The sequence below is a fragment of the Roseivirga sp. E12 genome (assembly GCF_017592825.1).
Taxonomy (GTDB): domain Bacteria; phylum Bacteroidota; class Bacteroidia; order Cytophagales; family Cyclobacteriaceae; genus Roseivirga.
In genome coordinates, this window is the sequence record NZ_JAGFMD010000007.1 from 115,343 (window position 1) to 173,013 (window position 57,671).

41 protein-coding genes and 2 tRNA genes (1 of these 43 cut by a window edge) are annotated in these 57,671 nt (G+C 42.5%); 35 read left to right on the top strand and 8 right to left on the bottom strand.

Annotated features, from left to right (window positions below; translation table 11 throughout):
• The first annotated feature begins 255 nt into the window (after window positions 1-255).
• Genes J4E76_RS15520 through J4E76_RS15535 form a run of 4 tightly spaced genes read left to right on the top strand, consistent with a single transcriptional unit; the run spans window position 256 to window position 8,468 of the window.
• On the top strand, window positions 256-1,773 hold the full coding sequence (locus J4E76_RS15520) for a S41 family peptidase (RefSeq protein ID WP_208505707.1): 1,518 nt from the start codon (window positions 256-258) through the stop codon (window positions 1,771-1,773).
• A 45-nt stretch (window positions 1,774-1,818) separates the two neighbouring features.
• On the top strand, window positions 1,819-4,635 hold the full coding sequence (gene polA, locus J4E76_RS15525) for a DNA polymerase I (RefSeq protein WP_208505708.1): 2,817 nt from the start codon (window positions 1,819-1,821) through the stop codon (window positions 4,633-4,635).
• Between the two features lie 54 nt (window positions 4,636-4,689).
• Window positions 4,690-7,845 carry a triple tyrosine motif-containing protein gene (locus tag J4E76_RS15530; RefSeq protein WP_208505709.1) on the top strand — a complete coding sequence of 1,052 codons (3,156 nt, stop codon included), beginning with the start codon at window positions 4,690-4,692 and terminating at the stop codon, window positions 7,843-7,845.
• On the top strand, window positions 7,842-8,468 hold the full coding sequence (locus J4E76_RS15535) for a response regulator transcription factor (RefSeq protein ID WP_208505710.1): 627 nt from the start codon (window positions 7,842-7,844) through the stop codon (window positions 8,466-8,468). The genes J4E76_RS15530 and J4E76_RS15535 overlap by 4 nt, the downstream gene beginning before the upstream one ends.
• On the opposite strand, the gene J4E76_RS15540 is transcribed toward J4E76_RS15535, so the two are convergent.
• Window positions 8,469-9,791, bottom strand: coding sequence for an SMP-30/gluconolactonase/LRE family protein (locus J4E76_RS15540; RefSeq protein ID WP_208505711.1), 1,323 nt, complete (start codon window positions 9,789-9,791; stop codon window positions 8,469-8,471). It lies immediately after the preceding gene.
• 149 nt (window positions 9,792-9,940) lie between these two features.
• Here J4E76_RS15540 and J4E76_RS15545 point away from each other — a divergent pair, with 149 nt between their 5' ends.
• Window positions 9,941-10,912 carry a threonine/serine dehydratase gene (locus J4E76_RS15545; protein ID WP_370592814.1) on the top strand — a complete coding sequence of 324 codons (972 nt, stop codon included), beginning with the start codon at window positions 9,941-9,943 and terminating at the stop codon, window positions 10,910-10,912.
• Window positions 10,913-11,282: 370 nt separating this feature from the next.
• Here the strand turns inward: J4E76_RS15545 and J4E76_RS15550 are convergent, their stop codons facing one another.
• From J4E76_RS15550 to J4E76_RS15565, 4 genes are all read right to left on the bottom strand, one after another.
• Window positions 11,283-11,738 carry a hypothetical protein gene (locus tag J4E76_RS15550; protein ID WP_208505712.1) on the bottom strand — a complete coding sequence of 152 codons (456 nt, stop codon included), beginning with the start codon at window positions 11,736-11,738 and terminating at the stop codon, window positions 11,283-11,285.
• A 43-nt stretch (window positions 11,739-11,781) separates the two neighbouring features.
• A complete protein-coding gene (locus J4E76_RS15555; RefSeq protein WP_208505713.1) occupies window positions 11,782-12,315 on the bottom strand; it encodes an RNA methyltransferase in 534 nt (177 codons plus the stop codon).
• A gap of 85 nt (window positions 12,316-12,400) precedes the next feature.
• Window positions 12,401-13,324 (bottom strand): hypothetical protein, encoded by a 924-nt coding sequence (locus J4E76_RS15560; RefSeq protein WP_208505714.1) that lies wholly within the window; start codon window positions 13,322-13,324, stop codon window positions 12,401-12,403.
• Between the two features lie 275 nt (window positions 13,325-13,599).
• Entirely contained in the window at window positions 13,600-16,014 is a 2,415-nt protein-coding gene (locus J4E76_RS15565; RefSeq protein WP_208505715.1) for a TonB-dependent receptor, read from the bottom strand.
• 176 nt (window positions 16,015-16,190) lie between these two features.
• On the opposite strand from J4E76_RS15565, the gene mutS reads away from it, so the two are divergent.
• The 4 genes from mutS to J4E76_RS15585 all read left to right on the top strand — a co-directional run bounded on the left by mutS (window position 16,191) and on the right by J4E76_RS15585 (window position 20,799).
• A complete protein-coding gene (mutS, locus tag J4E76_RS15570; RefSeq protein WP_208505716.1) occupies window positions 16,191-18,797 on the top strand; it encodes a DNA mismatch repair protein MutS in 2,607 nt (868 codons plus the stop codon).
• A gap of 90 nt (window positions 18,798-18,887) precedes the next feature.
• Window positions 18,888-18,960, top strand: a tRNA-Gly gene (locus J4E76_RS15575).
• A 78-nt stretch (window positions 18,961-19,038) separates the two neighbouring features.
• Window positions 19,039-19,122 (top strand) — tRNA-Leu (locus J4E76_RS15580).
• Between the two features lie 246 nt (window positions 19,123-19,368).
• Entirely contained in the window at window positions 19,369-20,799 is a 1,431-nt protein-coding gene (locus J4E76_RS15585; RefSeq protein WP_208505717.1) for an alpha-L-fucosidase, read from the top strand.
• Here J4E76_RS15585 and J4E76_RS15590 read toward each other — a convergent pair.
• Window positions 20,777-21,868: an acyltransferase family protein gene (locus tag J4E76_RS15590; RefSeq protein WP_208505718.1), complete on the bottom strand. Its 1,092-nt coding sequence runs from the start codon at window positions 21,866-21,868 to the stop codon at window positions 20,777-20,779. The two genes, J4E76_RS15585 and J4E76_RS15590, sit on opposite strands and share 23 nt — an antisense overlap.
• 2 nt (window positions 21,869-21,870) lie before the next feature.
• Complete coding sequence (locus J4E76_RS15595) at window positions 21,871-22,455, bottom strand: ankyrin repeat domain-containing protein (RefSeq protein ID WP_208505719.1); 585 nt, start codon at window positions 22,453-22,455, stop codon at window positions 21,871-21,873.
• A 233-nt stretch (window positions 22,456-22,688) separates the two neighbouring features.
• Between J4E76_RS15595 and J4E76_RS15600 the strand changes: the two genes are divergently transcribed.
• Window positions 22,689-24,776: a helix-turn-helix domain-containing protein gene (locus J4E76_RS15600; protein ID WP_208505720.1), complete on the top strand. Its 2,088-nt coding sequence runs from the start codon at window positions 22,689-22,691 to the stop codon at window positions 24,774-24,776.
• A gap of 10 nt (window positions 24,777-24,786) precedes the next feature.
• Here J4E76_RS15600 and J4E76_RS21210 read toward each other — a convergent pair whose 3' ends face one another.
• Entirely contained in the window at window positions 24,787-25,653 is an 867-nt protein-coding gene (locus tag J4E76_RS21210; RefSeq protein ID WP_208505721.1) for an AraC family transcriptional regulator, read from the bottom strand.
• 111 nt (window positions 25,654-25,764) lie between these two features.
• Between J4E76_RS21210 and J4E76_RS15610 the strand changes: the two genes are divergently transcribed.
• From J4E76_RS15610 to J4E76_RS15730, 25 genes are all read left to right on the top strand, one after another.
• A complete protein-coding gene (locus tag J4E76_RS15610) occupies window positions 25,765-27,111 on the top strand; it encodes an L-fuconate dehydratase (RefSeq protein WP_208505722.1) in 1,347 nt (448 codons plus the stop codon).
• A complete protein-coding gene (locus tag J4E76_RS15615; protein WP_208505723.1) occupies window positions 27,098-27,859 on the top strand; it encodes an SDR family NAD(P)-dependent oxidoreductase in 762 nt (253 codons plus the stop codon). Before J4E76_RS15610 ends, J4E76_RS15615 begins: the two co-directional genes overlap by 14 nt.
• Window positions 27,856-28,710, top strand: coding sequence for a fumarylacetoacetate hydrolase family protein (locus J4E76_RS15620; RefSeq protein WP_208505724.1), 855 nt, complete (start codon window positions 27,856-27,858; stop codon window positions 28,708-28,710). Before J4E76_RS15615 ends, J4E76_RS15620 begins: the two co-directional genes overlap by 4 nt.
• Entirely contained in the window at window positions 28,707-29,534 is an 828-nt protein-coding gene (locus tag J4E76_RS15625) for an amidohydrolase (RefSeq protein WP_208505725.1), read from the top strand. Before J4E76_RS15620 ends, J4E76_RS15625 begins: the two co-directional genes overlap by 4 nt.
• Window positions 29,535-29,543: 9 nt before the next feature.
• Window positions 29,544-30,380, top strand: a complete 837-nt coding sequence (locus J4E76_RS15630) for an SUMF1/EgtB/PvdO family nonheme iron enzyme (RefSeq protein WP_208505726.1) — start codon at window positions 29,544-29,546, stop codon at window positions 30,378-30,380.
• Complete coding sequence (locus J4E76_RS15635) at window positions 30,380-31,858, top strand: alpha-L-fucosidase (RefSeq protein ID WP_208505727.1); 1,479 nt, start codon at window positions 30,380-30,382, stop codon at window positions 31,856-31,858. The genes J4E76_RS15630 and J4E76_RS15635 overlap by 1 nt, the downstream gene beginning before the upstream one ends.
• A gap of 6 nt (window positions 31,859-31,864) precedes the next feature.
• Window positions 31,865-32,773 carry an alkaline phosphatase gene (locus tag J4E76_RS15640; RefSeq protein WP_208505728.1) on the top strand — a complete coding sequence of 303 codons (909 nt, stop codon included), beginning with the start codon at window positions 31,865-31,867 and terminating at the stop codon, window positions 32,771-32,773.
• Complete coding sequence (locus J4E76_RS15645; RefSeq protein ID WP_208505729.1) at window positions 32,770-34,302, top strand: sulfatase; 1,533 nt, start codon at window positions 32,770-32,772, stop codon at window positions 34,300-34,302. Before J4E76_RS15640 ends, J4E76_RS15645 begins: the two co-directional genes overlap by 4 nt.
• Window positions 34,303-34,396: 94 nt before the next feature.
• Complete coding sequence (locus tag J4E76_RS15650) at window positions 34,397-34,816, top strand: DUF1761 domain-containing protein (RefSeq protein WP_208505730.1); 420 nt, start codon at window positions 34,397-34,399, stop codon at window positions 34,814-34,816.
• 110 nt (window positions 34,817-34,926) lie between these two features.
• The gene (locus J4E76_RS15655) at window positions 34,927-36,294 is read left to right on the top strand and encodes a sulfatase (protein WP_208505731.1); all 1,368 of its coding nucleotides are present in this window, start codon (window positions 34,927-34,929) and stop codon (window positions 36,292-36,294) included.
• Window positions 36,295-36,354: 60 nt separating this feature from the next.
• Window positions 36,355-37,899: an arylsulfatase gene (locus tag J4E76_RS15660; RefSeq protein WP_208505732.1), complete on the top strand. Its 1,545-nt coding sequence runs from the start codon at window positions 36,355-36,357 to the stop codon at window positions 37,897-37,899.
• Window positions 37,900-37,966: 67 nt separating this feature from the next.
• Entirely contained in the window at window positions 37,967-39,064 is a 1,098-nt protein-coding gene (locus tag J4E76_RS15665; protein ID WP_236017498.1) for an exo-alpha-sialidase, read from the top strand.
• A gap of 3 nt (window positions 39,065-39,067) precedes the next feature.
• On the top strand, window positions 39,068-41,692 hold the full coding sequence (locus tag J4E76_RS15670; RefSeq protein ID WP_208505733.1) for an alkaline phosphatase D family protein: 2,625 nt from the start codon (window positions 39,068-39,070) through the stop codon (window positions 41,690-41,692).
• Window positions 41,693-41,848: 156 nt separating this feature from the next.
• Window positions 41,849-44,224, top strand: coding sequence for a glycoside hydrolase N-terminal domain-containing protein (locus J4E76_RS15675; protein WP_208505734.1), 2,376 nt, complete (start codon window positions 41,849-41,851; stop codon window positions 44,222-44,224).
• Between the two features lie 33 nt (window positions 44,225-44,257).
• Window positions 44,258-45,034 (top strand): SDR family oxidoreductase, encoded by a 777-nt coding sequence (locus tag J4E76_RS15680; protein ID WP_208505735.1) that lies wholly within the window; start codon window positions 44,258-44,260, stop codon window positions 45,032-45,034.
• 8 nt (window positions 45,035-45,042) lie between these two features.
• Window positions 45,043-46,368 carry an L-fucose:H+ symporter permease gene (gene fucP, locus J4E76_RS15685; RefSeq protein ID WP_208505736.1) on the top strand — a complete coding sequence of 442 codons (1,326 nt, stop codon included), beginning with the start codon at window positions 45,043-45,045 and terminating at the stop codon, window positions 46,366-46,368.
• 9 nt (window positions 46,369-46,377) lie between these two features.
• The gene (locus J4E76_RS15690) at window positions 46,378-46,725 is read left to right on the top strand and encodes an L-rhamnose mutarotase (RefSeq protein ID WP_208505737.1); all 348 of its coding nucleotides are present in this window, start codon (window positions 46,378-46,380) and stop codon (window positions 46,723-46,725) included.
• Entirely contained in the window at window positions 46,722-47,888 is a 1,167-nt protein-coding gene (locus J4E76_RS15695) for an alpha-hydroxy acid oxidase (protein ID WP_208505738.1), read from the top strand. The genes J4E76_RS15690 and J4E76_RS15695 overlap by 4 nt, the downstream gene beginning before the upstream one ends.
• Before the next feature lie 4 nt (window positions 47,889-47,892).
• Window positions 47,893-48,867 (top strand): SUMF1/EgtB/PvdO family nonheme iron enzyme, encoded by a 975-nt coding sequence (locus J4E76_RS15700; protein WP_208505739.1) that lies wholly within the window; start codon window positions 47,893-47,895, stop codon window positions 48,865-48,867.
• Window positions 48,868-48,878: 11 nt separating this feature from the next.
• A complete protein-coding gene (locus tag J4E76_RS15705; protein WP_208505740.1) occupies window positions 48,879-50,219 on the top strand; it encodes a Gfo/Idh/MocA family protein in 1,341 nt (446 codons plus the stop codon).
• Window positions 50,220-50,332: 113 nt separating this feature from the next.
• On the top strand, window positions 50,333-51,889 hold the full coding sequence (locus J4E76_RS15710) for a beta-N-acetylhexosaminidase (RefSeq protein WP_208505741.1): 1,557 nt from the start codon (window positions 50,333-50,335) through the stop codon (window positions 51,887-51,889).
• Window positions 51,876-53,462, top strand: a complete 1,587-nt coding sequence (locus J4E76_RS15715; protein WP_208505742.1) for a sulfatase — start codon at window positions 51,876-51,878, stop codon at window positions 53,460-53,462. The genes J4E76_RS15710 and J4E76_RS15715 overlap by 14 nt, the downstream gene beginning before the upstream one ends.
• Window positions 53,463-55,295 carry a sulfatase gene (locus tag J4E76_RS15720; RefSeq protein ID WP_208505743.1) on the top strand — a complete coding sequence of 611 codons (1,833 nt, stop codon included), beginning with the start codon at window positions 53,463-53,465 and terminating at the stop codon, window positions 55,293-55,295.
• A gap of 12 nt (window positions 55,296-55,307) precedes the next feature.
• Window positions 55,308-56,702: a sialate O-acetylesterase gene (locus J4E76_RS15725; protein WP_208505744.1), complete on the top strand. Its 1,395-nt coding sequence runs from the start codon at window positions 55,308-55,310 to the stop codon at window positions 56,700-56,702.
• 2 nt (window positions 56,703-56,704) lie between these two features.
• Window positions 56,705-57,671: the 5' portion of a sulfatase gene (locus J4E76_RS15730; RefSeq protein WP_208505745.1), read on the top strand. 443 nt of this gene lie beyond the right edge of the window; 967 of the gene's 1,410 nt are visible here — the first part of the coding sequence; the start codon lies at window positions 56,705-56,707; the stop codon falls past the right edge of the window.

The following is a 57,671-nucleotide window of genomic DNA, read 5'->3' on the forward strand; positions in this document are numbered from 1 at the left end:
ACTCTTTCACAAGAACACCTCCTTACTATCTTCTTATAATCTACCCTCAGGTATTTCGCTAAAACAACCTGTATACTTCCTATTGCGCTAAGTCGAACGAGCGCTACCTCATAATTTTTCCTACGCCCTGATTTCTCAGGGTGATCATTGGAGGTTTATTGCCGAACTCTTTAAATCTCACTTTCATGTAAAGCCAAGTCGAACGGGCAATTGAAAGATCTACGATGAAGTCACCCTGGCTTAAAAACCGGGGTTATGAAAAGAAATTTAATTACAATCAATAAGGTAGTATTGGTCGGTCTGTTAGTACTGACAAATACATTTTCCCTTTTATCTAACAACTATAATCGAACAATTACTCGTAAAGAGGCTGCTGATGATCTGGAAGTTTACTTTCAGATCATCGACAAGCAGCACGGTAATCCTTACCAGTACATCAGCCGCCAGGCTTTTCAAAAATTGGTAATGGATCAAGTGGCTTCTCTTCCTGATGCTATTACTTTCAAACAATTTGAAGTGCTACTTGCCGAACTCAACAATACGCTTCGTTGTGGACATACAAAAGTGGGAATGGACAGATCCGTTGTTCGCCAAGACTTTGATTTACCTCAGTTTTTTCCTTTGCCAATAAAGATTATTCAGGGCAAGGCTTACCTTGACTTTGAGCGTAGTGATATTCCTCATGGTGCCGAATTATTGAGTATTAATGATGAAGACATTCCAAGTCTTTTACCGGAACTCATAAACCTTACAGTCACTGATGGTTTCAGTGAAACAAAACCTTTAAGAGAAGTAGAAAGCAAATTTGGCTATTATTACTTCTTAAAAAACGGTGCTTCTTCTAGCTTCTCAGTAAGCTATAAGGACCCTATTGGTCAAGTTCGACAAGTGGTTGTTGAAGGCGTGGCGGGAAATACCATGCTGGCGAACAATTACTACAGACCAATCAACATGTCGCATGAGCGATACAATCGGTTTACGAACCTTGATGCGATCGACTCCCTTCAGACGCTCGTTTTAACATTGAATACATTCCAGGCTAACCCGGACTGGTTTGATCAAAAGTTAGGATCACGTTACAATGAGGAAGACAAGGAGTTCGACTTTGAAAATCTCGTTATTGATCTGAGAATAAACGAGGGGGGCGATCGCAGATTGTTGAACACTATGTATCAGTTTTTAACTGGTAATAGACTCAACGATCCGTCAAAAACGTACACCCGATCTCAAAACATCGAAATGAAGCAATATGTAGCTTCAATTAATGGCCGCTTAAAAAGCGATGAGTCATTGCAGGGAGCTGAGGACTACATTCAGAAATATTTCAATTCATCTAAAGAAGATCGCTTCGAAGCACCATTGCTTAACTGGTATGATGAATTTGAAGGAACGGTCGATTACAAAGGCGCTAGGTTCGAAGGCAATGTTTATGTTCTAATCTCAGGTAGAACCTTTTCTGCAGCAGCTGACCTTGCTAGAATATTAGGCCAGATGGATAATGTCATTTTAATTGGAGAAGAGACTGGAGGAGCCCATGTAGGTAGAGCAGCCAACATGTTGGTAAACTACAGCTTGCCGAACACAAGCTCAACACTACAGGTGCCAGTTATTTATGAAGAGTTTGTGAACGTATCTGCTGACAATGCAGGCAGAGGAACATTCCCGGACTACTCCGTGCAGACAACGTTTGAAGACCTTATAGAAAAGAGAGACTCAGTTTTTGAGTATACGATTGGTTTAATCAGTCAGCGTAATTCTTTCGGTTCGAATTAAGCAAATTCCTCTTTCTCAGTTTTCCGGAATACTTACCTTTATAATATGAGTAAACCGGAAAAAACCCTTTTTCTTTTAGACGCAATGGCGCTCATTTATAGAGCCCATTTTGCTTTTAGTAAAAACCCAAGAATTAACTCAAAAGGTCTCAATACAGGAGCACCTTTCGGTTTTACCAATAGCCTGTACGAAATAATAGACAAGCGAAAGCCATCACACATAGCAGTGGCTTTTGATACCAGCGCCCCGACTTTCCGGCATGTGCAATACGAACCATATAAGGCAAATCGCGAAGAAACTCCGGAAGACATAAAGATTGGTACACCCATCATTAAGGACATCGTGAGAGCCTTCAATATTCCTGTTTTGGAACTAGATGGCTACGAAGCCGATGACGTCATCGGTACTTTCGCTAAAAAGGCTGCGCGTCAAGGGTTTGAGGTTTTTATGATGACACCAGATAAGGACTATGGTCAGCTGGTAGAAGAGCATGTTTACTTGTATAAGCCAGCCTTTATGGGCAATGGCGTAGACATTATGGGAATCCCAGAAGTGTTAGCCAAATGGGATATAGAACGGATTGATCAAGTGGTAGATATGCTTGGTTTGCAAGGTGATGCTGTGGATAACATCCCTGGAATCCCGAGTGTTGGGCCTAAGACTGCAGCCAAATTGTTGAAGGAATACGACACAGTAGAAAACATTGTGGCGCATGCCCATGAATTAAAGGGGAAGCTTGCCGAAAAAGTTGCTGAGTTCGGACAACAAGGAATTCTGTCAAAAGAGCTGGCACGTATTGAAATTGAGGTGCCTATAGAATTCATAGAGGAAGATTTGGTTTATAAAGGGCCAAATGTTGAAAAGCTGACAGAAATATTTGAAGAGCTTGAATTCAGAACGACACTGAAGAGAATACTGGGGCAACCAACATCCCCAGCGCCTAGGACATCCAAACCTAAACCAGCAGCTTCAGAGCAGATGGGACTGTTTGCTGATGACGCACCAACGCTAGAATCTTCTTCGGAGGAAATGGCTATTCAGGAAAAGAGTAACCTAGCCAGTACGGAACATGATTATCATTTAATAGACACTCCAGAGCTAAGGCAACGCCTTGTGAAATACTTGCTACTCCAAAGCGAGATATGTTTCGATACAGAAACCGACAACCTGGAGCCTATCGAGGCAAATATGGTCGGTTTGGCATTTTCGTATCGTCAGGGAGAAGCTTATTACGTTCCAACACCACCTGACGACAGGGAAGAAACCCAACGGATAGTTGAAGAGTTTCGATCTGTTTTTGAAAGTGAAAGCATTGCTAAGATCGCTCAGAATGCCAAATACGATGTCCAGATTTTGAAGAATTATGACGTGGAGGTGAGAGGTCCCATTTTCGATACCATGTTGGCTCACTATCTGATTGACCCTGATACACGACATAATATGGATGTCCTATCCGAGAATTACCTGAACTATACTCCGGTCTCCATTACCGAACTGATTGGAAAGAAAGGAGTGAAGCAAGGTAACATGAGGGATGTGCCTGTCCACCAAGTAGCCGAATATGCTGGTGAGGATGCCGACATAACCTATCAGCTCAAAAACTGTCTTGAGCCTATGTTGGAAGAAGGGCAGCTTAAGAAACTCTTAAATGAAGTTGAAACGCCACTTATGCATGTGCTGGCGGATATTGAGTATAATGGTGTTAAAATCGACACTAATACACTGGCTGCTATGTCCAAAGAACTGGAGGAAGAAAGCCGTAAGGCACAGGCAGCCATCTTCGAGATGGCAGGTGAAGAGTTCAATATTGCCTCGCCTAAGCAATTGGGTGTAGTGTTGTTCGATAACCTAAAACTTGTCGATAAACCCAAAAAGACAAAGACAGGACAGTATGCAACTGGGGAAGATATACTTTCCAAACTCGCTGTGGAACATGATATCGCCAGACTTATTCTTGAATTCAGAGAGTACCAAAAACTTAAGTCTACTTATGTGGATGCCTTGCCTACCATGATTAGCCCTGTGGACGGATTGGTGCATACAGATTACAGGCAAGCCGTAGCTGCTACAGGCAGGTTAAGTTCAAATAACCCGAATCTTCAGAACATTCCTATTCGTACACCGAAGGGAAGAGAAATAAGAAAAGCCTTTGTTCCGCGGTCAGAAGAATTCACCCTTCTTGCAGCTGATTATTCTCAGATCGAATTACGAATTGTGGCTTCTTTTGCCGAGGATGAAAGTATGATAGAGGCGTTCAAATCTGGTAGAGACATCCACTCCACCACCGCTTCAAAAGTCTTTAATGTTCCATTGGAAGATGTAGACCGTGATATGCGTAGAAAGGCAAAAGAGGTGAACTTTGGACTTATTTATGGAATCTCTGCCTTTGGGCTGGCACAGAATATTGGTATTTCAAGAACTGAAGCCCAACAAATTATCACTGCCTACTTTAATGAGTTCCCAGGAGTGAAAAGCTATATGGATGCTCAGGTAAATAAAGCCAGAGAGTTTACATATGTGGAAACTATCTTGGGTAGAAGACGCTACTTGAGAGATATTCACTCTAAAAACATGACAGTTCGTGGGCACGCAGAACGAAATGCTATCAATGCTCCAATTCAAGGAAGTGCAGCAGATATGATCAAGGTGGCAATGATCAATATCCATGACTGGATGAAGAAAGGCAATATGAAGTCGAAGATGATCATGCAGGTGCATGATGAATTGGTCTTTGATGTTCATAATTCTGAACTGGAAATCATGAAGACAAAGATCCCTGAATTAATGATGGGAGCCGTTGAGTTAGATGTACCTATGGACGTAGAAGTAGGCGTTGGCCAAAATTGGCTTGAAGCACATTAACATTATCACATGAATATGTGAATTGGCTCAAGTTAGAATTCCTTAACTTGAACCATGTCTTTGCGACTTTTGACGCGTTCCATTCTACTCTTATTTGCCTTCCTTTTCGGTTCGTTATTATCGCTTCAACATCATTTAGTTGCGCAGACAATTACTGTCCAAAGTTTCACTTCCGAACAAGGTTTATCTACCGATGATGTCAGAGACATTCATGAGGACCGCTTTGGTTATAAATGGATATCCACGGGGCATGGCCTTAACAAATTCGATGGATATAACTTCGAGGTTTTCCGACATAACCCGCAAGATGCTTATTCACTCCAAGCCAATAGCCAAGGGAAACTGTTTGAAGACTTGCAAGGTAATATTTGGGTGACACTGGATATTGGAGGGGTAAATAAGTATGATCGTGCCTCTAGAAGGTTCTTTTTCTACAACTACGATAGTCAGAAACCTGAGGACCAAAACAACTTTGTTACAACAATGATTTTCGACACCCATAGTAGGGCCTGGGTGGGTACAAGTGAAGGCATAAATTTGATAGATGAGGAGACCAGAAAATTCATTCCTGTTTCTGTACTTGGCAGTAAAGAGGTGAACGTCATAAGTGTTTTCGAGAGTGGAAATGGTGATGTCTGGATGACAGCTTCAGAGGGACTTTTTCTGTATAACGCATCAGAGGGGCAGTTTAAGCCGATACTGTATCAAGAAGCTCCTATAATCAACGGTACTAAATTAGTCGAAATTGATAAAGAACTTTGGCTCGCTACTTTCGACAATGGGCTTTATCACATAAGTCTCTCTGATAAGCAAGTAGCCAAAGTTGATATTGACCTGAAAGGTACTTTCATTACTAATCTTTTCAGACGGAACGATAATGCATTGATTATTTCGCTGAGCCAAAAAGGAGCCTACGAGTTAGTGGATGGTAATAAATTAAAGAGCCTAACTAATGGCCTAGAGGAAGAGAGGTTTTTAGTAGCTCATGGAAATTCGAAAAACCACGATTTACTAATTATTACAATGAATAATGAGGCGTTGATGCTTAGGGCAAATGGTTCACTGGAATCTTTATGGAGGTCCAATTACATTTTTTCATCACTCTATTTGGGTGATTTGGAGAATGGTTTGTGGCTTGGCTCACGAGGTGGTGGTATAATTCAGGCTTCGAATAACTTGGACTACTTCGAGCTTGTCAACTGGAAGGGGGAAGATAGGTTGGGTAGTTCCAAATATGCGACTATTGTGGGAAAGTCATCCGAAGGCGAGATTTATCTGACAACGACAAAGGCGCTGATAGCGCTTGATCCAGTTACCAAGAACCCCATATCGGTTTTTGAGTACGCGGCTAAAAGTTTTGATCAATCCATTACAATGGTATGGGATAATCAGGATGATATCTTAATTGGTACGCGCGATGGCTTTTATAGATTGGGTAAAAAGACTAGAACGCTTGAAAAAGCGGCTGACCTGAAAGTTTCTGGAGGAATATTGGACTTCTTATATGACAACAAGGGAGATCTTTGGACCATAAATGATGAGCGATTAGTCAAACAAACAAAGGATGAATTTGTAGACTTGAAACAGTTGGAGAGTGCTCCCCAACAGTTCAAATCTGCTACGGGAAGGCGCCTCTTTGTTGATTCAGAGCAAACAATATGGTTTGCAACGGTCAGGGAAGGGATGTTTCGCATCATTGAGCATAATGGTTCCTACGAGATAAAGCAGTTTAAGTACTCAGGTATCAGAGTGTCGGGTTTTCAAAGCCAAACAGTCAATGATGTTTTCGAAGATAGCCAAGGTCGTTTGTGGGTTGGAGGCTTTAGTAGTGGTTTGATAGAATTTGATCGAAAGAATGAAGAATGGATTACTCACACCCCTCAGGGGTCCATGCCTATACCAAACATTCAATCCATTCAGGAGGCGGATAATGGAGTCTTGTGGATTTCATCAATTAATGGCTTGCATAGTTATAGACCCGACCAACGACAGTTTAAGCATTATACAAATCGCAATGGACTTCCAGGCAACACATTTAGACTCCAGTCTTCCATCAAAACGCATTCTGGTAAGCTGTTTTTTGGTTCGACAAAGGGTATTACCTATTTCGATCCGATGGAAGTAAAAGATCAAATGACCTATCCAAATGTTCAAATCGAAAGTGTTAGGCTGTTTGATGAATTGGTTCAGAAAGAAGCACCAATTCAAGAAGTGGATGAACTAGAGTTTAGGTATAATCAGAACTTTATTGGCTTTGACTTTATCGCAATCGACTATCTCAACCCTAACGATATTGTTTACTCCTATATGCTCGAAGGGGTAGATGATACATGGTCAAATAGCACGAAGCTAAGATCCGTCAATTATGCCAGCCTCTCCCCGGGTTCTTATACTTTTAAGGTTAGAGCAGGAAGGGATTCTGGTGATTGGGGACCTAATGAAAAGACATTAATAATTAACATACTAAGTCCTTTTTGGCAGAGATGGTGGTTCTATTCCATCGTTTTCGTACTGGTTTGTTCAGTTCTGTATGGTATCCATCATTTTCGAGTTCAACAGAAAATTCAACGACTTTCTTTCATGGAGTCTATTAGAAAGAAGGCTGCCGCTGACTTTCATGACGAGATGGGTAACAAACTCACGAGAATAGCGCTTTTCTCGGAAGTGTTAGAACGGCAAATGAATGGTTCAAACCCTGATGCAACAGCCTATGTCCAGAAGATCAAACACAATTCAAGAAATCTGAATAATTCAATGCGCGATTTTCTTTGGGCCCTAGACCCAAAGAAGGATTCGGCTTACGACTTGGCAACTATGCTGAAGGATTTTGGAGAAGAGCTCTTCGATAAAACAACCATTGCTTTCTCTGCTGATCAGATACCTACTGACCTCCAAGGTATCAATCTGACGATGGATTGGAAGCGACATTTGATCATGACATTCAAAGAAGCGATGCACAATGTGCTAAAGCATTCTGATGCAGAGAATGTCTCGCTTAGTTTCAAGTATGAAAATGATCAGCTTGAAATTCTTTTGCTAGATGATGGTCAGGGTTTTGATCTGGGAGGACATCATGAAGGTTATGGAATAAGAAACATGAGATCAAGAGTAAAAGAATTGGGCGCAGAGATTGAAATTGACACTACGATTGGGTCAGGAACGAAAATAAGATTCGAAGGAAAGCCATCAATAATTGAAAGCAAATCATGAGTGAAAACATAAGATTGAATATTGTTGAAGACGATCCTGAGATTAGGAGCAACTTGGCACTGATTATTAATACCAGTGAGGGGATGATTTGCGACCGGACTTTTGAAAATGCCGAAAGCTTTCTCGAAAACCTTGAGCTTCAGAACCCAGACATTGTACTGATGGATATTTCATTGCCCGGTATTACGGGAATTAAGGCGGTGGAAAAGATGAAGGAAAAGATGCCCAACATAGAAGCGCTGATGCTCACCGTTCATCAAGACGATCAATTAGTGTTTGATTCCTTGTGTGCCGGTGCATCGGGTTATTTGGTCAAAAGTACGCCTCCACAAAGAATCATTGAAGCCATTCGTGAGGCAATGAGTGGTGGTGCACCGATGAGTACGAGCATTGCGCGTATGGTGGTGAAGTCATTTAGAAAACAGACTGAATCAGACCTCACCGAAAGAGAAATGGACGTTCTCGATCAACTTTGTAAAGGGAAGAGCTACAAACTAATTGCAGATGCTCTTTTCATAAGCCAAGACACGGTAAGGTCTCACATTAAGAGTATCTACAAAAAGTTAGAAGTCAACTCAAAGTCGGAAGCTGTCGCAAAAGCCCTCAAAGATCGACTTGTTTAGCTATTGACGCTTGAAACGCACTCTTTTTAAGTAAGTAGGTTTGATATCACTATTGGCGGGAGTTCCGGTTAATGGTTTGGAGTCGTTGATGTACAAAAACTGTCCATCAGGACTGAACTCAAGGTCATTTGGTAGGGACAGGCCGCCTTGCAATGCATTTCCTTCTTGATGGCCTCTATTACCACTACCTACTATTAACTCACTATTGCCGTCCAAATCGACTTTGTACACTTGATTTGATGCCCTGGCTACCACATACAAATTGTCTTGATAGAATGTTAAGTGCCCATTGTTGCCCCCTGGGAATCCTACTAGCACGGATGATGTTCCTTGAGGGTCAATCTTGACCACGTTAGCACTACTAAAATTGGCCACGTACAAATTCCCATCATTGTCTATTGTGATTCCGTTTGGACAGGCGAATAGATTTCCACTAGCAAAAACGCTTACCTCACCTCCAGGTGTGACTTTCTTGACTGTATTGTCACCACAGTTGGCCACATACAAATTTCCAGCATTGTCGAATACGACACCTACTGGAGATGACATTCCTGAAACGAAAGGAGATACTTGTCCCGAAGAATTAATCGTACTCACGCTGCCTCCTTGAATGTTTGATTGGTAGAGTAGAGAGCCATCAGCATTGAAGGTATTGCCAGAAGCGCCTACTAGACCATTAGCAAATACACTGGCTTCACCTTCAGGAGTAATTTTGTAAACCAACGTACCTGGAGGACTGCCGAGTGATTGCCCAAAATCTGCACAATAGATATTGCCTTCGCTATCTACCTCTAAACCACCTGTACCTATGGGCAATTCAGCCATTATTTCTAGCACATCTGCATTTTCAAGCGTAACGGGATTTGATTGGTTACTCAGCTTGTTGGCTGTCACATTAGTGCCGTCTCCAATGGCCAAGACGAACACACTGTATGTCTCTCCTTCAACAATTTCATTTCCTTCTACGTCTAATAACCCAGCATTTAGGTTTGTACTAATATTACCTCCTGTCTTTGAAATCCGGAAGTAGCTGCTCGCAGGTAATGCTTCAATCGAGGCTAGAGATAGGTTACTAATAGCAGATTGCTTGGTGATAATTGCCCGGTATTCTTGAACAAAACCTTCATTGACTGAAACGTCAAATGATACTCTGAAATCTGAGGCATTGGCGTTATTATTAAGGTCTGTGATGACTAGGCTGGCCACTGCTATTGAGGGTTCAGGAGTTCCTCCATCATCGCCACCTTCATCACTTCCACATGAAAAAGATGAGATCAAGATTACTATTAAGCAAAGGATTGAGGTTATGGTTGGTTTTAGCATCAGTAAGTATTTGCAGCTAAAACGAGATCAAGGAGAAAAGCAGCGTCAATTTTGCAAAAACCACATGTTTATGTAGGTTCCAATAAAAATGGAGATTGAAAGAATTGTGTTTAACAGGACTACCAATGAATGTATAAAAATCGATAAGTTTGAATCAGACTTTAACCAGACCTATGGAGTTTCCTGTTTCACTTCAAGATATTCAAACAGCTCATCAAAGAATAGTGCCTTATGTACACCGAACGCCTATCTTGACATCAGAAAGTGTCAATGAAATAGCGGGTTGCGAGCTCTATTTTAAGTGTGAGAACTTTCAGAAAGTTGGAGCTTTTAAAGCTAGAGGAGGGGTAAATGCAGTGCTGTCATTACCTGAGGAACAAAGGAAAAAGGGAGTTGTTACCCATAGCTCTGGAAATCACGCTCAGGCCATTGCGATGGCTGCGAAAATGGCTGGAATTCCTGCGTATATCGTTATGCCCAAAACTGCACCCGAAGTAAAAAGGAAGGCTGTGGCTGGTTATGGTGCTCAAATCACACTTTGCGAACCCACTCAACAGTCAAGGGAAGAAAATGCCGTTCGCATCCAAGATGAAACAGGGGCTACTTTCATTTCACCTTACAATGACTATTCGGTAATCACAGGTCAGGCCAGTTGTGCTAAGGAGCTGATGGAAGATCAGCCTGGCTTGGATGCAATTATTGCTCCGGTTGGTGGTGGAGGTTTAATGGCTGGCACCCTGCTATCAGTCCACTATATGGACAATAAAATTGATGTTTATGCCGGTGAGCCGGAAGGAGCTAAGGACACCTACCTCTCGATGCAGACAGGAGAGATTACAAAAGTAGATCACCCGAATTCTATTGCAGATGGCCTTTTGGCGAGTATGGGAGAAAAGAACTTCGGTATAATTAAGCCTTTAATAAAAGATGTTTTCCTAGTCACTGATCAAGAAATCATTGAAGCCATGCGCTTGATTTGGGAACGTATGAAAATCATTATCGAGCCTTCCTGTGCAGTTCCAATGGCAGCTTTGCTTAAGAACAAAGAAGTCTTTGCTGGCAGAAAAGTCGGAATGATTTTAACAGGAGGAAATGTTGATTTGGCAAAACTTCCATTTTGATATGCCTACCGTCCCATGGAATAAATTGCCCTGGTGGTATTACTTAATGGCTTTTGCCGTTTTAATGCTTCTGCTTTTGTTGGCCTAAAGCCCTCCTGTCTTGCGCCTTCGCTGGAGCTTCAGCGTAAACGTTCGATCATCTCCCCTTTAAAAGGGAGGAGTAGACTAGAGTCTTCAATAACCAAGGTGAATAAGTTCCCCTCCTTTTAAAGGAGGGGTTAGGGGTGGTTAACCCACTCAACTATTTGGTAGATGCCAAGGGATTAATCCTCCGTCCTTGTTGGTGTTGTCACCAACAAGTTGATGAACATAATCTAAAAGCTAGGATCATTTCACTACCTGATATGCCTTATAAGTTTTCTTGTGAGATTTAATTAGTATTAACAGGAGCATGGGGATTAATCTCGCGCAGCTTTTCTTCAAGAGCTCTCAGGTCTTTCAGCTTCATCCAGCTCACCTTTATCTTGTGTTGCAGCATTTCTTCTTCGGTGTTCAAAATATTAAGCCCAATGTGGAGATGATCAGTTTCGAAATAGCTGTCAAAGTTGTACTTGTTGATCAACAAAGAGTCCTGTTTTTTGGAGAATAAACGTTGAGAATTGATGACCATTCCGCCATCTGCTTCGGTCGCATGGATATATACCGGCCAATTGATGACCGAAGACATAAAACCAAAGATTGGAGCGAAAGCTGCTAGGAGTATTAGCCCTGGTAGTTCGGGCGCTATGATGAATTTATATATGAATATAAAGACGACAAATAACCCGTAGAAGTAGAGTAGAAACTTGAATCGATTGACCTTGCCTTTGTTGTTGATATCTTTCATGTTGACCTATTATTCTAATGGTGAATTTACACGATTTGAATAACTATCCGAACTTCATTTTCGAAACTAGATCCCAAAGCACTACACCTATGCTCACTGAGATATTTAAAGAGTGTTTTGTACCGAACTGGGGGATTTCTATGCAGCCATCAGCATAAGCGACAATTTCCTCTTCGACTCCAAAGACCTCGTTGCCGAAAACTATCGCTAACTTTTGATTTGCGACTGGCTCGAAAGCTTCAAGAGAAATGGAATCTTCTACCTGCTCCACGGCCATTAGAGTATAACCTTGAGTTCTTAAAGCCTTACAAGCCTGCATAGTATTTTCGTAATGGGTCCACTCTACAGACTCGGTGGCTCCTAATGCCGTTTTATGAATCTCTCTATGTGGCGGTTGGGCAGTGATGCCACAAAGTGCAATACTTTCAATGGCAAAGGCATCCGCAGTGCGGAAGGCTGACCCCACATTATGCATACTTCGTACGTTATCGAGTATCAAAACGATGGGTGTCTTTTCAGATTCCTTGAATTGATTAAGGTCTGGTCTGTTTAGTTCTTCGTTTTTGAGTTTCCGCATCTAAGGCAAAAATATAAAAACTGCCCACTCCTTGCGAGTGGACAGCCCAAAACAACACCAATCAATAATTTTGTCAAATGATGTATTAGCGAGCAGCTCGGCTGTTCTTGGAAATCACCAGGTATTTAGAGATTTGCCAGAATGATTCTGGATCTGTGATTTCGAGGATCTTTGTACTCTCATTTTCTCCCGGAAGGATTTGATATGATCCACTAGGGTGATTGCTGACCAAAGAGAGCGTGCTAGCCTGAATCTTGAGTTGGCTGACTCTGCGCCTGTCAAGCTCCATGAACTGCGTTTTATCGGCATCATCTTGAAGAGCAACGCTGCGACCTATGAACCCGAGGAATCCACCTTCCTTGTCTACTACTCCTTTGGCCTGTAAGTCTTCGAAGGTACCAACGGCCAAGTAGCTTTTGTTCAACTCATCATTAAGCGCGGTGAGCTGTGTTACTTCAAGCTCTTTTTCACCGATTATTTCCACTTTGGCATTGAGCGTAGTGTTCAATGAATCTTTTTGGCTGGCTAATAATGCCAGAGCCTCGTCTTTGTTAACCAATTCAGTTTTGAGATTACCAATAATGGTTTGTCTATCACTTAAGTCGGCTTGAAGTGCGTTGATTCTTTTTTGGAATACACCCAGTTTTAAGTCTGTACTTTTAACCTTATCAGAGAGAGTTTTGATATTCTCATTCGATCGTAAAATCAAGTCATCAATCATGGCGATTTCTCTCATGATGTTTTCTTTCTTTCCACTATTCAGTGGCTCTTGACTCTGTCCGTGGACTAGGTTTTCTTTTTCGACAATGGTCCCGATTTGGTCTTCGACTTCTGTGATAAGCCCCATGACTTCTTCAAATGCTGACTCCTTGCGAATGACTTCTTTTTCCAGCTTCGCAAACTGACCTTCCAGCACCTCTTTTTCTTTGTTGGTGGAGGAAATTCCGAACCACATGGCGATAGTTAATGCTCCGAGCAATACCATGCTCACTTTTAATGTTTGTTTCATCTTCCTTAGGTTTTAATGTTAAAAATTCGATTAAAAAATATGCTGAATCAGACCCGTGAGGACGGATTCTTGTGACGCATAGCGGAAGGTTTAGATCGGTGGTTTTGAGAATAGGTTTGTGATGATTCTCGACTTTATAACGAGAAGTTTAGTTGATATTGTACGAGTGAACGAAAAAATTAGTTAAAACTTTTTACACAAAGAAAAAGGGACCAAAAATAGCCCCTTCCTCTTGTAATATCTTCATGGCAAATTGCCATCAAAGCGTTGTATGCTTAAAGAGTCCAATCAATTCCCAAACTTGTAAACCTAGTCAAGCCAACTCTTATTCCTTGTGGCCTTCTTGATGAAATATATCGCTCATTGGAAAGGTTCTTTATAGACAAATTAATCGACAGATTCTCGACTTTTGGGAAGTCGTAGATCAATTGAAGGTCTGTTAAGAAGTAGCTGTCAAGCTTACCTATTCTACCATTGGCAGAAGGCACCACCGTATTCAAAGGATCAGTGAATTGTTCTCCTACAAAAGTATTAGTCACTCTTGCCGTTAGGCCAAAAGGTGAGGCAATGGTAAGAGCAGACGAAAGTAGGGTTTGAGGAGCATAGGGAGTTTGGTTGCCGGATAGGTTTACAGATTCAGTGCCAATATTTTGGAATCTATCGGCAGCAAAGGTGGCATTTTGAAAAGTCGCTGTTACATCAAGCAAGACATTATATTGCACATCACGAATTTCTGATAAGTCAAAGCTTAAGCCGACTTCAATACCCTCATGAGTGGTTTCACCACCATTGATCAAACCAGACCCAGTGCCTCCGGCAGACTCAGATACAGGAATTATCTGATTCGAGAAGTCAAGGTAGAAGCCAGTGACTTCAGCATAAAGTCCTTTCGTAAGTGACGTTCTAAGGCCTAATTCATAATTCCAGCTAAGTTCAGCATCCAATTGCTGTACAACACCAGCAGATGTGATGGCGTCTTTCACGCGTGGAGGGGCGAATCCTCTATGAATACCACCAAAGAGGTTAATATCTCTATTCAGTTGATAATTGAAGCCTAAACCCGGGATAATTTCCGATACGCTCGATCCGTTTACAATACTCGTGTCTCTTACCTCTCCGCCAAATTTATTTCTAAATACATGGCGTTCGAAATCATAGAACTCGGCTCTCAAGCCAGCATCAATGCTAAACTTTGAACTCAGCTTGAATTTGTTTTGTACAAAGGCACTGATTGCATTGCCAGTTCTGTCTTCATCAGTAATTAGGTCACCAGAATCCGAAGTCGGGAAACTACCATTGACCCTTTGTTCATACCCTTTTTCATAGATATAACGGTATCCGGCAGTTAGCTCGTTGTTGATGGAACCGAGGTTGTACTCTAGGTTTATGCGTTGCTCGAAGCCAGCTACCTCGAACTGCCTGTTTCTGTTACCAGTGCCGTTTCTCATATAAATGGCTCCTCCTGGTATAGATGTATCTCCCCAAACTACGCCTGATAGGTTGCTAGCCGTTGGACTATATGAGAAATCTTGCCTTCTCCAGTTACGCGTTGTGCTATAGGCGTAGGCCATGGTTTGAAGGTTAAGCCTATCGTTTATACGATAATTATGCGTAAGGCTAATAGAGTTTCTATTCACATTTAGTCTATCATCTGGAGCAACATTAGTAAAGTCATTTCCCCCTTGATCGTACATGACCTGAGTAATGCCGACATATGTAGAATTAGAAGTCTCTCGGTATAAACCAAACTTCAATCCGAGCTGAGAGCGATCAGACATACGGAAGTTGATTTTGCCTGTAAAATCATTGATGTCGAATGTAGAAACCCCAAGTCCGTCAGCTTGTTTTCTTAATAGGTTGAATTGTACACCAGTATTTCCGAAGGTGTTTCCATAGCCCAAAAGGCCACTGAAATAACCATTTTGTCCACCTCGCAACTTTAGGCTCACAGTTTCATCCTCAGATGGATTTGCTGTAATGTAATTGACTACTCCTCCTATGGTTCTAGGACCATAAAGGATTTGACCACTACCTTTTAGTACCTCAACCCCTGCCATTCGATCGATCGAAGGCGTGTAGTAGGCATCGGGTTCTCCATAGGGGTTTAAGGCCACTGGAATTCCATCCTCAAGTACAAGAACATTTCTACTCCTGTCTGGGTCAAGGCCTCGAATACCAATGTTTGCTCTAAGGCCAAGTCCTTCTTCTTCTACCACGTGAACCCCAGAAACTCGCCTAAACGCCTCATTACCACTTATGGGACTGAGTAACTTCAGCTCAGCCTGACTGAGGTAGTCTGCAGAACCCGGAATCTTTGTGAATAATTGATCACGAGAAGCGATGATTGTAAGTTGAGGCACTTCATAAACACTTTCTTCAAACTCGAAGCTTAGTGTAAGGAGGTCCCCTGCATCAACTTTGATGTTTTGTCTAATGGTGATAAAGCCTACAGATGAAATTTTGAGTATGTATTCTCCAGGCTTCACTCCAGCAAGTTTGAAGGAGCCATTCTCATTTGTAGCTTTCCCTAGGGGTGTGTTTTCTAGTATCACAGAAGCGTAGGGAATGGCGACTCCATCTTTGCCTTTTACTTTGCCCCTAATTGTAGCCGAATTTTGAGCTAGAATTGAGGTACCCGCCAGTGCCAAAAAGACAAGGGATATAGTTAGTTTTCTGAGGTGACTGTTCATCTTTTCTTTGTTTTTATAATCTGAGGGCACAAAAGTCTTTCTTATTTAGAATAAATCCAAATAAAAATAAGAACATATTCTTAGGCCCTCTTATTCTGAGAGTTACTGAAGAAAACCAATCAATTATTTACTATTTTTGACCCTAATAGAAATCGAACTCCCATCATTTTTTGACTATGGCCAAGACGAAAGAGGCGAAGGAAACTCCATTGATGAAGCAGTACAATGCCATCAAGGCAAAGCACCCAGGAGCACTGCTTTTGTTCAGGGTAGGGGATTTCTATGAAACCTTTGGAGAGGATGCCATCAAGGCCAGTAATGTACTCAACATTGTACTTACTAAAAGGGCCAATGGAGCAGCAAGTCATATCGAATTAGCTGGGTTTCCACACCACTCTTTAGATACCTATCTACCAAAACTGGTTAGGGCCGGAAATAGGGTGGCTATCTGCGATCAGTTAGAAGATCCGAAGTCAGTAAAAGGTATTGTCAAACGTGGAGTAACCGAGCTGGTAACCCCGGGTCTGTCATTCAACGACAATGTACTAGACCAAAAGAGAAATAATTACCTCGCTTCGCTCAGCTTTGGTAAAGACGAAATTGGAGCTGCTTTTCTAGATCTTTCTACTGGAGAGTTTCTCACTGCCCAGGGTAAGCCAGGCTACATCGATAAGCTTGTACAAGGTCTCAACCCTTCTGAATTCATTTTTTCGCGTGCCCAAAAAGAGCAATTTGAAGCGCAATTCGAGGATAACTTCAACACCTATCACCTTGATGATTGGGTGTATGCTTTCGACTATGGTTATGAAAAACTGACCAACCATTTCTCAACCAAGTCGCTTAAGGGTTTTGGTATAGAGGAGATGAACTTGGCCATTGCTGCGGCAGGCGCTGTTCTCTATTACCTAGAAGATACGGAGCACAAAGAAATTGGTCATATAGCTGCCATCAGCCGACTGGAGGAGGACAAATACGTATGGCTTGATAAGTTTACCATTCGAAACCTGGAACTGGTTTATCCTCAGCAAGAGGGTGGAATTCCATTAATTCAGATTCTCGATAAAACCCTAACTCCAATGGGTTCGAGAATGCTAAAGCGCTGGATGGTATTACCTCTTAAAGAGCGTAAGAAGATTGAGGAACGCCTGTCTATTGTCGATGCTTTTCATACTAATAATGACTTGACGGAGAGTGTCGCTGAGGCCATGGATGGAATTGGCGATCTGGAAAGGCTGATTTCGAAAGTCGCGGTAGGAAGAATTAATCCTAGAGAACTTAATCAGCTGAAGAATGCTGTTCAACGCATCGGACCTATCAAGGAGGCGATGGCTAATTCTTCGCAAAAGTCACTTCAGGCCCTGTCGAAGCAATTGGATAAATGTGACAAGCTTCTTGAAAGGATTGAACTGCAATTGAAGGAAGACGCCCCAATGCTTGTGCATCAGGGAGGAATAATTGCAGAGGGAGTGGATGCGGAATTGGATGAGCTTAGATCCATTGCATTCAGCGGGAAAGATTACTTGGTTCAAATTCAGCAGCGCGAATGTGAGGCTACCGGTATTACTTCTCTTAAGATTGCCTATAACAAAGTCTTCGGTTACTATTTGGAAGTGAGTAATGCTCACAAAGACAAGGTGCCCGAAGAATGGATTAGAAAGCAGACTTTGGTGAATGCCGAGAGATACATAACTCAGGAGCTCAAGACTTACGAGGAAAAAATTATCAATGCGGAAGATCAGTATAAGGTCATTGAGCAACGCTTGTTTGCAGACTTGGTGGCTTTCGCTGCCGAATTTACTGCTCAGATTCAGCGCAATGCAGGTGTCATAGCCACCATTGATTGCTTGATTTCATTTGCTAACATCGCGAAAGAGTTCGATTACTGCAGACCTGAGTTAAATGACAAAATGCTAATCGATATCGAGAACGGGAGGCACCCGGTTATTGAACAGCAGTTGCCAGTTGGTGAAAGTTATGTTCCCAATGATGTGTTGCTTGACGATCATACCCACCAGATATTAATCATCACTGGCCCTAATATGGCTGGTAAATCGGCTTTATTGCGACAGACCGCCCTAATTGTATTGATGGCGCAAATGGGCAGCTATGTTCCTGCTTCAAAAGCTAAGTTGGGCATTACCGATAAGGTGTTTACCCGTGTAGGAGCTTCCGATAACCTTTCGAAGGGCGAATCTACTTTTATGGTGGAAATGACTGAGACTGCGAGTATTCTCAATAATCTTTCGGAAAGAAGCTTGATCCTAATGGACGAGATTGGAAGAGGAACGAGTACCTATGACGGTATTTCCATTGCTTGGTCTATCGTGGAATACTTACACAACCATGACAAGTTCAAGGCAAAGACCTTATTCGCGACACATTACCATGAATTGAATCAATTGGAGGAAGACTTCCCTGCCATCAAAAACTTTAATGTCTCGGTGAAAGAGGTAGGCAACAAGGTGATCTTTATGCGCAAGCTGAAAGAGGGCGGCAGTGAGCATAGCTTCGGTATACACGTGGCGCAAATGGCAGGAATGCCAAATCCAGTAGTTATTCGTGCAGCCGAAATCATGAGTCATCTCGAAAAAGATAAGATTCGAAATCAGACAGAGGATAAACTCAGGGATGTTCCTAAGAACAATTTCCAGCTCAATCTATTTGAGGCGGATCCTACCTTCAATGAAATCAAGGAGATTTTGGAGAACCTTGATATCAATACTATTTCTCCTGTGGAAGCACTCTTGAAACTGAATGAAATTAAGGGTAAACTTAAAGAGTAAATTTTTTCAAAAGCCGTTGCAAATTAAAAGGCCTTCACTAAATTTGCAGTCCGTTTCGCAACAAGCGCGAAATTTGCAGTACTGAAATAAGCGAGAGTAGCTCAGCTGGTAGAGCACGACCTTGCCAAGGTCGGGGTCGCGGGTTCGAATCCCGTCTCCCGCTCATAAATGAAGAAGCGTGATCGCGATCACGCTTTTTTAGTTTAGAGCCATTTAAGATAAGGACTACCTAGTAGTCAATGCCGGAGTGGTGGAATTGGTAGACACGCAAGACTTAAAATCTTGTGCTCTTCTGAGCGTATGGGTTCAAGTCCCATCTCTGGTACATAAAAAGCCCCGACATGTCGGGGCTTTTTTCGTTTTACATCAATTTAGATTCTTACTCATCTCGCAAAGAGTCCACTGGGTTCATCTTCTAAATCATCCTCAATTTCATTGCCAAAAGTATTTTATACAAATCGAAGTTTTTATATACCTGCCATAGGCATTGGCTTTTTTCATATCTTCAAAGAGCACTTTTAGAATCACCTGAGACAAGATGAAGACAAAGACCTTAATATTGATTTTTTGTATGACAGCAGCCATTGCATGCGAAAAGGCAGAGCTACCACCAGCACCAATAGGACCACTTCCGAGCCCTCAACAAATTACCTGGCATGAAATGGAATACTATGCCTTCGTGCATTTCAATATGAATACATTTACCGATCTCGAATGGGGACTAGGAGGTGAGTCTCCAAGCCTCTTTAATCCCTCAGAACTCGATACGCGACAATGGGCGAGGGTGGCGAAGGAAGCAGGAATGAAGGCTATAATCCTTACGGCCAAACATCATGACGGCTTTTGCCTCTGGCCGTCAGCATTTACAGAGCACTCTGTTAAGAACAGTCCTTGGAAGGATGGAAAAGGGGACGTAATAAGAGAGTTGGCTGCAGCCTGCAAAGAATATGGTCTAAAAATGGGGCTTTATCTCTCCCCTTGGGATAGAAACCATTCAGACTATGGAAGCCCAGAATACCTTACTTACTACCGAAACCAGATGCAAGAGATTTTGACCAACTACGGTGAGGTCTTTGAGTTTTGGGTGGACGGGGCTAATGGTGGTGACGGTTACTATGGTGGAGCAAACGAAACGCGGAATGTTGATCGAACTACCTATTATGATTGGGACAGTACCTTTGCTTTGGCAAGGTCATATCAACCCGAAATCGTGTCGTTTAGTGATGGCGGTCCTGAAGTACGTTGGGTAGGGAATGAACGAGGTATTGCTTCCGAAACGAATTGGGCTTTGTTAAAACGAGCCGATTTTGCCCCGGGAGTGGCAGATAGCAAGCTTTTGGGCACGGGCCAAATAGATGGTACACATTGGGTTGCTGCTGAGTGCGATGTATCCATTCGACCGGGTTGGTACTATCATGAAAGCCAAGATGATCAGGTAAAATTACTGAGCCACCTTTTGGATATCTACTATAAATCTGTAGGCCGAAATGCCAATTTGCTTTTGAATTTGCCTGTCGATCGCAGAGGACGGGTTCATGAAAATGATGTGAAAGCCCTTAAGGAACTGAGAAAGGCATTGGATCAAACTTTTGCCGAAAACGTTGCATTACAAGCGAAAGTCATTGCCTCAAATTCACGTGGGAAGAATTTCTCACCATCACTGGTTACTGACGCTGAAAAGTCCACTTATTGGGCAACCGAAGATGATATAATTGAAAGTTGGATAGAGCTTGATTTTGGAAAGGAGATCGATTTGAACAGGCTTGTCTTGCAAGAACATATTGCACTGGGTCAGCGAGTAATTTCCTTCAAAGTTGAAGCTTATGTTGATGGAGGTTACAATGAAATTGCCCGTCAGTCCACAATTGGATACAAGCGAATTCTGAGACTTCCGGATACAAAAACGGACAAGCTTAAGGTCACCATTCTTGACGCGAAAGCCTGTCCGACAATTTCAAATATTGAAGTTTACATGGCAACTACTGAGCCTTCTTATCCTTAGGCCTTTTATTATTCTTCAACCCAAAAAGCGGTCTCAAAAACCACACCCGTCTAATTATGAACTCATAGGTGAGTAAGCAACTAATTCCCGTGAAGAGAATCAATAAGATGAATTGGGCAAAAGCCGGTATGTCCAATGGAAAAATCAGCAATGAGCCAAGGTATAGCGCGGCCATATGTATGATATAAATAGGGTAGACTGCCTGACTTAAATATGTCAGTGCCTTACTCGGTCTGTTCAGATAAGTAAATCCAATTCCTAGCACGGCAAATACCCATAAATTAGACTCAATTGATTTCAGGTAGTTGGGTCCCAAAAGCTCAAAATTGAATAGTCTGTAGAGATACATACCAAAAGCCACGGCCAGTAAAGCCCACTTCCATTTAATTACCGTTTTTGTAAAAGTCTCTCCTGCGTAGATAAAGCAGTAGCCAAAAAAGAAGGCCAGAAACCCGATAAAGTAGCCGTGAGTGGTCATAGCATAAGTTTCAAAACTAGCCGGTTTGACAACCATTGATTCAATAACAAAGGGTATGATTACTATCAACAAGCCAAACGGATTTTTGAAAAGTGAGACCAAAAGTTTGTGAAACCTGCCTTGCTCGTTTCTTTTTAGGTAGTAGAAGAGTGGTGAAAGAACCACTACGTAAATCAAGATGTTACCTAAGAACCAGAGGTGTGCTGGGTTAGACACATAAGAGGGTGGAATGTCATAGTAACTTTGCCAGACTAGAAAATGTAACGGTACGATCGCAAAAATCCCAAATGCATAAGGGATTAGAATTCGCTGTCCTCTTTCTTTCATCAATTGACCCCAGCCGCGCTTACGCATGGCAAAAGCAACTCCCATTCCCGATACGAAAAAGAGTAGAGGAATGCGCCAAATATTGAGGGCTGACATAGGAACCCAAATAGATTCCATTGGTTCGTTGCTCAGAATAAAGCCGATAAAGCCACCCCAGGGTTGAAAACCAATCGCTATATGGTAAATGAGTAGAAGGCCAATGGCGATGACTCTTAGCCAATCAATATCATACCTTCGCTGATCTATGGAGTTATTGGATTCCATTATTACTGTTTTTGGCTGATGAGTGCGGCTATGGCCTCACGTTGCTTAGCAAGGTCTTCATAGTCAAATTTCAACCCGAGTGGTGCCAAATCTCTTTTTATTTGATCGTATATAGCTTTAACATCTTTGAACGGTGCCTGTACTGATTCCAAAGCTGTAGAACCAAAGCTGTTGCGGGCATTTGTGTTAGCACCTTTTGCAAGAAGCGCCTTCACAATTTCTGTTCTACCGAAGAATGCAGCTGAATGTAGAGCGGTTGATCCATCAGCACTGGTAGCCTCAATGTCTGCACCCCCTTCTATAAGGGCTTTCGCGGCTTCAGTTTTATCGAATGTAATGGCAATGGTTAATGCTGTAGAACCGAAATCGTCTTTTTGATTGAGTTCTGTTCCCGCTGCAATGTGTTGTTTGACCAAATCAGTCTTTCCTAAAAAGGCAGATTCGAATAGTGTTTGCGTAGGGGCTTTTGCCGATTTATCTTCACTGTTTTCCTTTTTTTCAGCATTGCATGACTGAAGAGAAAAACCAATTGTCAATAGTAAGATGGCTACTCCGACTTTTAAAAAATTTGTCTTTTTGTATTTCATGATAATGGTATTTGAGTTTTACTTTTTTCTGATAATACAAAGGTCCTCAAATGTTTTAGGCCATCGCATATAGGAATGTTGCGGATTATATCAGCTATGCTAAAAACTTTGAAATTATGACTTATGACTATAAACTATGACGCAAACCCCTGTTTAAATCAAATTTAAAGGGTTTGGAATTGGTAACTATCCTGCCCTTTTTTGTAACAATATTAAATGTGCAAACTGACTAGATGTCGAACTTCTTGAACATAGAAAGTGACTTCCTTGATAAGACAATCTTGAAGATTCAAGAGAATCTGTCGGATGAAGGCTTTGGTGTTTCTGAATTGGCCGAAAGTTTGGATATGAGTAGATCTAATCTGCTTAGGAAGGTTCAGAAACTGACGGACATGTCGGTGAGTGTTTTGATTAGACAGACACGACTTCATCACGCACAGGAGTTCTTGCGGAGTGATGAGCTGACGGTTTCAGAAGTTTCCTACAAGGTAGGTTTCAATAGCGTTTCCTACTTTACAAAATGCTACCGAGAGCATTATGGTTATCCCCCTGGGGAAGAAAGACCAAAGTTTTTGGAGTCCAAGTCAAACCCTCCAAAGGACGATAGCCATAATGTAGTTTCGAAAAGATGGCTTGTACCAATAGCGGTGATGTTAGTTATCGTTTTAGCAATTATTTTCTTTCCCAAGCAAGAGCAATCGAGGAATCCAAGTCTTGAGAAATCCATAGCCGTTCTGCCATTTAAAAATGACAGTAATGACTCCAGCAATATTTACATAGTCAACGGCCTGATGGAAGCCGTTCTAAACAACCTGCAAAAGATTGAAAACTTAAGAGTAGTCAGCAGGACTTCTGTAGAGAGTTATCGTGATAATGCCAAGTCAATTGGTGAAATAGCCGAGGAGCTTAATGCTGACTATATAGTAGAGGGCAGTGGCCAAAAGGTCGGAGATCAAATCTTGTTGACAATTCAATTGATTGAGGCACCTAAAGATGATCACTTGTGGTCCGAGCAGTACCAAAGATCTTCAAGCAATATTTTTGAGCTTCAGGCTGAGGTTGCTAAAGACATTGCGCAAAGGATCGAGGTTTATATTTCTCCAGATGAAATCAGGCGAATTGAAAAATTACCGACAGAAAATGCATTGGCCTACGATTACTTTCTTAGAGGGCTGACTATTCTGAATGAGATTTTTGGCTCAGATCTCGATCAAGCACTGGACTACTTCAAAAAGTCAGTAGAGGAGGATCCTAACTTTGCACTGGGCTATGCGCATATGGCCATCTGTTACTACTATTTAGACCTCTATGCTGCTGAAAAGCAATTTGCTAGAGAGATAAGCGAGCTTTCTGACAGAGCCCTCTTCCTAGACCCTGAACTATTTGCTAGCCAGGTGGCGAAAGGGCTTTTTTATATGCAGGATCGCCAATATACCCTAGCCATAGAATACTTCGAAAAGGCACTGAATTTCAGCCCTAACGCTGTAAGCGCCCACAATTTCCTGTCAGAAATTTACAATGTTTATTTGCCGAATACGAGAAGGTATTTGACGCATGCACTCAAGGCCATCAGGTTGGATAATACCAATATAGATTCTACCCTCACAAGTATATCCTTTCTACATCTGAGTAATGCGCTGGCTCAAACTGGCTTTTTTGATGAAGCTGAAGCATTTGCCGAAAAGTCAATCGCCCTCGACTCAACAAACCTGTTTTCACAATACCTGTATCCATACATTAAAATGGCTCAAGGTAACGACCTGCAAACAACAGTGGGTCTAGTAAAGGAAGTTTTGAATAAAGACACTACACGCCTGGATATCATTCAAGAGGTGGCAAAGCTCTATTATACGATGGAAAGGTATGAGGAGGCTGCATTTTATTACGATGTTTTCAACACCATAAAGGCCCAGTATGGGCTAAACATATTTGATGGTGAGTCAATAAAGATTGCTTATATCTATGACCAATTGGGTAGAGAAGAGGAGGCAAAAGAGCAAATGAAAATATATTACGCATACGCTCAAAATGACAATTCTATCTATAAGGACCTCATGTTCTCGAGCTACTATGCTTATATGGGTGATATTGAAGAGGCCATTGAATACTTAAAGAAATTCTCAGAGCAAAGGGACTACTTTTATTGGTTGGTAATGATGATGAAGGATGATCCTATTATGAAACCACTTCAGGTTCATCCTGATTATGCACCAACGATGAAGAAAATTGACGATCAGTTTTGGGAAGATCATAAAGCGACAAGAAAAATGCTTGAGGAAGAGGGGCTAATTCAAAGTACTTTTAGACAAAGTAGATTTTGATATTCTACTATTAGGCCTTCCGTGATAATAGGTAGGCCGAAGGCGACAAACCCATTTTCTTTTTAAACTGCCTGTTGAAATGCGAAATATTATTGTAGCCGCAGTAATAGCTTATTTCTAGAATTCCCATCTGCCTTTCCACAAGCATTTTGCAAGCAAAACCAATCCTTATTTCGTTTAAAAATTCCGTGAAAGTTTTCTGCGTGGTTCGTTTAAAATACCTGCAAAACGAAGACTTATTCATGCTTACTAAATCAGCAATATCATCTACATTAATGTCCTCTTGAAAATGATGCATTACATAATCATACACCTTGTCAAGCTTAAGATCTCCAGCCTGCTCAAAATGATTTACAAAACCAGAGCTAGCGATTGTTTTCGCATCACCGTCTTTACATAAGTCCGCCAGAATGGCCAAGAAGCCCAGCATACGGGATAGGTCATCAACTTTATCAAGAGCTTCTATCTTAGGCCCCACCAATTCAACAGTCCTGGCAGAGAATTTCAACCCAAGTTTTGCCTTCTCCATCAACGTGTGGAATTCAACTAGTTCTGGAATGTCCGAGAAAGTAGTGTTCAGGAAAGTCGGGTTGAAGTGTATAGCATGAGCCTCAGCCCGCTTTTTAGAGTCAGGCTCAAAATAAGCATTATCGTTTTGATACATATGAGGCAGATTACTGCCTATAAGAATCAATTCACCTGCCTGAAACCGGTCAATATTGTCTCCAATAAAACGTGTACCCTCACTCCTAACGATATAAACCAATTCAAGCTCAACATGATAATGCCACACCTTAAGAAAGTATGGGAAGTCATGACGTGCTACGGAAAATGAGTGGTCAGGAGTGGCACCTCTTTTTAGTAATGTTGCTTTCACTGACATTAATTTAGCAAGAAGAACAAGAATTCATTACTCTATCGCAAAAATAGTGTAAGTAAGGGGATACTTCATCGTAGTATTGAAGACCTTAATTTGAGAGATTGCTTTATGTTCAAAAATGGCATCGACTCCGTATGCACCATTGTAAGCTATGAGGTGAAAGATATTCGTTTTCCCACTAGTAAAACCCAAGATGGGTCGGATGCTATGAATCCTGACCCCGACTATTCTGCTGCTTATTTAATGCTTAAAACGAATATTCCAGGGTTGGAAGGACATGGACTCACCTTCACTATAGGCAGAGGCAATGAAATATGCGTGCAAGCCATCAGAGCATTTATGCCACTGGTTATTGGGAAAAATCTCACTGATATTACAACTGATATGGGAGGCTTTTGGAAGTCTCTTAATGGCGATAGCCAACTCCGGTGGCTAGGGCCGGAAAAAGGAGTAATACACATTTCAATGGGTGCTGTCATTAACGCTGTTTGGGACCTATGGGCGAAATATGAGGAAAAACCATTATGGAAATTAGTAGCCGACATGAGTCCCCAGCAACTGGTTTCATGTGTAGACTTCACATATATCACTGATGTAATTACACCTGAAAAAGCATTACAAAACTTAACCGAACTAGCCGAGACTAAGTCCAATCGAATTGATAACCTCAAACATAATGGATACCCAGCCTACACCACATCCGCTGGATGGCTAGGGTACTCAGATGATAAAATCAGACGATTGTGTAGAGAAGCAGTAGCAGAAGGTTGGAACCATGTAAAAATGAAAGTGGGGAGTAACCTGGAAGATGATGTCAGAAGAGCCACTATCATCCGCGAAGAAATAGGTGATGAGCGAAGCCTCATGATGGATGCCAATCAGAAATGGGATGTGAACGAAGCCATTCAGAATATGGAAACACTTAGGCAATTCAACCCACTTTGGATAGAAGAGCCAACCAGTCCTGACGATATTCTTGGGCATAAAACTATAGGCGACACACTCGAATCGGTCAAAATAGCCACAGGCGAACATTGTCAGAACCGAGTTATGTTCAAGCAATTTATGACATCAGGTGCCATGGATATTTGCCAAATAGATAGTTGTCGATTGGCAGGTGTAAACGAGGTGCTAGCTGTCTTAATGATGGCGCATGAATTAGATATTCCGGTCTGCCCTCATGCAGGAGGAGTTGGGTTATGTGAGTATGTTCAGCATTTAGCCATGATAGACTACATCTGCATTAGCGGCACACTCGAAAATCGGGTTGTGGAATATGTAGACCATCTTCATGAACACTTTGAAGCACCAGTGAAAATTAAGAATGCGGCATACAGTATTCCGATGGACCATGGATATAGCATAACGATGAAAGAAGAATCAATTTCGACATATTCTTACCCAAGGGGAGAATATTGGGAAAACGAAAGGATCAAGGAATATGAGCAGGTTTAGTTTATCAGGAAAAACAGCCATTATCACAGGAGGAGGTAGCGGTATTGGAAAGGCAATGGCCCTTGCATTTGCAGAGTCAGGTGCCAAAGTACACGTACTTGATTCCAACAAAGAAGCAATCGAAGAAGTAACTCAGGTAAATGGCATAGAAGGACAACGATGTGATGTTTCAAATCAGAATGAAATGAAACAAATTATTGATCAAATAGCCTCAAGTAAAGGAGTTGATATTATGATCAATAATGCCGGTATCGCACATATCGGGAATCTTGAAAACACTTCGGAAGAGGATCTTGATAAAATTTATGCCGTCAACGTAAAAGGAGTCTACAATGGCATGAAGGCCGCCATATCGCATATGAAGAGCCGAGGAGGAGTTATTCTCAACCTGGCCTCCGTAGCTTCTTCCGTAGGTATATCAGACAGGTTTGCCTACTCTATGAGTAAAGGAGCTGTACTAACCATGACGCTCTCCGTGGCCAAAGATTATGTAAAAGATAACATTCGCTGCAACTGTATTTCTCCAGGTAGAGTACATACCCCCTTTGTCGATGGATTCATTGCTAAAAATTACCCAGGAAAAGAGGCCGAAATGTTTGAGAAGCTTTCGGCTACACAGCCCATTGGCCGCATGGGAAAGCCTGAAGAAATTGCCAATTTGGCTATATTTCTGTGTTCTGATGAAGCAGCGTTTATTACCGGAACAGACTATCCAATTGATGGTGGATTTATAAAATTGAATACATGAAACTCATACGTTTTGGCCAATCAGGTCAGGAAAAACCAGGAATAATAGATGGTAATGGCGACCGCATAGACGTCAGTAGCTTTGGTGAGGATTTTACCGAAGAGTTCTTCGAAACGGATGGCATCAGTCGATTACGCACTTGGCTATCAAAATCGGCAAACAATTGCCCGAAAGTGTCAAAGGAAACTCGCTTAGGTCCTCCACTATGTAGACCTTCTAAAATTATATGTGTTGGTTTAAACTATGCCAAGCACGCCAAAGAAAGTGGTATGCAATTGCCAACTGAACCAGTCCTTTTCTTCAAAGCAACGAGCGCAATCTGTGGGCCAAATGACGATGTAATTATTCCTAAAAACAGTGTAAAAACAGATTGGGAGGTAGAATTGGCAGTGGTGATTGGAAAAAGGGCTTCTTACGTTTTAGAATCTGAAGCCATGGACTTTGTTGCTGGCTATACAATTCATAATGATGTCAGCGAGCGCGAATTCCAATTAGAAAGAGAAGGCCAATGGGTAAAAGGAAAGAGTAATGACACTTTTGCTCCACTAGGGCCTTGGATTTTAACGGCAGATGAAATTGATAATCCAAGCAACCTCAATCTTTGGCTTAAACTCAATGGGGAAACCATGCAGAATAGCAATACCTCCGATATGGTTTTCAAAATCCCAGAACTCATAAGCTATATAAGTCAATTTATGACCTTACTCCCAGGTGATGTAATCTCAACTGGAACACCCTTTGGAGTGGGGCTTGGGTTGGATCCACAACGTTATTTGGTTCCAGGAGATGTAATGGAACTAGGCATTGATGGTATGGGAGTTGGCAAGCAAAAAGTAATTGCCTACCAATGAGACTAGACGCACATCAACATTTTTGGCAATATGATGCTGGGCGGGACACCTGGATAGATAAATCCATGGTCGTTCTTAAGCGGAACTTTTTACCGGATGAATTGGAAAAAGAGCTGAAAAATTCCGGTATTGATGGATGCATAGTTGTTCAGGCTGACCAGTCAGAGGAAGAAACAGACTATTTGTTAGAACTGGCTTCTCAAAACCAATTTATCAAAGGAGTTGTGGGTTGGGTAGATCTTCAAGCCGATAATATAAAAGATCGATTGGCTCATTACGTGCAGAACAAAAAGCTCAAAGGAGTCAGGCATATTTTGCAGGCCGAGACTCCTGATTTTATGCTCGGAGATAATTTTACGAGAGGTATAAAGGCACTATCAGCATTTAATTTGACATATGACATTTTGATTTTACCTAAACACTTGGGTGCTGTTTTGGAGCTGGTTCACCGGTTTCCAAGACAGCGCTTTGTGTTAGATCATTTGGCAAAACCCGAAATCAAAGATCAAATCTTTTCGCCTTGGAAGGAGGAACTCATGATGCTGGCAGAAATGCCGAATGTCTACTGCAAGGTGTCAGGGTTGACCACCGAAGCTGATTGGCATAGATGGAAACCTCAAGACGTTCATAGTTATTTGGACATAGCATTTGAAGCTTTTGGAACAGACAGACTCATGTATGGGTCTGACTGGCCTGTATGTCTTCTCGCAGGAGGATATACAACGGCTTATGAGCTATTATCTAACTACATGCAGTCATTTGCAGAGGAGGACAAAGAGAAGGTCTTTGGGCTTAACGCGCAAAAATTCTATAACTTGGAATAAGACATCGACATGAAAAGCGGCTTTCCATATCTCGTTCTTGTTCTGTTACTCTTTCTCTTACCAGGGTGTAAATCAGCAACCGATGTACAAGTACCGGAGGGTATGGTGTATGTGCCCAAAGGTGCTGAGGTGAATGCGTATTTCATGGATGAAACTCCCGTCACCGTAGCGCAATTTAGAGCTTTTGTACAGGCAACTGACTATGCGACTGAAGCGGAGATGTTCGGAAACGCAGGAGTATTTACTGTAGAAGCGAATTGGTTTTTAAAAGAAGGAGCCTATTGGGAGTATCCTATGGGGCCGGACTTTCCAAAAGCCCTAGACGATCATCCTGTGACACAAATATCATATAACGATGCGGAGGCCTATGCCCTTTGGGCCGGTAAGCGTCTGCCTTCGGCCGCGGAATGGGAACATGCCGCAAAGGATGGTGAAGACGTCAATACCATTTACAATTGGGGGAATACCCTTGTCGTAAATGATCAGTATAAGGCAAATGTATGGCAAGGATCCTTCCCCTTTGTAAACACATTAAAAGATGGTTTTGAGTACACCTCGCCCGTTGGCCTATTTGGTAAAACCAAACTCGGCCTGACCGATATCTCAGGTAATGTTTGGGAATGGACCACCGACTGGGATATACCCAAAGGCACCTCTCAAAAAGATTATCAAGTCAATCAGATGAGTCAAAAAGTGCTCAGAGGAGGATCATTTCTCTGTGAACCCTCATTTTGCCATGGATACCAAATCACGGGAAAAAGTGAATCCACTCCAGAGACCAGTCTAATGCACACCGGTTTTAGATGTGTAAGAGATATTAAAGAATCAGATTACAAAAAACTATAATGAAGAAACTTCTACCAATCATATGCCTGATCCTTTTGTCAGGGCCTGCTTTTTCGCAGGCAGTCTACGAAGAAGAGCGCTATGTTGCCGAAACCGACCCTTTAGCACTAGCCAAAATCAAACAGTGGCAGGGGTTGAAATTTGGACTCTTGATGCACTGGGGAGCCTATAGTCAATGGGGTATCGTAGAGTCTTGGTCCCTTTGTCCAGAAGAATACGGTTGGTGTGAAAGAACAAAAGGGTCTAACCCTCAAGACTACAACACCTACAAACAAGAATATGAAAACCTAGCCCTTACATTTAACCCCGTAAAGTTCAATCCCGAAAAATGGGCCAAAGCGGCCAGGGCAGCAGGCATGCGATACATGGTTTTCACAACCAAGCATCACGATGGCTTCACGATGTTCGATTCGAAATACACCGACTACAAAGTCACTGGAAGTAAAAGCCTATTTGCAAACCATCCGAAGGCCAACATTACTAAGGAAATATTCGATGCCTTTAGACAACAAGACTTATGGACTGGTGCCTATTTTTCTAAACCAGACTGGCATTCAGAATATTACTGGGACCCATATTATCCGCCAAGAGATAGAAATGTAAACTATGAGCCAGAGGCCAACCCTGAAAAATGGCAGAAGTTCACAGACTACACCCACAATCAAATCTTGGAACTGATGACCGACTATGGCAAAGTAGATATCCTTTGGTTAGACGGGGGTTGGGTGGCTAAAACCCCTAAGGGGGAAATTACGGACTGGTATAGCGGCCAACTTGGTGATAATAATAAGAACGGCTATATCAAGCACCGCATAGTCAACCAAGACATTAAGATGGACGAGTTGGTAGAAAAGGCCAGAAAGAAACAACCCGGTCTTATCGTAGTCGATCGTGCAGTACACGGTAAAAACCAAAACTACTTAACACCTGAAAATAGGGTGCCAGAAAAGCCACTTCCGTTCCCATGGGAGTCCCCAATGATTTCTGGAGGAGGCTGGTCTCACACCTTCAATGCTAAATACATGAGTGGACACAAAGCCATTCATTTGCTAGTGGACATAGTCACAAAAGGAGGAAACCTTCTCCTCAATATTGCTCCTGGTCCTGATGGCACATGGCAACAAGGCGCCTATGATTTACTTGAAGAGTACGCTAACTGGATGGAAGTAAATAGCGAAGGTATTTATGAAACGCACGCCTTGGCACCTTACAAAGAAGATAAGGTCGCCATTACTCAGAAGCCAGACGGAACGACATACTTCTTTTATATGGCAGACGAAAATGAAAAGGTGATGCCATCAGAAATCACAGTCAAGTCACTCCAACCAGATGCAAAGGCATCTGTCAGCCTCCTAGGAAAAGGGAAGCTTAAATGGAGAAAAAGTGACAAAGGCTTTGTGGTGACCATTCCAGAAAAATGGAGAAAAGACCCACCTGCCGATTATGTGTGGACCATTAAAGTGAGCGCGCTTAAATAGAAAACGATGACGAAATCCATTTTTTCGAGCCTCTTTATAGTGATTTTACTCCTCGGGTGCACAACCAATGAACAGGAAGAAACCAGAAAAGCGAAGCATGTAATACTTATAGGATCAGACGGACTAGGTGCATATGCCTTCGATAAAGCTAAGATTCCAAATATTAGAAGAATGATGTCCGAAGGGAGTTATTCACTTCAGGCCAGAGCCGTGCTGCCGTCCTCCAGTGCCGTGAATTGGGCATCTATGATTATGGGTTCCGGTTCAGAACTGCATGGGTATACCGAATGGGGGAGTAAAACGCCCGAATTACCATCCCGAATTGTCGGAGAAGAAGGAATCTATCCGTCTATTTTTAGCCTGATTGATGAGCAATTACCAGAAGAGAAAATGGGTGTCTCCTATACTTGGGGAGGCATTGGATACCTGTTTGAAAAGCAATTGGTAGACCTCGATTATAATGGAAAGACAGATGAAGAAACGGCTGAAACAGCGATTGACTTCTTTGTAGAGAAAAAGCCAGCCCTAACTTTTATTCACTTTGATCAACCAGATGGTGCCGGGCACGGAATTGGACATGACACCCCTGAATATTATGAAGCAGTAGAAGAAATAGATCGTCTGGTAGGCTTAGTAATGGATGCAGTGGAGAAAGCAGGCATGATGGATGATACCATAATCATTTTAAGCTCCGACCATGGTGGAGTAGATAAAGGTCATGGAGGAAAGTCACTGCTGGAAGTAGAAATTCCCTGGATAATTTATGGAAAAGCTGTATCAGCAAACGGTGCACTTTCGTCAAGCATAGTTACCTATGATACGGGATCAACGATTGCATATTTACTTGGTCTTAACCAACCGCAATTCTGGACAGGGAGACCGGTGATGGAAGTCTTTCAAGGAAATAAAGAATGAAGAATTTAAAAGGTTTATTGGTGACAGTGTTGCTGCTGCTTTCTGTTGGCTGTCAAAGTATCAAACAGAAAGAAAAACTCAATATCATTGTTTTTCTTGTTGATGACATGGGTTGGCAAGATACTTCTGTGCCATTTTGGAACGAACGAACCCCCTATAATAACGTTTATCAAACACCAAATATGGAGCGTCTGGCTTCGGCAGGAATGAAGTTCACACAAGCCTATGCCTGTGCAGTTTGTTCACCAACTCGCGTGAGCTTAATGACTGGAATGAATGCGGCACATCATCGAGTGACTAATTGGACATTGAGAAAAGACGTGCAGCCAGTGGCTGATGATGATAAACTGGCGCAACCCGATTGGAATGTAAATGGTATGAGTCCCGATGAAGGTATTCCCAATACCATTTATGCCACCCCATTACCTCAACTACTCAAGGACGCAGGCTACTTCACTATTCATAGCGGAAAAGCGCACTTGGGTGCTATTGGGACACCAGGGTCAGACCCACTAAACCTCGGATTTGATGTGAATATTGCCGGTCATGCTGCAGGAGCACCAGGTAGTTACTATGGAACAGAGTCTTTTGGAAATGATGATCCCAATAGAACAACATGGGCCGTGCCAGGTCTTGAGAAGTATCACGGAAAAGACATTTATCTCTCAGAAGCCATTACCCGCGAAGCAGCCCATGCCATGGATAGTGCTGTAAATAATGACCAGCCATTTTTCCTTTATATGGCGCACTACGCAGTGCATACCCCTATTCAAGGTGATGATAGGTTTGTTCAGAAATACCTAGATCAAGGGCTTTTGCCTACAGAGGCAAAATATGCATCAATGGTAGAAGGAATGGACAAAAGCTTAGGCGACATCATGGATTTTTTGATCGAAAAGCAGATTGAAGAAAACACGGTAATTCTCTTTATGTCTGACAATGGTGGGCTGAGTGCCGTTGCACGCGGTGGCGAAAAACACACGCACAACAAACCCCTAAGTAGTGGCAAAGGATCAGCCCATGAAGGAGGGATTCGGGAACCAATGATTGTAAAATGGCCAGGGAAAGTAAAACCAAATAGTGTAACACATGACTACCTCATTATTGAAGATTTCTTTCCCTCAATATTAGAGATTGCGTCAATAACAGATTACCAAACAGTACAACCCATTGACGGGGTTAGTTTCGTTCCATTGCTAACACATCAAAATGTATCTTCTTCAAAAGACCGGCCACTTTTTTGGCATTACCCTAATCGTTGGGGGCCATTGGGTCCGGGAATTGGTGCCAGTAGCACGGTACGTTTAGGCGACTGGAAGCTAATCTATTACCACAGCGATCGAAGTTTTGAACTCTTTAACCTTCGAGATGATATTGGAGAAACTAGAAACAGAGCATCAGACAGCAGGGAAAAGCTTAAAGAACTTGCCCTCGTCCTGACCAATTACCTAAAACAAGTAAATGCTCAAATGCCATTAGATAAGCAAACCGGGCAGGTGGTCGAGTACCCTTCAGATCTATTGGACTGATAGATTGTTTTGATAAAAATTCTTATCTTCTGCTTGAATACCAGCACATTACAGCTAGTATTCAAGTTATTATCAACCTTAACTAAATTAAAAGATGAGCAATTTGAAAATCAACCACGGAGCCGTGTGGGTGTCCGTAATTTTACTTACAGGTTTAGGATTTCTCTGGTATGGTGCCCTTTTTGGTGAAAAATGGATGGCCTTGGTGGGACTAGATCCAGTAGCCGTAGAAGCTGATCCTCCAGGAGCAGGCGTTTGGATTACTAACATTGTCGCAACAGTAATACCAATGTATGTGCTGGCATGGCTTTTCACGAAACTAAATGTAGACTCAGCACTGAAAGGAGCAAAAATAGGATTGATTATCGCCTTCTCCTTCGTGTTCTTAAGCAAGATGACAAGCGATATGTTTGCCCAAAACCCTTACGAACTTTCCTGGATTGTTGGTGGCTTTGATATGGCGGCCTTGACAATTGCTGGTATAATACTGGGCGCTTGGACAAAGGAAAAGTAGAAAGAGAAAAGTATAGAAAATTAAGAGAAAAGGAGTCAGGAAATAACCCTGGCTCCTTTTTGATTTGTTATCTTATAAGGTGTTAACCAGAACCTCCAAATCATTCTAAAATGAAAAGAATAAGCTATGCAATTTTAATTTTGCTAGTGCTTCAATCCTGTGCTCAGGAGAATGAATCCCAACCCAACATTATCGTAATCTTTGCTGACGATGCAGGCTATGCAGACTTTAGCCTCAATGGTAACAAACAGATTCAAACACCAAATATTGATGCCATAGCAACCAATGGCGTAAAGTTCATGAATGCTTATGTAAGTGGCCCAGTTTGTAGCCCATCAAGGGCAGGTTTATTAACTGGAAGGTACCAGCAACGTTTTGGCCATGAGTATAATATTGGAGGAAACTTCACAAATACAGACCCCGATTCCATTGGCTTGGCAGTTGGCGAAAAAACCATAGCCGATTATTTAAAGAATGATGGCTATCGTACCGCCCTAATTGGAAAATGGCATTTAGGAGAGAAGCCCCAGTTCCATCCAAATCAAAGAGGTTTCGATGAGTTCTTTGGAATGCTCAAAGGAAGTAGTGCATATACATCTGGAAAGGCTAAAAATATTGAAAGGAATGGAGTGCCAGTGGAGGCAATGAGCCTGCCCTATCTAACTGATGCCTTTGGAGACGAGGCGGTGAACTTTATTGAAAGCAAAGGAGAAAAACCATTCTTCCTCTTTTTGTCATTCAATGCACCTCACACACCAATGCACGCTAGAGATGATTACTTGGCGGAGGCGCGAGGGCAATTTGAAACGGAATCTCGGGCTATCAATGCTGCTATGACAAGGTCTTTGGATGAAAATGTTGGTAAAGTAATGCAAGCACTTCGAGAACAAGGCCTAGAAGAAAATACACTTGTCATATTTACAAATGACAACGGTGGAGCAATGCCTTATAATGCCTCTGACAACTCTCCTTTTTCTGGCACAAAAGGCACTTTTTTGGAAGGAGGTATTCACATACCCTTTGTGGCACAATGGCCGGGTAAAATAGAAAAAGGATCGAGCTATAACGCACCCATTATCACATTGGATATTCTGCCCACCGTACTTTCTGCAGCGGGCGGTCAGGTCCCCAATAATTTAGACGGGGTAGATTTTATGCCATACCTTGGACAGTCGAGTAATGTGCCTCATGAAGAACTGTTTTGGAGGCTGGGACATCATGGAGCAGTGCGAAAAGGAGACTGGAAATTAATATGGTTTGATGATATGCCTCCCCGTTTACACAATTTGTCGAGTGATATAGCAGAGCAAATTGACTTAAGTAGGGAAGAACCTGAACTTACCCAAGCCATGCTGGAATCATACCATCAATGGGAGTCTGAATTGATCAGGCCTGTTTGGCGAACTGATACCATATGGAAAGCACATTCCAGAAAGCGCTATGATCAGTCATTTGTCAACTCTCTTAGTAGAAACTAAATGATTACGTGTCAATTAATTATAGTAAATTATTACCCAGTTATTCAACCTTAATCTAGCATGAAGAGAGTTTCCATTTTCCTATTACTAACATTCATCTTTGTTAGCTGTTCGGACACTGAAAAAACGGCTGAAAAGCCCAATATTATCTATATAATGGCCGATGACCTAGGTTATGGTGAACTAGGTATTTACGGACAGACCAAGATTCAAACGCCTAACATAGATGCCCTTGCCAGATCTGGAATGATGTTTACCCAGCATTATTCAGGAGCGCCAGTTTGTGCCCCTGCACGCTACATGCTAATGACTGGAAAACACCCTGGTAATGCACACATTAGAGGGAACGATGAATGGGCATCTCGCGGTGAAGTTTGGAATTACGAGAAAGCAGTTAACGACCCAAACTTGGAAGGGCAACGACCCATTCCAAATGGCACAATGACTGTAGGTAACGTACTACAAAATGCAGGCTATAAGACAGGTGTTGTTGGTAAATGGGGCCTAGGAGCTCCACTCACTGAAGGAATACCCAATAATAGAGGGTTTGACTTTTTCTATGGGTACAACTGTCAGCGTCAGGCACATCAATTGTATCCACGGCATCTTTGGAAAAATGAAGAGAAAGTTTGGACCCAAAATGAACTGGTAGCACCAAGACAAAAGCTAGAAGAAGGTGCTGACCCTATGGACCCAGCCAGTTATGACAAGTTCAATAAGCAACCCGATTACGCACCAGCCCTCATGCAAATAGAAGCCCTCAACTTCATAGAAGAAAACCAAAACGATCCATTCTTTCTCTATTACGCCACTCCAATTCCTCATTTACCCATTCAAGTGCCACAAGAATATACCGATCGGTATATAGAGCTCTGGGGCGAAGAAGAACCATATATTGGTAACAGAGGATATTTCCCACATAGATATCCGAAAGCAGCCTATGCCGGCATGATTACCTATTTGGACGATCAGGTAGGAGAGCTGATCGCTAAACTCAAAGAACTTGGACTGTATGAGAATACGCTCATCATTTTTACGAGCGATAATGGCCCGACCTATACAGGCGGGGTGGATGCACCTTACTTTAACAGTGCCGGACCTTTTGAAACGGCCTATGGACGTACTAAAGGGTTTACGTATGAAGGAGGTATTCGCGTACCGATGATTGCCGCGTGGCCTGGTAAAATAGAAGCAGGTTCTAAAACAGATCACATCTCAGTTTTCTGGGACTTTATGGCGACTGCTGGCGAAATAGCAAAGACTGAAATTCCAGACAATACGGATGGAGTCAGCTATTTACCGACTCTACTAAACCAAGGAAAGCAGCAAGACAGGGAATACCTCTATTGGGAATTCCCTGAATATCAAGGTCAACAAGCTGTGAGAATGGGCGATTGGAAAGGCATTCGTAAAGAGATTAAGAAAGGCAATATGACCCTAGAGCTCTATAACCTCAAAGACGATCCAGCAGAACAAAACGACATTGCCTCGGCTCATCCAGACATCATTAAAAAGATGGAAGATATCATGGTAAAGGAGCACACCTCTGCAACCCTTGATCGATTTAAAATGACCCAACTGGGGGATGTAATGACCGGTAATTGATTTGTTAAAACTCTTCACCAAAGCAAAAATTATTAGAGACTCAATTCTACTTGGGCTACTCCTTTTATTGTCCTGCTGCAAGGCTGCCCCTGACGAAAAATATCAAGCTGTTATAGTTCGAAATCATGGGGATAGTGAAGTAGATACCTATCGAATTCCTGGCTTGGTCACCTCCAAAAAAGGTACCCTGATTGCGGTGTACGACATGCGTAGAAATGGGGCAGTCGATCTACAGGAAGATGTAGACATCGGTATGAGCAGAAGTACCGATAAAGGAGATAGTTGGGAGCCAATGAAGGTAATTATGGATATGGGCGAATGGGGAGGCTTGCCAGAAAATCAAAATGGTATTGGAGATCCATCTGTTCTGGTAGATGAGCAAACAGGTACTATCTGGGTGGCAGCCGTCTGGGCGCATGGGCATCCGGGAGAAAGAAACTGGTGGGCATCAAAACCGGGCATGTCACCTAAAACTACCAGTCAGTTTATGCTTACCAAGAGTGAAGATGATGGCCTTACCTGGTCTCAGCCAATTAACATAACAAGCCAAGTAAAAGAGCCCAAGTGGCATTTATTATTGCAAGGTCCGGGTAAAGGCATTACCATGAGTAATGGCATGCTAGTTTTTCCTGCGCAGTTCAAAGACGAAAACGAAATGCCACACTCCACCATCATTTATAGCCAAGACAGAGGAGAAACATGGGAGATTGGGACAGGAGCAAAACCGAATACAACTGAATCTCAAGTGGTAGAGTTAGAAGACGGAAGCCTAATGCTCAACATGAGAGATAATCGCGGAGGGTCCAGATCTGTTTATACAACCCAAGATATGGGTAAAACGTGGACCGAACACCCCACCTCCAGGAGTGCGCTTGTAGAGCCCGTCTGTATGGCCAGCCTTATCAAACATAACTATAGAGGTAAAGAATATTTGCTCTTTTCCAACCCAAATTCAGTAGAGAAAAGAGAAAATATGACCATCAAGCTAAGCAGTGATATGGGAAGCACATGGCCTGAAGCACATCAACTCCTTTTAGACAAAGGCATTGGCCGTGGATATTCCTGTATGACATCCATAAATGAAGAAACCATAGGTATTCTGTATGAAAGCAGTTTTGCCGATTTGGTTTTTCAGAAAGTCAGGATTTCGGATTTATTGAATTAAAAAATGAGACTTAGAACCTATTTGAAGATTCTTATAGCAACAGCTGTTTTCATAACCGCTTCTTGTACTAATAAAGAACCGGCCGTATTTGAATTTTCGAATGCAGATCGTACTTGGATTGGGCCCGATTTCTGGGCAAACCGGCTTCAAGACTGGAAATTGGAAGGTGGGCAATTGGTTTGCCTAAATGAAACCAATCCAATGCGCACAGTTCATCTATTGACACACAATCTATCCGATAGACAAGGCAATGTTGACTTAGCAGTAGAGCTAAACATGGTTGACTTGGTAAAGGGAAAAGCCAGTGCAGGCATTCTAATTGGAGCAGGTGCTGGTCAAGATTACCGGCAGGCAGCCTTAATACATCATAGCTATGGTAAAAACGGAGGACTGTATGTAGGTATTAGGAGTGACGGCCACCTTTTCCTTCGCGATTTTGAGACTGAAGACACTCACATAGCAGAGGTGACGCTCGTGTCAGAGGTTTTTGAAAGTAAAGTCAACTTGACAATACAAATTAACGAAGAAGGTAGGCTCACGGCAATCGCCAAATCGGAAAGTCAAGAACTTGGAAGACTTGAGAAAATTCCAATTAAAGCGGACCGATTGATAGGTAGTATTGCCCTCGTTTCTAACCCAGACCCCGAAACAAAGAAAGGTCGATTCTCATTTGACAACTGGAGCGTTTCCGGAGATAAAATTGATTTTCATGAAGACCGAATTAATGGGCCAATCATAGGGACTCAGCATACACTTCATGATAATACCGTGAAACTAACAGCCCAACTGATGCCACTAGCCATTACTAACAAGGGTAAAGCCTGGATGGAATTAAAACAGGGAAAAGACTGGAAGAGAATTCAGGAAACGGAAGTGATCAGACCAGGGTATACAGCCCACTTCAGATCTGAGAATTGGGATGATTCTGAAAATCAGATCTACAGGATTGGCTATCATCTAGAGGGTAAAGACTACTATTCGGAAGGTGTCATCAAAAAGAACCCGACTAACAAGGAAGAAGTTGTCGTTGCGGCCTTTACCGGAAATCATAATAACGTCAGGCCAAACCCAACCCGTTGGGGAGGGGTAGATACGGGCAAATTCCCTTGGGATTGGGGACTGTGGTTTCCCCATACCGATCTGATAAATAATTTCATGCAGCACCAACCCGATGTTCTGTTCTTTAGTGGTGACCAGGTATATGAAGGTGCCAGCCCCACCTGGGCCGATAGAAAAAATGGAGAACTCGACTATCTATACAAATGGTATCTCTGGTATTGGGCATTTGGAGAATTAACCGCAGAAATTCCAACTATAACTATCCCAGACGATCATGATGTATACCACGGTAACATTTGGGGAGCTGGAGGAAGGCTCGCCAAACCAGGGGCTCTGGGAGGTACAGCACAAGATGGTGGCGGATATAGAATGCCTGCTGATTGGGTTAAAATGGTAGAACGAACTCAGACCAGTCACATGCCCGACTCCTTCGACCCAACTCCTGTGGAACAAGGGATAGGGGTTTACTATACAGACTTTACCTACGGAGGGGTGAGTTTCGCTGTGCTAGAAGATCGAAAGTTTAAATCTGCCCCAAGAGCACTTCTTCCCAAAGCCAATGTTGGCAACGGATGGGCTAGAAATAAGGACTTTAATCCAAAAAAGAGCGCAGATGTTGATGGCGCGATATTGCTAGGAGAAAGACAATTAGACTTTTTAGAAAACTGGGCAGCCGACTGGTCAGAAAAAACCGAAATGAAAGCAGTACTCTCTCAAACCATTTTTGCTGATGTGGTCACTTTGCCTTCGACTGAGATTAATGACGCCAATTTTCCAGGATTAGAGATTTATGAAAAAGGAGATTATGCACCGGACGATGTGCCTGCTGCTGACATGGATTCCAATGGTTGGCCACAAACAGGAAGGAACAAAGCAGTCAAGAAATTGAGAAAAGCCTTTGCCGTACATATTGCTGGAGATCAGCACCTGGGAAGCACGATCCAGTATGGTGTAGATGAATATAATGATGCTGGGTTTGCACTTTGCGTCCCTTCAATTGCTAATTTCTATCCTAGAAGATGGTTTCCAAAGGAACCTGGAAGTAACCGAGTGGAAGGTTCACCTATATATACCGGAGATCACGAGGATGGATTTGGGAATAAAATGACAGTGCATGCAGTTTCTAATCCCTATATCAGCAATAAACCCCCAGCTGAACTTCATGACAGAGCAGCAGGCTATGGCGTTGCACGGTTTAATAAAACGGCCAGGACCATCACATTTGAGAACTGGCCGCGCTGGGCCGACCCATCAAAAGGAGACAAACCATATGAAGGGTGGCCAGTAATTATTAACCAAGAAGATAACTATGGTCGCGAGGCACAAGGTCACCTACCAGAAGTTCGAGTTTCAGGCATAGTTGATCCGGTGATTCAGGTCTATGACGAAACAGATCAGGAGATAATCTATACGCTGAGAATTAAAGGAAATAGATTTGTGCCGAAGGTTTTTGAAACCACCCATAAGTACACTGTAACTATCAGTGATTATTCGGGAAGTGCGGTAGTGCAATCATTCCGAGGGTTGGATGTCCAGAATATCGAAACTCTCAAAGTGGACTTTAATTAGAGATAAACAGATATTTTATTTACACTATTCTGTCCTGATTATTTGATTAAGGCAAATATAGTGTCTATTGAGGCGAATGTCTTACTAGAATGTTTTGACCAATAGAAGTAGTTTTATTTCCATTGCTCAACCATTGAAATTTAGATAAGTCCGATCATGAGAATACGCTTATTTGTGCAGAGGATTTTTGCTTTTTCAATCATCTTTTTGGCCCTTTGTGGCTGTCAATCAGCCGAAGAATCTGGTAGCGGAATGGTGCTCTGGTACAATTCACCAGCCACAGATTGGTCCACTGAAGCTTTGCCTATAGGCAATGGAAGGCTCGGAGCAATGGTTTTTGGAGACCCAGCACATGAAAGAATTCAGTTAAACGAGGATTCCATGTGGCCAGGAGGGCCAGATTGGGGTAACGCTCAGGGAAATCGAGCCGATCTTGAGAAGGTAAGAGCACTTTTGGTTGCAGGAAAGGCACATGAAGCCGATAAAGCCTGGGTTGGTCAATTCTCCCACAAAAGTATCATCAGGTCTCATCAGACTATGGGTGATTTGTTCCTAGATTTTGGCGATAGGGAGATCAGTGAATATAGACGTCAGTTAGACCTAGATTCTTCACTCGTTACCGTGTCATACAATACCGGAGCAGGACGTTTTACGGAACGGATATTCGCCAGTTCTCCTCATAATGCCATGGTTTTGGAACTCGCTACCACTGATGCAACTGGAATTGATTTGAGTCTTCATTTGAGCAGGCCAGAAGACGATGGAAGGCCAACGGTAGTTGTAACTACACCATCGAACAACGAGATTTTAATGGAAGGTGAGGTAACTCAGTACAAAGGGAAACACTTTTCAAAAGCAGAGCCAATAGATTATGGAGTAAAATTTCAAACCAGATTAAAAGTCAACAATGAGGGAGGAACAGTTTCCGCTTCAGAAGGAAGGTTGGCACTGAAAGGGGTTAAAAAAGCAACGATATACATTGTCGCAGCAACCTCCTATTATCACGATGATTTTAAAGCCAAGAATGAAGCTGACTTGCAAAGCGTTTCGAATGTGTCGTTTAATGAAATACTCAAGGCACATGTAGATGACTACCAAGAATTGTTTAAAAGAGTCGACTTGGATTTGGGAGGGCATGAGTTAGACAGCTTGCCCACCAACGTTAGGCTTGAGAGAATAAAAAGCGGTCAATCAGACCCCGACTTCGTTGCTAAGCAGTTTCAATTTGGCCGCTACCTGCTCATCTCAAGTTCCAGGCCAGGCACTAATGCGGCAAACCTGCAAGGTATTTGGAATGAGTACTTGCAAGCCCCCTGGAATGCAGATTATCATTTGAACATTAACCTACAAATGAACTATTGGCCTGCTGAAGTGACCAACCTCAGTGAGCTGCATGAACCCCTGTTCGACTTTACCGAAAGATTGATGGACAGAGGCAAAATCACTGCAAAAGAGCAATATGAAATGCGAGGATTTGTAGCACATCAGGCTACTGATTTCTGGGCTCCAGCATGGATGCGAGCGGAGCAGCCATACTGGGGTGCATGGGTTGGTGGAGGTGGATGGCTAATGCAGCATTTTTGGGACCACTATCAGTTCACAAAGGACGAATCATTTTTGCGAAATCGGGCATATCCCGCCATCAAGGAATCGGCACTTTTCTACTTAGATTGGTTAATGAAAGACCCGCGTGATGGGAAATGGATTTCGGCACCTGCTACATCGCCAGAAAACTCCTACATAGCCGCAGATGGTAAATCTGCGGCTACTGTTTTAGGAACAGCGATAGACCAACAGATTATTGAAGAGGTGTTTACTAATGCCCTTGCGGCAGCAAGTATTTTGAATATTGAAGACGAGTTCGTTAAGGAGGTACGTGAGAAACTAGTAGATCTCCGCCCGGGTATTGTGATAGGTCCTGATGGTAGAATATTAGAGTGGGATAGGCCATATGATGAAGCAGAAAAAGGCCATAGACATATGTCTCATCTGTATGCCATTTATCCTGGTAATACAATTACCAGGGAAGGGACTCCCGATTGGTTTGATGCAGCTAAGAAGTCGACCGAATACCGTCTGGCCAATGGCGGGGCAGGTACAGGATGGAGTCGTGCGTGGCTCATCAATCTTTCCGCGAGACTTCAGGATGCTGATGAAGTAGAAAAGCATGTGGATTTACACCTGCAAAAATCCATAGTCCCAAATCTATTTGATATGCACCCACCTTTTCAAATTGACGGAAATTTTGGGTTTACGGCAGGCATTGCTGAAGCACTGCTGCAGTCACACACTGACAATATTCACTTACTACCTGCATTGCCAAAGAACTGGCCATCAGGCAGCGTAAACGGGTTAAAGGCAAGAGGGAATCTGACCATAGATATCTATTGGAAAGATGGCCTTTTGGAAAAAATAAAAGTGCTGCCTAAGATATCTGGCAGCTATAAGTTCAAATACAAAAACAGTGTGAAAACAATTGACCTCAATGAGGATGAATCATATGTAATCACAAAAAAAGAGATTGAGGAATAAATGCTAATTTGAATAACAAAGATTGGCTAGAAAATGGATTTAAATCTACACGATAAAGTCTTTATTGTTACCGGTGGAGCGAAGGGTATTGGCAGGGCTATCGTCAAACAATTGGCTGATGAAAAAGCAATTCCTGTTGTTTTGGACAAGGATGCTACTGTTGGCAATGAGTTGATTTCTTCTATTCAACAAAACGGAAAGGCGCTGTTTCTGGAAACTGATTTATGCATTGCTGATCAGTGTAAAGACTCAATTGAAAAGGTTATTAATGAGTTTGGCAGAATTGACGGCCTAATCAATAATGCTGGGGTAAATGATAGTATTGGGCTTGAAAATGGAAGCCCAGATGGATTTCGGCAATCACTCCAAAAGAACCTGAGTCACTATTATGACATGGCGCACTATTGCCTTCCTTACCTAAAGAAATCGAACGGAGTCATACTCAATATGGCCTCAAAAACAGCCATAACGGGTCAAGGTAGTACCTCAGGCTATGCAGCCGCTAAAGGTGGTGTTTTGGCTTTAACTAGAGAATGGGCAGTGGAATTACTCGAGAGTGGGATCCGTGTAAATGCAATTGTACCAGCAGAAGTAATGACCCCTCTTTATAAGAACTGGCTTGAAACCTTTGACGACTCTGCGGCAAAAGAAAAGGCAATTACCGATAGAATCCCTTTAGGTAATAGAATGACCAGACCTAGTGAGATAGCCGATGTCGCAGTATTTCTGTTATCAGAAAGGGCAAGTCATATTACCGGTCAGCACATGCACGTGGATGGTGGCTATACTCATTTAGACCGCATTATTTGACCTGAAACATGAATTCTAACACTCAGACTAGACCCAAATTAATTGAACGGAAAGCCCTGATTCCATTCATTCTGATTACATCACTTTTCGCCCTATGGGGTTTTGCAAATGCCGTTACAGATCCTATGGTTCAGGCATTCAAAAAAGTACTTGAGTTATCTAACTCACAAGCAGCTTGGGTTCAAATGGCCTTTTATGGAGGCTATTTCTGCATGGCACTACCGGCCGCTCTATTTGTAAGGAAATACTCCTATAAAGTAGGTGTTCTGATTGGTCTAGCCCTTTACGCAGTAGGAGCCCTTTTATTCTACCCTGCAGCTATTACCGAGCAGTTCTGGTTTTTCTGTTTAGGTCTGTATGTACTCACATTCGGCCTGGCCTTTTTGGAGACAACCGCCAACCCCTATATTCTGGCTATGGGAGCCAGAGAAACGGCTACTCAACGTCTCAACCTAGCACAAGCCTTCAATCCGGTGGGCCTCCTTGGTGGTCTTCTGGTCGCCCAACAATTTGTATTAAGAAACCTACAATCAGATGACATCGCAGATTACGCCACACTAGATGAGGCCAAGAAAATCTTGATCCGGACTTCCGACCTGTTAGTCATCCGCAATCCCTACGTTATCCTTGGCTTGGTACTTATAGGTGTCTTCATTTTAATTGCTGTTAGCAAAATGCCCCAGGCCAAAGGAGATGGGAAGATGCCGAGCTTAAAGGCAACCTTTGACTCTCTGGTAAAGAACAAAAAGTATGTCCTTGGAGTGTTGGCACAAGTATTCTATGTAGGGGCACAAATCATGTGCTGGACTTATATTTATCAATATGCCGAAGCCATTGGAATATCAAGCACAGTTGCTGCCAATTACCAGTTTGCCGCTTTTATTGTATTCCTAATCGGTAGGGCGGTTGGCACCTACTTGCTTAGGTTTATTAACGCAGGAAAGTTACTCATGTACTTTGCTAATCTGGCCGGTATAAGTACCCTTCTGGCCATTTATATGGAAGGAACTAACGGCTTATATGCCCTTGTTGCCATCTCCTTTTTTATGTCCGTAATGTTTCCGACTATCTATGGCATTGCTTTAAATGGGCTTAATGAAGAACAGTCAAAAATCGGAGCGGCCGGATTGGTAATGGCCATTGTGGGAGGTGCCTTAATGCCCAAGTGGCAAGGCATGATTATCGACATGGGTGGAGCAGCCGTTAATGACACTCAGATCACAGGCGTTTCGGAGGTCAACTTCTCGTTTGTCCTTCCATTCATCTGTTTTGTGTACATAGCATGGTATGGGCATCAGGTATATAAAAAACATCAATCAACAGAAGTCTTGTAACCGTTTTCTATGAAGAAGTACTGCCTTACATTAGACTTAAAAGACGACCCTCAGTTAATAGCAGAGTATAAAGCACATCATGAAAGAGTATGGCCTGAAGTTATTCAGAGCATTCAGAATGCAGGTATCTTAAATATGGATATCTATCTCCTAGGCAACAGGCTTTGCATGACCTTAGAAGCGGAAGATACTTTCTCATTTGAGATGAAAAATCAGAAGGACGCAGGAAATACTAAGGTACAAGCGTGGGAAGCACTGATGTGGCAATATCAGCAAGCATTACCGTTAGCGAAACCTGGTGAAAAGTGGCTGGTGATGGAAAAGATTTTCGAACTTAATGGTATTCAACCATCATGAGCTGGCCGTATAACAGAAATTATCCATCAATGGACGACCTCCGAAAAAGGGCAAAGAAGAAGATGCCCGGGTTTGCCTTTGAGTACCTTGATGGTGGCTGCAATGAGGATGTCAACTTACACCGCAATACCTCAGAAATAAGAGATGTAAGCCTAATTCCACAGTATTTGGCTCCATATAAGAAAAGCAGCCTTAAAACAGAATTATTCGGCCATACCTATGACGCTCCATTTGGCATTGCCCCTGTAGGTTTGCAAGGCCTCATGTGGCCTAATTCGCCTGAAATTTTAGCAAAAGCTGCATCTGCCCATAACATACCATTTGTTCTAAGTACGGTTACCACTAGTAGTATCGAACGCATTTCAGAAATCACAGAAGGTAATGCTTGGTTCCAATTATATCACCCTGCAAAAGAGGAATACAGAGACGATATACTGGCAAGAGCTCAAAGTGCCGGCTGTCAGGTTTTAGTACTGCTTTGTGACGTACCCACTTTCGGCTTTCGCCCACGTGATATAAGGAATGGACTCTCTATGCCGCCAAGAATGACTTTGAGAAATGTTGGTCAAGTTCTAACAAGTCCCCATTGGGCATTACAAACGCTCAAACATGGGCAGCCCAATTTTGAAACGCTTAAGCCTTACATGTCGGAAAAACTAGGGCTGAGTGGTTTGGGAGCCTTTATGGATCAAATGTTCTCTGGACGGCTGGATAAAGATAAAATTGCCCGTATTCGCGACCAGTGGAAGGGGAAAATTGTACTGAAAGGAGTGGCGAGTGAAGAAGACACCCAAAAGGCAATCGCTTTAGGACTTGATGGCGTTATCGTCTCGAATCATGGAGGTAGGCAGCTGGATGCAGGAGAATCGACCATTAAACCATTAAGCAGAATCGCTGCCAAGTATGGCGATCAGATAAAAGTGATGATGGATGGAGGCATGCGTTCTGGGCCAGATATTGCCAGATCTGTTGCCAGTGGAGCTGCGTTTACATTTATGGGACGGAGCTTTATGTATGGGGTTGGGGCCCTAGGAAAAAGAGGAGGAGAGCATACCATAGGCCTACTAAAGACACAATTGAAACAAGTGATGGAGCAAGTTTGCTGTGAACGGATTACGGATTTGCCGAATCATCTTTATAGAGAAATTGACAATAAGCATTGAAGGTATGAGCAGTAGAAAAAGAGCCCTTCTTATGATAATATCAATCGCTCTCTCAATGGCTATGAGTTCCGATCGACCGGAAACACAAAATTTTGTGGCCTATAGTCAGGAAATTCCTGGGTCAGATCTATCATTTGACTTTGTTCCCATTGCGGGAGGTAAGTTCAACATGGGAAGCCCTGAATCAGAAGCAGGAAGGAACCCAGATGAGGGGCCTCAACATGAAGTAGTCGTTAGCGATTTCTGGATGAGTACACTCGAAGTTACTTGGGACCAGTTCGAACTTTTCCTTTACCGTGAAACGGATGGAGAGGTTGTAAAAGAGAATAGAGAACTCACCTTGGAAGTAGATGGCATTGCAGGAGCCACCATGCCCTATGTGAATTTCAATAAGCCAGGTTATCCTTTGGTAAACGTAACGCAATATGCGGCCTCAACTTTCTGCAAATGGCTGAGTGCAAAAACAGGTCATTTTTATCGCTTGCCCACAGAGGCAGAGTGGGAATATGCCAGTAAGGCTGGAGGGGATGCACCATTCTCATTTGATAAAAAGCATATTGACGACTTTGCCTGGTATGGTGGAAATAGTAACGGTAAATCGCAAAAAGGAGGTAAGAAGAAAGCAAATGCATGGGGCTTGTATGACATGCATGGAAATGTAGCAGAATGGGTGTTAGATGCCTATAGCGACATGACCTATGGCCAAAGAGAGATCGTTGAAAATCCGGTTTATACCACTGAAGAACTATATCCACGAGTCGTGCGCGGAGGATCGTTTAATGACCCACTGAAAAATATAAGAGCAACAGCAAGGCAGTTTTCTGATAAGAGCTGGAAAAAAAGAGATCCCCAAATACCAAAGAGTCTCTGGTGGCTCACGGATGCATTGCATGTCGGGTTTAGAGTTGTTAGACCTGTACAAGTACCGCCAAAATCTGAATGGGAAAAATACTGGGGTAAACCAATTAGAGAATATTAAAACCAAAGTCTATGAAACCTTCAAACGATACTAATCCAAAAACAAGACGTAAGTTTTTAGAAACTACAGCAAAGGTTGCTGGAACAGGCGCGCTTTTAAGTGCTTTCCCAATCCCGATAAGCGCATATGCTGGAGCCGCGGGTGAAATAAAAGTGGCTTTGGTAGGCTGCGGAGGTCGAGGAACGGGAGCTGCTGCCCAGGCAATCGAGGCCGATCCAGATGTAAGGTTAGTCGCTATGGCTGATGTCTTTGCCGATAGACTGGAAGACAGTTTTAAGAACTTGTCCACCAAGTATGAAGGAAAGGGGAAAGTGTTGGTAAAGGAGGATTCCAAGTTCACTGATTTCGATGGGTATAAAAAAGCCATTGATATGGCAGATGTAGTTATACTCACAACACCTCCAGGTTTTAGACCACTTCATTTTGAATATGCCGTGCAGCAGGGTAAGCATGTGTTTATGGAAAAACCCGTAGCTACGGATGTTGCCGGTATCAAGCGAGTTTTGGAGGCTGGGAAGATGGCACGTCAGAAGAAATTGAATGTTGTTGTTGGTTTACAAAGACACTATCAAAAGAACTATCGAGAAGTTGAGACACTACTTCAAAATGGTAGTCTAGGAAACATAGTTTCTGGTCAAGTCTATTGGAACAGTGCAGGCGTTTGGGTTCGTCCAAGAAAACCGGCACATACAGAACTAGAATATCAAATGCTGAATTGGTATTACTTCACATGGATTTGTGGAGACCATATCCTTGAGCAGCACATTCATAATATTGACGTAGCCAATTGGTATATAGGATCAAGACCAGTTTCTGCACAAGGAATGGGAGGTCGCGAGACAAGAAAAGGTAAAGATCACGGTCATATTTTCGACCATCATTTTGTAGAGTTTGTCTACCCAGAAGGTCAGGTCATTTCCAGTCAATGTAGGCACCAAAGAGGATGTATGAATCGAGTAGAGGAAGTATTCCAAACCACAAAAGGAAGCATTAAAGTAAATAGTGGAAATAGGAGTCTTGTCAAGGGATATGATGGTCAATCAATCTTGGATTATAAAGGGCAAAACGACATAAACCCATATCAGCAAGAGCATAATGAGCTGTTTGCCGCTATAAAAGCTGGAGAACATCGACTAGACAATACTGAATATGGCGCTGAAAGTACTATGACTGCCATTTTGGGTCGAATGGCAACCTATTCAGGTCAGCAAATTACCTGGGATGAAGCAATGGCAAGCAACTTGAAATTGGTGCCGGATAATCTCACATCATTTAAGGATCAAGCGCCAATTCTACCAGATTCAGAAGGCAACTATGAAGTAGCTATTCCAGGGAAGACAAGGTTCTTTTAATAGCTGCTATTAAAAGACCGAGTGATTACATCGAATTTTAATAACGGGAAATGGTTGCTAGTAGGCGAATATTAAAACGCACATTTATCAATTTGATAGGCTGCATCTTATGTTTGTCCTTATCTAATATTTCGGTCGGGCAAGAATCCGTGGCCATTATTCCTAAGCCAGTTTTATCGGTTTCGAGTAATGGTCAGTTTGTCCTTTCTGACCGTGCCTCCATTATCCATGATAATCTCACAAAGGCCACCGCCAATTTTCTTAAAAAGTCTCTGAAAGAAGATCTGGATATTACTCTATCACTGAGTAAACGGAAGAAAAGCGGGATTCACCTGAGTTTGAATACTGACCTGGTTGAAGAAGAGGGTTATTTACTCAAAATTACGGATAGAGGGATAGATGTTTCTGCCCGCACGGAGGCAGGGCTTTTTTATGGTGTTCAATCGCTTAGGCAAATGATCCTTTTTGGTGAAAGAAATGGTAATCAAGTGACCCTAAAAGCTACCACCATAGAAGATTACCCAAGGTTTGGATGGCGTGCCTTCATGTTGGACGAGTCTAGACATTTTAAGGGAGGGGATCAGGTTAAGAAGCTATTGGATCAAATGGCACTCTTAAAAATGAATGTATTTCATTGGCATCTCACTGATGATCAAGGTTGGCGGATTGAGATAAAAAAATACCCCAAACTTACCGAGGTAGGAGCTTTTCGTAGTGATACCCAAGTCGGAGGATGGAATAGCGAAAAGCGCTCAAACGAATCACATGGGGGGTTTTATACTCAGAAACAAATCAAAGAAATAGTGGCCTATGCCACCGCGAGACATATTACTGTCATTCCTGAAATAGAAATGCCAGGGCATGCGAGTGCTGCCATAGCAGCCTACCCTTGGTTAGGTACCTCTGGAGAGTCAATTGATGTACCGGTTGTCTTCGGGAAGATGCCCGATTCTTATAAAGTGACGGATCAAAGAGTATTGACTTTTTTACACCATGTGCTTGACGAAGTAATGACTCTTTTTCCTTCAGAGATCATTCATATAGGCGGTGATGAAGTGAAATATGATCAATGGAAAGAATCTACCGATGTACAAGCTTTCATGAATAAGAATGACTTGAGTAGTCCAGCGGACTTACAAATCTATTTCACAAATCAAATCTCTCAATACCTAGATTCAAAGGAAAAGAGAATGATGGGCTGGAATGAGATATTAGGACACAATGTACACGCCTATCAAAAATCTGAGGATACTGAAGTAAAGGAAGAATTGGCAGTTAGTTCTATTATTCACTTTTGGAAAGGGGAACTTAAACTGGCTAAAACTGCGCTAGAAAAAGGGTATGACATAGTCAATTCGCTTCATTCAAAAACGTACCTGGACTATGGTTATAAAAACATTTCTGTTCAAGCAGCTTATGAGTTCGACCCCATACCTGAAGGCCTAGAGACCAAATATCATAGTCAGGTTTTGGGAACGGGAGCACAGATGTGGGGAGAGTGGATTCCTACCGTTGAGCGAATGGATTTTCAAGTTTTCCCAAGATTGGCAGCCTATGCTGAAGTAGGATGGACGCAATTGAAACAAAAAGATTTCGATCACTTTGATTTCGTTTTGACTAAATTAAAGAACTACTGGAGCCAAAAAGGAATTGCTTATGGCAAAGAATAAAATCATAATTAATGCCCTTGTGTTATTGCTTATTATGAACCTGTTCATGATGAGTTGTGCTCAATCGAGTGAGACTGCAGAAAGGCCTAACATCATTTTTATTATGACCGATGATCATACCATACAGGCAATGAGTGCCTATGGTAGCATCATCAACAAGACCCCAAACATGGATCGGATTGCCAATGCTGGGATTCGGTTTAGCAATGCTTTTGTCACCAATTCGATTTGTGCACCAAGCAGAGCTGTTATTCTCACAGGTAAATACAGTCACCTCAATGGGGTATTGGACAATGCCCAACGCTTTGACGGCTCACAGCAAACATTCCCCAAATTACTTCAAGGAGCAGGTTATCAAACCGCAATGGTAGGAAAATGGCATTTGAAGTCAGACCCAACAGGTTTTGATTATTGGAACGTTCTGCCCGGCCAAGGACTTTATTATAACCCAGATTTTATTGAGATGGGCGAGAGAAAAAATCACGAAGGGTATGTAACAGATTTAACGACTGATTTTGCACTGGATTGGTTGGATCGAAGGGAACAGGAAAAACCGTTCTATTTAATGCTTCATCACAAGGCACCACATCGTAATTGGATGCCCGGTCCAGACCATTTAGATCTTTATAATGATCAGGAGATACCCATTCCAGATAACTTCTTTGATAATTATGAGAACAGAGGTACAGCCGCAAAAACTCAGGAGATGTCCATATCCGAAATCATGTTTCCGGTATATGACCTTAAAATATTGGATGCAACGCCTACAAATGGTAATGATGAGTTTATGCTGAAGCGATTAGAAAGGATGACACCAGAGCAGCGGGAAAACTTCATAAACGCCTACAAGGATGAAAACGCTGCCTTTCACAAGGCCAATCTGCAAGGGGACGAACTGGCGAAGTGGAAATATCAAAGATATATTAAAGACTACTTACGATGTGTTGCTTCCGTGGATGATAATATAGGACGAGTCTTGGATTACTTGGAAAAAGAAGGACTGACTGAAAACACGTTGATTGTTTATACTTCAGACCAAGGCTTTTATTTAGGTGAGCACGGATGGTTCGACAAGCGCTTTATGTACGAAGAGTCTTACAAAACACCAATGGTAGTTAGCTATCCAAAATCTATTAAGAAAGGCCTTACAACTGAGGCGATGACTATGAATTTGGATATTGCTCCTACGCTACTTGAATACGCTGGAGTTGATGTTCCTGAAGATATGCAAGGAGCATCTCTTAAGTCCATTATGAACAACAATGGAAAAGAGCCAAGTGATTGGAGGCAATCTACTTACTATCATTACTTCGAATACCCTGGAGTTCATGCTGTGAAAAGGCATTATGGGGTTCGAACGAAACAGTACAAACTAATTCACTTCTATAATGACATAGATGAATGGGAATTGTATGACCTCGAGAAAGATCCCAAAGAGATGAAGAACCTGATTGAAGATGAAACCTATGCATCAGTTAAAAGCACACTGATGAAAGAACTCAGAGAACTTCAGAAGCAATATGGTGATAGTATTCAAAACCAAAGCTCAGTAGACGTATCAAGAATTCCTTAGATGCGAAAAACCAGGTTCATATCGTTAGTTTGTCTTTGCCTCACATTTCAGTTGGTAAGAGCCCAACAGAAACCGAATGTTATCATCATTCTAACCGATGACCAAGGTTCAATCGATTTGAACAGCTACGGCTCTAAAGACCTGTATACCCCCAATATTGATGAATTGGCCAGTAAAGGGGTGAAGTTCACTCAGTTTTATGCCGCAGCACCACTTTGTTCTCCTTCTAGAGCATCTATGCTTACCGGCTTAAACCCTCATGCCGCTGGTTTACCGGGTAATGCATCTTCCATGAGAGGAACTCGCGGTATGCCAACCGAGAAGTTCACTATTGCAGAAGCAATGAAAGAAGTTGGTTATACAACCGGACATATAGGGAAATGGCATTTGGGCTTTACTCCTGAAACCATGCCAAATGGTCAAGGTTTCGACTATTCATTTGGCCATATGGGTGGCTGTATCGACAATTACTCACATTTCTTTTACTGGAACGGACCAAATCGCCATGACCTCTTTGAAAATGGTCAAGAAGTATGGGAGGACGGGCACTACTTTCCTGACCTAATGACGGAGAAAGCTGATGAGTTTATAGCCCAAAATCAAGACACACCCTTTTTTTTATACTATGCTATAAACCTTCCTCATTATCCATTGCAACCAACTGCCAAATGGAGAGAGTACTATGCTGATTTATCTAAGCCAAGAAAGGACTATGCTGCCTTTGTTTCAACTATAGATGAGCGCGTAGGGCACTTAATGAATACACTTGACTCACTGAATTTGAGAGAGAACACTATCATAGTTTTCCAATCCGATCATGGGCATTCGGTAGAAGATAGAGCCTTCCGGGGTGGAGGAAATTCTGGGCCATATCGAGGAGCCAAGATGTCACTTTTTGAGGGAGGAATTAGAGTTCCTGCCATTATTAGTTATCCAAAACAAATCCCAGTAAATGAGGAACGAAACCAAGTGGCACTCAACATAGATTGGTTCCCAACCATCATGGATTATGTGGGAGAAGAATCTAAAAATCTAGAAGGGAAAAGTCTGAGGCCTTTAATTGAAAATCCATCTATTGAAACGGAACATCAAGTATTCAGGTGGAAACAGGGTGTAAGTTGGGCCGTTAGGAAAGGAGATTGGAAACTCATTGGCTTTCCTCAAGACCCTACCAAAAAAGCAGTATTAGATCCCGAAAATGATGTGCTCTTTCTAAGTAACCTTGCGGAGGATGTAAGAGAAGTCGAAAACCTAGCGAGTCAGTACCCGGAAAAAGTAAAGGAGTTACTTGGAGAGTATATGAAATGGGAATTTGCCAGTACAGAAGACATTCCTAAAGAGAGGGAATGGTTAGCCTCGATCGCTAGATCTGCTGAATTAAGCCTAGCAGAAAAACCCAGTAACAAATATCCAGCACAGGGCGCAAAGAGCCTGCATGATGAGAAACTTGGAAGCCGTCAATTCAATGATGGATTTTGGATGGGTTTCGAAGAGGACAATCTAACTGCAACCATCGACTTGGGTGAGGTACAACAGATAGAACGGGTAGTAATAGGAACTTTGCAGGATGCGGCATCATGGATATTCTTTCCTGAATATGTTGAAGTGTCATGGTCCGTTGATGGCAAGAACTATTCTCAACCCAAAAGAATCGAAGTAGGCGCTTTGAAAGATGCTGGGAGAAAACTAATTAAACGAATAAGTGTGGAGCAGGAAAATGTTCATAGCAGATTCATTAAAGTATTGGTAAAGAATACTGGAAAATGCCCCACATGGCACATGGGAGCTGGTCAAAAAGCCTGGCTCTTTGTAGATGAAATTACAGTTCAATAAACTACAAGAAAGATGACAAGGTTACTAGTCATATGCTTAGTCCTGTTTCTACCTGAGATGATATTTTCTCAAGAGAGGAAGGTGGATACTGTGAGAGTATTTTACCTAGGAGGACAGTCTAATATGGATGGCTTTGGTTTTAATAAAGACCTACCAGACGATTTAAATAAGGAGCTCAATGATGTCTGGATTTTTCACGGGAACCCGGCTCCAGATGATTCTGAAAAAGGAGGAAAGGGACTTTGGAAAAAAATGAGCCCTGGACATGGTATAGGCTTTAGTTCTAATGACCCGATAAACAAGTTGTCTGAAAGGTTTGGTGCGGAGCTCTCCTTTGCCCGTAAGATGCAATCCTTATATCCCGATGAAAAAATTGCCATTATAAAATATTCTTTGGGGGGAACATCGATAGATACAGCCGCCACTAGCGCAGGCACTTGGGATGTTGATTACCTAGGAAAGAATGGTATAAACCAATATGATCACTTTTTAAATACAGTGAGAAATGCATTCAGTAAAAAGGACATTGATAATGACGGAACTGAAGACTTCTTGGTCCCTTCCGGAATTGTTTGGATGCAAGGAGAAAGTGATGCGCAAAGAGAGGATGTCGCCATGCGATATTATGAGAACCTAAAGAAACTGATGGGCCTAATTCGAGCAACGTTTAGGTCCAGCGATTTGCCTGTGGTAATCGGAAAAATATCAGATTCGGGGCAATCACGAAGCGGTAAAGTTTGGGCTTTTGGAGAATTGGTTCAGTATGGGCAAGAGAAGTTTGTGAGGCTAGATGACCACGCTGCGATAGTCCGACAAACCAAGCATTACAAGCATTCCGATGCAGCACACTATAATAGCGAGGCCTACATCGATCTAGGGGAACGATTTGCACAGGCGATTTTTGATATGAACGCCCCAGAGGTGAGGTTGCTTTCTAAAGCAACTAAGGGTAAAATCAGTATTACCCATAAGCCAAGTGATAAGTACAGGGCAAAAGGTGCTAGAAGCCTTATTGACCAGAAACCAGGAAGTAAATATTTTGATGATGAGTCTTGGCTGGGTTTTGAAGAGACAGATTTGGCTGCAACAATAGATTTGGGCAGTTCTCAGCGGTTAGAAAATATTTCCATCGGGCTATTACAGGATGTGGGTGTTTGGATATTCTTTCCCGAATATGTGGAGATATCATGGTCAGAAGACGGAAAGTCATTCAATAAGCCACAGCGCATGGAACATGGTGTTTCTCAAAGAGAATTCGGACAATTGATGAAACGTTTGAGACTGGAAAAAAAGATTCAGGCTCGATATATTAAAGTATATGCTAAGAATGTAGGAAAGTGCCCTGATTGGCACGTTGGGGCAGGAGAAAAGGCTTGGCTCTTTGTGGATGAAATAACCGTCAAGTAACTATGAAAAACTTCTTTGTCCTTTGCCTAGCCCTTATTTCTATTCTTACACAATCATCTAACGCTCAAGAATGGGAAGGCTCAAGACCCAACATTGTCTTTATTCTAGCCGATGATATGGGGTGGAAAGATCCGGGGTTTATGGGCAATACATATCATGAAACACCCAACCTCGATAGGTTGTCTAAGATGGGAACGATGTTTACCAATGCTTATGCAAACGCTCCGAACTGTGCCCCCACTCGAGCGAGTCTAATGACGGGCCAGTACACGCCTAGACATGGCATTTTCACGGTAGCGACAGCTGAAAGAGGAAAAAGTGAAAACAGGAAATTAATACCTCCCATCAACAAGCACGTTTTAGCTCCGGCCTTTGTCACTTTCCCTGAATTGCTACAAAAAGAAGGCTATGCTACTGCTAGTATGGGTAAATGGCACCTTGGAGGCAGTCCAAGAACCAACCCTTTAGCCCAGGGGTTTGATGTCAATATCGGTGGAGATCAAAGAGGCAGTCCAAGAAGCTATTTTAGCCCATATAAGAATGAACAACTACCCGATGGGCCGGAGGGAGAATACCTCACTGATAGACTAACCGATGAGGCATTGTCTTTCATTGATGACAATAAAGAAAAACCATTTTTTCTTTACCTCACCCACTTCGCGGTGCATACCCCCCTTCAAGGAAAAAAGGAGTTGGTTGATAAGTATGACAAAAAACCTCGGCCAGACGGCATTCATAACCCTAAATATGGAGCCATGGTCGAAAGCCTAGATGAAAGTGTCGGAAGGGTAATGGATAAGCTCTCAGAACTTGGGCTGGAGGAAAATACCATAGTAGTTTTCTTTTCCGATAATGGTCCATACTTCCGCGCTTCTGAAGCGACACCATTAAGAGGCTCAAAGGGCATGCTGTACGAAGGAGGGATCCGAGAACCATTAGTAATCTACTGGAAAGGGCATACAACTGCGG

Coding starts and splice junctions, on each gene's coding strand:
- J4E76_RS15520 (WP_208505707.1), top strand. CDS start 256: ATGAAAAGAAATTTAATTACAATCAATAAGGTAGTATTGGTCGGTCTG.
- polA (WP_208505708.1), top strand. CDS start 1,819: ATGAGTAAACCGGAAAAAACCCTTTTTCTTTTAGACGCAATGGCGCTC.
- J4E76_RS15530 (WP_208505709.1), top strand. CDS start 4,690: ATGTCTTTGCGACTTTTGACGCGTTCCATTCTACTCTTATTTGCCTTC.
- J4E76_RS15535 (WP_208505710.1), top strand. CDS start 7,842: ATGAGTGAAAACATAAGATTGAATATTGTTGAAGACGATCCTGAGATT.
- J4E76_RS15540 (WP_208505711.1), bottom strand. CDS start 9,791: ATGCTAAAACCAACCATAACCTCAATCCTTTGCTTAATAGTAATCTTG.
- J4E76_RS15550 (WP_208505712.1), bottom strand. CDS start 11,738: ATGAAAGATATCAACAACAAAGGCAAGGTCAATCGATTCAAGTTTCTA.
- J4E76_RS15555 (WP_208505713.1), bottom strand. CDS start 12,315: ATGCGGAAACTCAAAAACGAAGAACTAAACAGACCAGACCTTAATCAA.
- J4E76_RS15560 (WP_208505714.1), bottom strand. CDS start 13,324: ATGAAACAAACATTAAAAGTGAGCATGGTATTGCTCGGAGCATTAACT.
- J4E76_RS15565 (WP_208505715.1), bottom strand. CDS start 16,014: ATGAACAGTCACCTCAGAAAACTAACTATATCCCTTGTCTTTTTGGCA.
- mutS (WP_208505716.1), top strand. CDS start 16,191: ATGGCCAAGACGAAAGAGGCGAAGGAAACTCCATTGATGAAGCAGTAC.
- J4E76_RS15585 (WP_208505717.1), top strand. CDS start 19,369: ATGACAGCAGCCATTGCATGCGAAAAGGCAGAGCTACCACCAGCACCA.
- J4E76_RS15590 (WP_208505718.1), bottom strand. CDS start 21,868: ATGGAATCCAATAACTCCATAGATCAGCGAAGGTATGATATTGATTGG.
- J4E76_RS15595 (WP_208505719.1), bottom strand. CDS start 22,455: ATGAAATACAAAAAGACAAATTTTTTAAAAGTCGGAGTAGCCATCTTA.
- J4E76_RS15600 (WP_208505720.1), top strand. CDS start 22,689: ATGTCGAACTTCTTGAACATAGAAAGTGACTTCCTTGATAAGACAATC.
- J4E76_RS15610 (WP_208505722.1), top strand. CDS start 25,765: ATGTTCAAAAATGGCATCGACTCCGTATGCACCATTGTAAGCTATGAG.
- J4E76_RS15615 (WP_208505723.1), top strand. CDS start 27,098: ATGAGCAGGTTTAGTTTATCAGGAAAAACAGCCATTATCACAGGAGGA.
- J4E76_RS15620 (WP_208505724.1), top strand. CDS start 27,856: ATGAAACTCATACGTTTTGGCCAATCAGGTCAGGAAAAACCAGGAATA.
- J4E76_RS15625 (WP_208505725.1), top strand. CDS start 28,707: ATGAGACTAGACGCACATCAACATTTTTGGCAATATGATGCTGGGCGG.
- J4E76_RS15630 (WP_208505726.1), top strand. CDS start 29,544: ATGAAAAGCGGCTTTCCATATCTCGTTCTTGTTCTGTTACTCTTTCTC.
- J4E76_RS15635 (WP_208505727.1), top strand. CDS start 30,380: ATGAAGAAACTTCTACCAATCATATGCCTGATCCTTTTGTCAGGGCCT.
- J4E76_RS15640 (WP_208505728.1), top strand. CDS start 31,865: ATGACGAAATCCATTTTTTCGAGCCTCTTTATAGTGATTTTACTCCTC.
- J4E76_RS15645 (WP_208505729.1), top strand. CDS start 32,770: ATGAAGAATTTAAAAGGTTTATTGGTGACAGTGTTGCTGCTGCTTTCT.
- J4E76_RS15650 (WP_208505730.1), top strand. CDS start 34,397: ATGAGCAATTTGAAAATCAACCACGGAGCCGTGTGGGTGTCCGTAATT.
- J4E76_RS15655 (WP_208505731.1), top strand. CDS start 34,927: ATGAAAAGAATAAGCTATGCAATTTTAATTTTGCTAGTGCTTCAATCC.
- J4E76_RS15660 (WP_208505732.1), top strand. CDS start 36,355: ATGAAGAGAGTTTCCATTTTCCTATTACTAACATTCATCTTTGTTAGC.
- J4E76_RS15670 (WP_208505733.1), top strand. CDS start 39,068: ATGAGACTTAGAACCTATTTGAAGATTCTTATAGCAACAGCTGTTTTC.
- J4E76_RS15675 (WP_208505734.1), top strand. CDS start 41,849: ATGAGAATACGCTTATTTGTGCAGAGGATTTTTGCTTTTTCAATCATC.
- J4E76_RS15680 (WP_208505735.1), top strand. CDS start 44,258: ATGGATTTAAATCTACACGATAAAGTCTTTATTGTTACCGGTGGAGCG.
- fucP (WP_208505736.1), top strand. CDS start 45,043: ATGAATTCTAACACTCAGACTAGACCCAAATTAATTGAACGGAAAGCC.
- J4E76_RS15690 (WP_208505737.1), top strand. CDS start 46,378: ATGAAGAAGTACTGCCTTACATTAGACTTAAAAGACGACCCTCAGTTA.
- J4E76_RS15695 (WP_208505738.1), top strand. CDS start 46,722: ATGAGCTGGCCGTATAACAGAAATTATCCATCAATGGACGACCTCCGA.
- J4E76_RS15700 (WP_208505739.1), top strand. CDS start 47,893: ATGAGCAGTAGAAAAAGAGCCCTTCTTATGATAATATCAATCGCTCTC.
- J4E76_RS15705 (WP_208505740.1), top strand. CDS start 48,879: ATGAAACCTTCAAACGATACTAATCCAAAAACAAGACGTAAGTTTTTA.
- J4E76_RS15715 (WP_208505742.1), top strand. CDS start 51,876: ATGGCAAAGAATAAAATCATAATTAATGCCCTTGTGTTATTGCTTATT.
- J4E76_RS15720 (WP_208505743.1), top strand. CDS start 53,463: ATGCGAAAAACCAGGTTCATATCGTTAGTTTGTCTTTGCCTCACATTT.
- J4E76_RS15725 (WP_208505744.1), top strand. CDS start 55,308: ATGACAAGGTTACTAGTCATATGCTTAGTCCTGTTTCTACCTGAGATG.